60 protein-coding genes, 1 tRNA gene, 1 pseudogene and 1 riboswitch (2 of these 63 running past the window's edge) are annotated in these 56,104 nt (G+C 51.3%); of the genes and pseudogenes, 28 read left to right on the top strand and 34 right to left on the bottom strand.

Translation table 11 applies throughout. From position 1 onward, the window contains the following. Positions 1–406 carry the 5' portion of a phosphate response regulator transcription factor PhoB gene (gene phoB, locus AAIG26_RS06300; RefSeq protein ID WP_007373472.1) on the bottom strand. 284 nt of this gene lie to the left of the window's left edge, so the window shows 406 of its 690 coding nt (coding positions 1–406); its start codon is at positions 404–406; its stop codon lies off the left edge, out of view. Positions 407–604: 198 nt separating this feature from the next. On the opposite strand from phoB, the gene sbcD reads away from it, so the two are divergent. Next, positions 605–1,807, top strand: coding sequence for an exonuclease subunit SbcD (gene sbcD / locus AAIG26_RS06305; RefSeq protein WP_160271104.1), 1,203 nt, complete (start codon positions 605–607; stop codon positions 1,805–1,807). Beyond that, positions 1,804–4,944: an exonuclease subunit SbcC gene (sbcC, locus tag AAIG26_RS06310; RefSeq protein ID WP_343180244.1), complete on the top strand. Its 3,141-nt coding sequence runs from the start codon at positions 1,804–1,806 to the stop codon at positions 4,942–4,944. The genes sbcD and sbcC overlap by 4 nt, the downstream gene beginning before the upstream one ends. A 33-nt stretch (positions 4,945–4,977) precedes the next feature. Here sbcC and mak read toward each other — a convergent pair whose 3' ends face one another. Next, complete coding sequence (mak, locus tag AAIG26_RS06315; protein ID WP_045509305.1) at positions 4,978–5,886, bottom strand: fructokinase; 909 nt, start codon at positions 5,884–5,886, stop codon at positions 4,978–4,980. Positions 5,887–5,985: 99 nt separating this feature from the next. Here mak and rdgC point away from each other — a divergent pair, with 99 nt between their 5' ends. After that, positions 5,986–6,897: a recombination-associated protein RdgC gene (rdgC, locus tag AAIG26_RS06320; protein WP_044489799.1), complete on the top strand. Its 912-nt coding sequence runs from the start codon at positions 5,986–5,988 to the stop codon at positions 6,895–6,897. Positions 6,898–6,942: 45 nt separating this feature from the next. Here the strand turns inward: rdgC and ppnP are convergent, their stop codons facing one another. The 5 genes from ppnP to AAIG26_RS06345 all read right to left on the bottom strand — a co-directional run bounded on the left by ppnP (position 6,943) and on the right by AAIG26_RS06345 (position 9,710). Beyond that, positions 6,943–7,227: a pyrimidine/purine nucleoside phosphorylase gene (ppnP, locus tag AAIG26_RS06325; RefSeq protein ID WP_017458829.1), complete on the bottom strand. Its 285-nt coding sequence runs from the start codon at positions 7,225–7,227 to the stop codon at positions 6,943–6,945. An 88-nt stretch (positions 7,228–7,315) separates the two neighbouring features. After that, positions 7,316–7,993, bottom strand: a complete 678-nt coding sequence (locus AAIG26_RS06330) for an AroM family protein (protein WP_020456725.1) — start codon at positions 7,991–7,993, stop codon at positions 7,316–7,318. A 217-nt stretch (positions 7,994–8,210) separates the two neighbouring features. After that, positions 8,211–8,402, bottom strand: a complete 192-nt coding sequence (gene yaiA, locus AAIG26_RS06335) for a protein YaiA (protein WP_017458827.1) — start codon at positions 8,400–8,402, stop codon at positions 8,211–8,213. Positions 8,403–8,452: 50 nt separating this feature from the next. Beyond that, the gene (aroL, locus tag AAIG26_RS06340) at positions 8,453–8,977 is read right to left on the bottom strand and encodes a shikimate kinase AroL (protein WP_020456724.1); all 525 of its coding nucleotides are present in this window, start codon (positions 8,975–8,977) and stop codon (positions 8,453–8,455) included. A gap of 271 nt (positions 8,978–9,248) precedes the next feature. After that, positions 9,249–9,710, bottom strand: coding sequence for a YaiI/YqxD family protein (locus AAIG26_RS06345; protein WP_020456723.1), 462 nt, complete (start codon positions 9,708–9,710; stop codon positions 9,249–9,251). A gap of 133 nt (positions 9,711–9,843) precedes the next feature. Between AAIG26_RS06345 and proC the strand changes: the two genes are divergently transcribed. Further along, positions 9,844–10,650, top strand: a complete 807-nt coding sequence (gene proC / locus AAIG26_RS06350) for a pyrroline-5-carboxylate reductase (protein ID WP_020456722.1) — start codon at positions 9,844–9,846, stop codon at positions 10,648–10,650. Between the two features lie 35 nt (positions 10,651–10,685). Here the strand turns inward: proC and AAIG26_RS06355 are convergent, their stop codons facing one another. The 6 genes from AAIG26_RS06355 to AAIG26_RS06380 form a co-directional block, all read right to left on the bottom strand. Continuing rightward, the gene (locus AAIG26_RS06355) at positions 10,686–12,209 is read right to left on the bottom strand and encodes an FAD-dependent oxidoreductase (RefSeq protein ID WP_343180245.1); all 1,524 of its coding nucleotides are present in this window, start codon (positions 12,207–12,209) and stop codon (positions 10,686–10,688) included. Between the two features lie 181 nt (positions 12,210–12,390). Continuing rightward, positions 12,391–12,711 (bottom strand): phosphate starvation-inducible protein PsiF, encoded by a 321-nt coding sequence (gene psiF, locus AAIG26_RS06360; protein WP_020456720.1) that lies wholly within the window; start codon positions 12,709–12,711, stop codon positions 12,391–12,393. A gap of 90 nt (positions 12,712–12,801) precedes the next feature. Then, positions 12,802–14,232, bottom strand: coding sequence for an alkaline phosphatase (gene phoA, locus AAIG26_RS06365; protein ID WP_020456719.1), 1,431 nt, complete (start codon positions 14,230–14,232; stop codon positions 12,802–12,804). 87 nt (positions 14,233–14,319) lie between these two features. Beyond that, positions 14,320–14,580 (bottom strand): anti-adapter protein IraP, encoded by a 261-nt coding sequence (gene iraP / locus AAIG26_RS06370; protein ID WP_017458820.1) that lies wholly within the window; start codon positions 14,578–14,580, stop codon positions 14,320–14,322. A gap of 261 nt (positions 14,581–14,841) precedes the next feature. Beyond that, entirely contained in the window at positions 14,842–16,032 is a 1,191-nt protein-coding gene (locus AAIG26_RS06375; protein WP_045509319.1) for a multidrug efflux MFS transporter, read from the bottom strand. Positions 16,033–16,201: 169 nt separating this feature from the next. Then, a complete protein-coding gene (locus tag AAIG26_RS06380; RefSeq protein WP_020456717.1) occupies positions 16,202–16,885 on the bottom strand; it encodes an extensin family protein in 684 nt (227 codons plus the stop codon). A gap of 108 nt (positions 16,886–16,993) precedes the next feature. Between AAIG26_RS06380 and ddlA the strand changes: the two genes are divergently transcribed. Further along, complete coding sequence (ddlA, locus tag AAIG26_RS06385) at positions 16,994–18,094, top strand: D-alanine--D-alanine ligase (RefSeq protein WP_020456716.1); 1,101 nt, start codon at positions 16,994–16,996, stop codon at positions 18,092–18,094. On the opposite strand, the gene AAIG26_RS06390 is transcribed toward ddlA, so the two are convergent. After that, a complete protein-coding gene (locus AAIG26_RS06390; protein ID WP_017458816.1) occupies positions 18,095–18,316 on the bottom strand; it encodes a DUF2754 domain-containing protein in 222 nt (73 codons plus the stop codon). It lies immediately after the preceding gene. A 266-nt stretch (positions 18,317–18,582) separates the two neighbouring features. Here AAIG26_RS06390 and AAIG26_RS06395 point away from each other — a divergent pair, with 266 nt between their 5' ends. Next, entirely contained in the window at positions 18,583–18,891 is a 309-nt protein-coding gene (locus AAIG26_RS06395; protein ID WP_017458815.1) for a DUF2755 family protein, read from the top strand. Here the strand turns inward: AAIG26_RS06395 and AAIG26_RS06400 are convergent. From AAIG26_RS06400 to AAIG26_RS06410, 3 genes are all read right to left on the bottom strand, one after another. Then, positions 18,888–20,015: a DUF1615 domain-containing protein gene (locus AAIG26_RS06400; RefSeq protein ID WP_343180246.1), complete on the bottom strand. Its 1,128-nt coding sequence runs from the start codon at positions 20,013–20,015 to the stop codon at positions 18,888–18,890. The genes AAIG26_RS06395 and AAIG26_RS06400 overlap by 4 nt on opposite strands. Before the next feature lie 13 nt (positions 20,016–20,028). Continuing rightward, the gene (gene sbmA / locus AAIG26_RS06405) at positions 20,029–21,249 is read right to left on the bottom strand and encodes a peptide antibiotic transporter SbmA (RefSeq protein WP_045509324.1); all 1,221 of its coding nucleotides are present in this window, start codon (positions 21,247–21,249) and stop codon (positions 20,029–20,031) included. A 137-nt stretch (positions 21,250–21,386) separates the two neighbouring features. Then, a complete protein-coding gene (locus AAIG26_RS06410; RefSeq protein ID WP_343180247.1) occupies positions 21,387–21,920 on the bottom strand; it encodes an isochorismatase family protein in 534 nt (177 codons plus the stop codon). Positions 21,921–22,112: 192 nt separating this feature from the next. Between AAIG26_RS06410 and ampH the strand changes: the two genes are divergently transcribed. The 3 genes from ampH to AAIG26_RS06425 all read left to right on the top strand — a co-directional run bounded on the left by ampH (position 22,113) and on the right by AAIG26_RS06425 (position 26,229). Then, entirely contained in the window at positions 22,113–23,270 is a 1,158-nt protein-coding gene (gene ampH, locus AAIG26_RS06415; RefSeq protein WP_160271114.1) for a D-alanyl-D-alanine-carboxypeptidase/endopeptidase AmpH, read from the top strand. Positions 23,271–23,390: 120 nt separating this feature from the next. Further along, a complete protein-coding gene (hemB, locus tag AAIG26_RS06420; protein WP_045509333.1) occupies positions 23,391–24,362 on the top strand; it encodes a porphobilinogen synthase in 972 nt (323 codons plus the stop codon). A gap of 142 nt (positions 24,363–24,504) precedes the next feature. Next, on the top strand, positions 24,505–26,229 hold the full coding sequence (locus tag AAIG26_RS06425) for a GNAT family N-acyltransferase (RefSeq protein ID WP_020456710.1): 1,725 nt from the start codon (positions 24,505–24,507) through the stop codon (positions 26,227–26,229). 408 nt (positions 26,230–26,637) lie between these two features. Here the strand turns inward: AAIG26_RS06425 and AAIG26_RS06430 are convergent, their stop codons facing one another. Further along, the gene (locus tag AAIG26_RS06430; protein ID WP_343180248.1) at positions 26,638–26,889 is read right to left on the bottom strand and encodes a hypothetical protein; all 252 of its coding nucleotides are present in this window, start codon (positions 26,887–26,889) and stop codon (positions 26,638–26,640) included. A 37-nt stretch (positions 26,890–26,926) separates the two neighbouring features. Between AAIG26_RS06430 and eat the strand changes: the two genes are divergently transcribed. The 8 genes from eat to AAIG26_RS06470 all read left to right on the top strand — a co-directional run bounded on the left by eat (position 26,927) and on the right by AAIG26_RS06470 (position 34,615). Next, entirely contained in the window at positions 26,927–28,303 is a 1,377-nt protein-coding gene (gene eat / locus AAIG26_RS06435) for an ethanolamine permease (RefSeq protein ID WP_020456708.1), read from the top strand. Positions 28,304–28,312: 9 nt separating this feature from the next. Then, positions 28,313–29,701 carry an ethanolamine ammonia-lyase subunit EutB gene (locus tag AAIG26_RS06440; RefSeq protein ID WP_343180249.1) on the top strand — a complete coding sequence of 463 codons (1,389 nt, stop codon included), beginning with the start codon at positions 28,313–28,315 and terminating at the stop codon, positions 29,699–29,701. After that, entirely contained in the window at positions 29,698–30,471 is a 774-nt protein-coding gene (gene eutC / locus AAIG26_RS06445) for an ethanolamine ammonia-lyase subunit EutC (protein WP_160271118.1), read from the top strand. Before AAIG26_RS06440 ends, eutC begins: the two co-directional genes overlap by 4 nt. Before the next feature lie 92 nt (positions 30,472–30,563). Further along, entirely contained in the window at positions 30,564–31,079 is a 516-nt protein-coding gene (locus tag AAIG26_RS06450; protein WP_020456705.1) for a hypothetical protein, read from the top strand. Positions 31,080–31,089: 10 nt separating this feature from the next. Next, positions 31,090–31,539 (top strand): YetF domain-containing protein, encoded by a 450-nt coding sequence (locus AAIG26_RS06455; protein ID WP_017458803.1) that lies wholly within the window; start codon positions 31,090–31,092, stop codon positions 31,537–31,539. Positions 31,540–31,657: 118 nt separating this feature from the next. Continuing rightward, positions 31,658–32,128: a 2-oxo-tetronate isomerase gene (locus tag AAIG26_RS06460; RefSeq protein ID WP_233500412.1), complete on the top strand. Its 471-nt coding sequence runs from the start codon at positions 31,658–31,660 to the stop codon at positions 32,126–32,128. Positions 32,129–32,408: 280 nt separating this feature from the next. After that, on the top strand, positions 32,409–33,791 hold the full coding sequence (locus AAIG26_RS06465; protein ID WP_343180250.1) for a D-arabinono-1,4-lactone oxidase: 1,383 nt from the start codon (positions 32,409–32,411) through the stop codon (positions 33,789–33,791). After that, a complete protein-coding gene (locus tag AAIG26_RS06470) occupies positions 33,788–34,615 on the top strand; it encodes a glycosyltransferase family 8 protein (protein ID WP_343180251.1) in 828 nt (275 codons plus the stop codon). Before AAIG26_RS06465 ends, AAIG26_RS06470 begins: the two co-directional genes overlap by 4 nt. A gap of 52 nt (positions 34,616–34,667) precedes the next feature. Here the strand turns inward: AAIG26_RS06470 and AAIG26_RS06475 are convergent, their stop codons facing one another. From AAIG26_RS06475 to AAIG26_RS06495, 5 genes and pseudogenes are all read right to left on the bottom strand, one after another. Continuing rightward, complete coding sequence (locus AAIG26_RS06475; RefSeq protein WP_343180252.1) at positions 34,668–35,261, bottom strand: LysR family transcriptional regulator; 594 nt, start codon at positions 35,259–35,261, stop codon at positions 34,668–34,670. Positions 35,262–35,336: 75 nt separating this feature from the next. Next, positions 35,337–35,624, bottom strand: a pseudogene (hmuV, locus tag AAIG26_RS06480) (hemin ABC transporter ATP-binding subunit); the annotation flags it as partial. A 228-nt stretch (positions 35,625–35,852) separates the two neighbouring features. Further along, positions 35,853–35,963: a hypothetical protein gene (locus AAIG26_RS06485; protein WP_269231604.1), complete on the bottom strand. Its 111-nt coding sequence runs from the start codon at positions 35,961–35,963 to the stop codon at positions 35,853–35,855. Positions 35,964–36,423: 460 nt separating this feature from the next. After that, entirely contained in the window at positions 36,424–36,645 is a 222-nt protein-coding gene (locus AAIG26_RS06490; RefSeq protein ID WP_313628269.1) for a hypothetical protein, read from the bottom strand. Between the two features lie 113 nt (positions 36,646–36,758). Beyond that, the gene (locus AAIG26_RS06495) at positions 36,759–36,932 is read right to left on the bottom strand and encodes a general stress protein (protein ID WP_072051630.1); all 174 of its coding nucleotides are present in this window, start codon (positions 36,930–36,932) and stop codon (positions 36,759–36,761) included. A 323-nt stretch (positions 36,933–37,255) separates the two neighbouring features. Here AAIG26_RS06495 and AAIG26_RS06500 point away from each other — a divergent pair, with 323 nt between their 5' ends. Beyond that, on the top strand, positions 37,256–37,582 hold the full coding sequence (locus AAIG26_RS06500) for a four-helix bundle copper-binding protein (RefSeq protein ID WP_071925260.1): 327 nt from the start codon (positions 37,256–37,258) through the stop codon (positions 37,580–37,582). A 40-nt stretch (positions 37,583–37,622) separates the two neighbouring features. On the opposite strand, the gene crcB is transcribed toward AAIG26_RS06500, so the two are convergent. Both crcB and mntP read right to left on the bottom strand, forming a co-directional pair. Beyond that, positions 37,623–38,003: a fluoride efflux transporter CrcB gene (gene crcB / locus AAIG26_RS06505; protein ID WP_020456697.1), complete on the bottom strand. Its 381-nt coding sequence runs from the start codon at positions 38,001–38,003 to the stop codon at positions 37,623–37,625. Between the two features lie 75 nt (positions 38,004–38,078). Further along, positions 38,079–38,148, bottom strand: a riboswitch (Fluoride riboswitch). 30 nt (positions 38,149–38,178) lie between these two features. After that, entirely contained in the window at positions 38,179–38,748 is a 570-nt protein-coding gene (gene mntP / locus AAIG26_RS06510) for a manganese efflux pump MntP (protein WP_343180253.1), read from the bottom strand. 257 nt (positions 38,749–39,005) lie between these two features. Here mntP and zinT point away from each other — a divergent pair, with 257 nt between their 5' ends. Next, positions 39,006–39,650: a metal-binding protein ZinT gene (gene zinT, locus AAIG26_RS06515; protein WP_343180254.1), complete on the top strand. Its 645-nt coding sequence runs from the start codon at positions 39,006–39,008 to the stop codon at positions 39,648–39,650. A gap of 71 nt (positions 39,651–39,721) precedes the next feature. Here the strand turns inward: zinT and AAIG26_RS06520 are convergent, their stop codons facing one another. Further along, positions 39,722–40,375, bottom strand: a complete 654-nt coding sequence (locus AAIG26_RS06520) for a TetR/AcrR family transcriptional regulator (RefSeq protein WP_343180255.1) — start codon at positions 40,373–40,375, stop codon at positions 39,722–39,724. 250 nt (positions 40,376–40,625) lie between these two features. Between AAIG26_RS06520 and bhsA the strand changes: the two genes are divergently transcribed. Together bhsA and AAIG26_RS06530 are read left to right on the top strand one after the other, a co-directional pair. Further along, positions 40,626–40,883, top strand: a complete 258-nt coding sequence (bhsA, locus tag AAIG26_RS06525) for a multiple stress resistance protein BhsA (RefSeq protein ID WP_017458786.1) — start codon at positions 40,626–40,628, stop codon at positions 40,881–40,883. Positions 40,884–40,969: 86 nt separating this feature from the next. Continuing rightward, positions 40,970–41,179: a DUF1471 domain-containing protein gene (locus AAIG26_RS06530; RefSeq protein WP_017458785.1), complete on the top strand. Its 210-nt coding sequence runs from the start codon at positions 40,970–40,972 to the stop codon at positions 41,177–41,179. A 185-nt stretch (positions 41,180–41,364) separates the two neighbouring features. Here AAIG26_RS06530 and AAIG26_RS06535 read toward each other — a convergent pair whose 3' ends face one another. Together AAIG26_RS06535 and AAIG26_RS06540 are read right to left on the bottom strand one after the other, a co-directional pair. Next, positions 41,365–41,763, bottom strand: a complete 399-nt coding sequence (locus AAIG26_RS06535; RefSeq protein ID WP_343180256.1) for a hypothetical protein — start codon at positions 41,761–41,763, stop codon at positions 41,365–41,367. 96 nt (positions 41,764–41,859) lie between these two features. Further along, the gene (locus AAIG26_RS06540) at positions 41,860–42,168 is read right to left on the bottom strand and encodes a hypothetical protein (protein WP_343180257.1); all 309 of its coding nucleotides are present in this window, start codon (positions 42,166–42,168) and stop codon (positions 41,860–41,862) included. A 580-nt stretch (positions 42,169–42,748) separates the two neighbouring features. Between AAIG26_RS06540 and AAIG26_RS06545 the strand changes: the two genes are divergently transcribed. Both AAIG26_RS06545 and AAIG26_RS06550 read left to right on the top strand, forming a co-directional pair. Next, positions 42,749–43,318: a hypothetical protein gene (locus AAIG26_RS06545; RefSeq protein ID WP_142516494.1), complete on the top strand. Its 570-nt coding sequence runs from the start codon at positions 42,749–42,751 to the stop codon at positions 43,316–43,318. A 1-nt stretch (position 43,319) separates the two neighbouring features. Then, positions 43,320–43,712, top strand: coding sequence for a hypothetical protein (locus AAIG26_RS06550; RefSeq protein ID WP_053266752.1), 393 nt, complete (start codon positions 43,320–43,322; stop codon positions 43,710–43,712). A 197-nt stretch (positions 43,713–43,909) separates the two neighbouring features. On the opposite strand, the gene AAIG26_RS06555 is transcribed toward AAIG26_RS06550, so the two are convergent. Next, complete coding sequence (locus tag AAIG26_RS06555) at positions 43,910–44,374, bottom strand: helix-turn-helix transcriptional regulator (protein WP_142516495.1); 465 nt, start codon at positions 44,372–44,374, stop codon at positions 43,910–43,912. A 238-nt stretch (positions 44,375–44,612) separates the two neighbouring features. Between AAIG26_RS06555 and AAIG26_RS06560 the strand changes: the two genes are divergently transcribed. Then, entirely contained in the window at positions 44,613–45,110 is a 498-nt protein-coding gene (locus AAIG26_RS06560) for a hypothetical protein (protein WP_343180258.1), read from the top strand. 135 nt (positions 45,111–45,245) lie between these two features. Here the strand turns inward: AAIG26_RS06560 and AAIG26_RS06565 are convergent, their stop codons facing one another. After that, positions 45,246–46,952 (bottom strand): reverse transcriptase domain-containing protein, encoded by a 1,707-nt coding sequence (locus AAIG26_RS06565; protein ID WP_142516867.1) that lies wholly within the window; start codon positions 46,950–46,952, stop codon positions 45,246–45,248. A 267-nt stretch (positions 46,953–47,219) separates the two neighbouring features. Further along, on the bottom strand, positions 47,220–47,885 hold the full coding sequence (locus AAIG26_RS06570; RefSeq protein WP_142516497.1) for a recombinase family protein: 666 nt from the start codon (positions 47,883–47,885) through the stop codon (positions 47,220–47,222). 144 nt (positions 47,886–48,029) lie between these two features. Between AAIG26_RS06570 and AAIG26_RS06575 the strand changes: the two genes are divergently transcribed. The 4 genes from AAIG26_RS06575 (at position 48,030) to AAIG26_RS06590 (ending at position 53,721) form a co-directional block, all read left to right on the top strand. After that, positions 48,030–48,512: a hypothetical protein gene (locus AAIG26_RS06575; protein ID WP_343180259.1), complete on the top strand. Its 483-nt coding sequence runs from the start codon at positions 48,030–48,032 to the stop codon at positions 48,510–48,512. 350 nt (positions 48,513–48,862) lie between these two features. Continuing rightward, positions 48,863–49,789 (top strand): hypothetical protein, encoded by a 927-nt coding sequence (locus AAIG26_RS06580; protein ID WP_343180260.1) that lies wholly within the window; start codon positions 48,863–48,865, stop codon positions 49,787–49,789. A gap of 930 nt (positions 49,790–50,719) precedes the next feature. Further along, positions 50,720–51,052: an NIPSNAP family protein gene (locus AAIG26_RS06585; RefSeq protein WP_142516500.1), complete on the top strand. Its 333-nt coding sequence runs from the start codon at positions 50,720–50,722 to the stop codon at positions 51,050–51,052. Positions 51,053–51,426: 374 nt separating this feature from the next. Then, positions 51,427–53,721 (top strand): AAA family ATPase, encoded by a 2,295-nt coding sequence (locus AAIG26_RS06590; protein ID WP_343180261.1) that lies wholly within the window; start codon positions 51,427–51,429, stop codon positions 53,719–53,721. Between the two features lie 89 nt (positions 53,722–53,810). Here AAIG26_RS06590 and AAIG26_RS06595 read toward each other — a convergent pair whose 3' ends face one another. The 3 genes from AAIG26_RS06595 to proA all read right to left on the bottom strand — a co-directional run. Continuing rightward, positions 53,811–55,751, bottom strand: a complete 1,941-nt coding sequence (locus AAIG26_RS06595) for a site-specific integrase (protein ID WP_142516502.1) — start codon at positions 55,749–55,751, stop codon at positions 53,811–53,813. A gap of 88 nt (positions 55,752–55,839) precedes the next feature. Beyond that, positions 55,840–55,915 (bottom strand) — tRNA-Thr (locus AAIG26_RS06600). Positions 55,916–56,026: 111 nt separating this feature from the next. Then, positions 56,027–56,104: the end of a glutamate-5-semialdehyde dehydrogenase gene (proA, locus tag AAIG26_RS06605; protein WP_343180262.1), read on the bottom strand. The gene runs 1,176 nt beyond the window's last position; 78 of the gene's 1,254 nt are visible here — the last part of the coding sequence; its start codon lies off the right edge, out of view — the gene reads right to left on this strand; its stop codon occupies positions 56,027–56,029.

Raw genomic sequence — 56,104 nt, forward strand, 5'->3', positions numbered from 1 at the left:
CCTGCATTTCAATCACCTCTTCCACCGCCATCGGTGAAATACGGCGCATCACGGCTTTAATACGCGCGACCAGCTCTTTCGGTGAAAATGGCTTGGTAATGTAATCGTCCGCCCCCGTTTCCAGACCGCGAACGCGATCCTCTTCCTCCCCGCGCGCGGTCAGCATCATCACCGGAATATCACGGGTCATCGCTTCGCGTTTAAGATGTTTAATAAACTGAATGCCAGAACCGCCAGGCAGCATCCAGTCCAGTAAAACCAGGTCGGGCCAGGGTTCGTTAAGTTGGTTCACCGCGCTGTCATAATCTTCAGCTTCCACCGGTTGAAAACCATTTTGCTCGAGCACGAAGCACACCATTTCACGGATTGGTGCTTCATCTTCTACGACCAGAATTCGTCTCGCCATAATTCGCCCTGTTTTAATTAAGTCGTCAGTATATGTAGCGGCGCCATTATGCGTCAGTTTTATGACAGATTTATGAATAAGATGACCGCTATATGACCCGCCCGGTGGCCGTGTGACAACGCAAATTTGCGTTCGGTTATGTCCCTCATCTGCTTAATGTTTATAATCTGCTTTACGCTTTTTCGCCATGGAACCGCTATGCGCATCATTCACACTTCAGACTGGCATCTGGGTCAAAACTTCTACAGTAAAAACCGCGCCGCCGAACATGACGCTTTTCTCGACTGGCTGCTCGCCGCCGCCGAAACGCATCAGGTGGATGCCATTATTGTCGCAGGCGATATTTTTGATACTGGTTCCCCGCCAAGCTACGCCCGCGAGCTTTACAACCGCTTTGTGGTCAAACTCCAGCAGACGGGCTGCCAGCTTATCGTGCTGGCGGGAAACCACGATTCCGTGGCCACGCTGAATGAATCAAAAGAGATCCTCGCCTACCTGAAAACCACCGTGGTGGCCAGTGCAGGCGCCAGGCCGTTCCTGCTAAAGCGCCGCGATGGCGAACCCGGCGCGGTATTTTGCCCGGTGCCGTTTTTACGCCCGCGCGACATTACCGTTAGCCAGGCGGGGCTTTCCGGGCAACAAAAACAGCAGCATTTACTGGCGGCGATCACCGATTACTATCAACAACAATTTACTGAGGCCTGTGAACTGCGCGGTGACAAACCACTGCCGATTATCGCCAGCGGCCATTTAACCACGGTGGGTGCCAGTAAAAGTGACGCGGTGCGTGATATTTATATCGGCACGTTAGACGCCTTCCCTGCACAAAATTTTCCCCCTGTGGATTACCTCGCGCTCGGCCATATTCATCGCGCGCAGAAGATTGGCGGCCTTGAGCACATCCGTTACTGCGGTTCGCCCATTGCGTTGAGTTTTGATGAAACCGGGAAAAGCAAAAGCGTTAATCTGGTGACATTCGCCGAAGGTAAGCTCGCCGATGTCACGGCGCTGGAGGTGCCGGCAACCCAACCGTTAGCGGTGATCAAAGGCGATTTCGCTGAAATCTGCCGTCAGTTAGAACAGTGGCGTAATGCCCCCGCAGAGCCCCCCGTCTGGCTGGATATTGAAATCGAAAGCCATGAATATCTGGCGGATATGCAACGCAAAATTCAGCTGGTAACCGAAGATTTGCCGGTCGAAGTGCTGCTGGTGCGCCGCAGCCGCGAGCAGCGCGAGCGAATTCTTTCCGGCGAGTTACGCGAAACCTTAAACGAATTAAAAGTGGAAGAGGTGTTTGCCCGCCGCCTTGCGCTGGCAGAACTCGACGACACACAAAATGCACGGTTACACACGTTGTTTAGCGAAGCGCGCCAGGCGTTGGATGAGGAGAATGAAGCATGAAAATCCTGAGCCTGCGGCTAAAAAACCTGAACTCGCTTAAAGGCGAGTGGAAAATAGACTTCACCGAAGAGCCGTTTGCCAGTAACGGTTTATTCGCCATTACCGGCGCGACCGGCGCGGGGAAAACCACGCTGCTCGACGCTATCTGCCTGGCGCTGTACCACGAAACACCGCGCCTGAGCACCCTTTCGCAATCGCAAAACGATTTAATGACCCGCGATACGGCCGACTGCCTGGCCGAGGTGGAGTTTGAAGTGAAAGGCGTCGCCTACCGCGCGTTCTGGAGCCAGAGCCGCGCCCGCGGGCTGCCGGATGGCAACCTGCAAGCCCCGCGCGTTGAGCTGGCGGCCTGCGCCGATGGCAAAATCCTTGCCGATAAAGTGAAAGATAAGCTTGATCTTACCGCCTCACTGACCGGGCTGGATTATGGCCGCTTTACCCGTTCTATGCTGCTGTCGCAGGGGCAGTTTGCCGCGTTCCTCAACGCGAAGCCGCGCGAACGCGCCGAGTTGCTCGAAGAGCTGACCGGCACCGAGATTTACGGCCAGATTTCCGCCATGGTGTTTGAAAAACACAAAGCGGCGAAAACCCGGCTGGAGCAGTTGCAGGCGCAGGCAAAAGGCGTGGAACTGCTCAGTGATGAGCAGCGCCAGCAGCTTGCGCAACGTTTGCAGGCGCTTACTGACGAAGAGCAACGTTTGCTGGCAGGGCAGCGCGACATACAGGAGCAGGCCAACTGGCTGAACCGCGACGCGGAGTTACGCGCCGCGCGCGGACGTGCGCAGGCCGCACTGGTACAGGCTCAGCAGGCGCTGGCCGGTGCCCAGCCGCAATTAGCGGCGCTGGAACGTGCGCAACCGGCGCTGCAATTGCGCCCGCTATGGGATCGGCTTGAGGAGCAGCGTAAAGCGCTGGTTCGCACCCGCGCACAAAGCGAAGAAGTAAATACTCGCTTACATGCCAGCCTGTTACAGCGCGCACACATTCGTTTTAGCGCCCAGCAGCAGCATGCAACATTGCAGAAAACGCAGAAAACGCTGGAAAGCTGGCTTGCTGAGAATGCCCGTTTTGAGCGCTGGCAGAACGAATTAACCGGCTGGCGCGTGTTGTTCAACCAGTTGGAAGAAGAGAAAAAACAGTGGCTCGGACTGCAACAGCGTGTGCAGACTCACGAGGCGAAACTGCGCACCTTGCCTGAATCGACACTGGCAATGAGCGCGGAAGAGACGGCTGCAGCAATGGCGTTGTGCGCGCAAAACCGCCCGCTGCGCCAGCAACTTACCGCCCTGCATGCCCGTTTTGCTCCGCTGCGCAAACAGCTGGCGCAGCGCCAGCAGAGCTTGCTTGATTTACGCGCCGAGCAGGAAAAGATCAGCGCTGAACTGGCGCGCAAACGCGAGCTGTATAAAGAGAAAAACCAGCTGCTGACGGAAGTCACGACCATTTGCGAGCTGGAAAACCGCATCAAAGATCTGGAAAGCGAGCGCGCGCGTCTGCAACCGGGTCACCCTTGCCCGCTGTGTGGCGCAACTGAACATCCGGCAATTGCGCATTATCAAACCCTTGAGCCAGGCGTCAATCAGGCACGGCGCAGCGCGCTGGACCTGGAAGTGCGCCAGGTTAAAGAGGATGGCGTCGCGCTTGGCGAGCGGCTGAAAGGGTTGGCTGAACGCTACGAAAAAGATGAGCGCGAAGTGAAAAACCTGCAACAAGAGGAGCAAAACTGGTTGCAGGAGTGGGCAAAAGCCTGTGCCGCGCTCAGCGTCACGCTGGAGCCGCATCGCGAGCTTACCAGTTGGCAAAGCGCGCAGGATGCTTATGAACATCAGCTTTACTTGCTAAACCAGCGCCAGACACTGCAGTTGCAAATCCGCGAACTTCATCAACAAAGCGAACAGTATCAACAAGCTGTGGTTGCCCGCCGTGAAAAACTGGCGACCTCGCTGCAGCAGCTGGATCTGACCCTGCCAGCGGAAGGCGAAGAGGAGCCGTGGCTGGCGGCGCGCACGCAGGAAGCCGAACAATGGCAACACCAACAGCAGCAGCTCAATGCGCTGCACGAAAAGATGGCGCAGCTCACGCCGATCCTTGAGACGCTACCGGAAAGCGACACCGCCAGCGACGGGCAGACAGTAGCGCTGGAAGGCTGGCGGAAAGTACACGATGCCTGTCTTGCGCTGCAAAGCCAGTGGCAAACTCTGCACCAGCAACTGGCGCAAGAGGAACAAACCGCAGGCGCGCTGGAGCAGCAATTTACCGATGCGCTGGGGAAAAGCGTTTTCGCCGATCATCAGGCCTTTCTCGACGCCCTGCTCACCGAGCCTGAACGTCAGCGCCTTGAGCAGTTACGCCAGAAGCTCGACAGCGAATGCCAGCAGAAACAGGCACTAGCGAACAGCGCTGAACAGGCGCTAAATGCGCACCAGGCACAGCCGCCTGCGGCACTCGCCCCGGATGCCACGGTTGAAAGCATTGGCCTGGCGCTGGAGGCTATTTCGCGCCAGCTTCGGGAAAACACCACTCGTCAGGGTGAATTCCGCCAACAGCTGAAACAGGACGAAGATAACCGCAAGCGCCAGCAAAACGTATTGCAGGAGATGGCGCATGCCAGCGTGCTGTATGACGACTGGGGACATCTGAACGCGCTTATCGGCTCCAGAGAGGGGGATAAATTCCGCAAATTCGCCCAGGGGTTAACGCTGGATAACCTCGTCTGGCTGGCGAACAACCAGCTTAATCGCCTGCATGGTCGTTATCTGCTGAAACGTAAGGAGAGCGACGCCCTGGAGCTGGAGGTGGTCGACACCTGGCAGGCGGACGCGGTACGCGATACGCGCACCCTTTCCGGCGGCGAGAGCTTCCTGGTCAGCCTGGCGCTGGCGCTGGCGCTCTCCGATCTGGTGAGCCATAAAACCCGCATCGACTCGCTGTTCCTCGATGAAGGTTTTGGCACGCTGGATAGCGAAACGCTGGATACGGCGCTGGATGCCCTTGACGCGCTGAACGCCAGCGGCAAAACCATCGGCGTGATTAGCCATGTGGAAGCGATGAAAGAGCGCATCCCGGTGCAGATCAAAGTGAAGAAAATTAACGGGCTGGGCTACAGCAAACTCGACGGGAAATTCGCGGTGAGTTAAAAACAAGGGCGCGTTCAACCGCGCCCTTGTTGTTTATTCGCCCTGCGGCCACAGCCATGCCGCGCCGCGTACACCGCTGGAATCGCCGTGCAGCGCTTTGCGGATCGGCGTTTCGCACTCACCGCCAAATACCCAGTTGCGCAGCAGAACCGGTACGGTCTGGTAAAGCCGCTCGACGTTGCTCATGCCGCCGCCCAGCACAATCACATCCGGGTCAAGAATGTTCACCACATGCGCCAGTGATTTTGCCAGCCGCAGCTCGTACCGGCCGATCGCCAGTTCCGCCACCGCGTCCTGCTCGTCTACCAGCCGCATGATTTCATGGCCTTTGAGTGCCTTGCCGCTAAGCCGCTGATAATCCGTGGCAAAGCCGGTGCCGGAAATAAAGGTTTCAATACAGCCCTGCTTGCCGCAATAACAGGGGACTTCGGTACGGTAGCGCAGCTCATCCTCATCCATCCACGGCAGCGGATTGTGCCCCCACTCGCCTGCGGTGCCGTTACCGCCGATGTGCGCGTGGCCGTTAAGCGCGACGCCGGAACCGCAGCCGGTGCCGATAATCACCGCGAACACCGTTTGCGCACCGGCTGCCGCGCCGTCCACCGCCTCGGAAACCGCCAGGCAGTTGGCGTCGTTTGCCAGCCGCACTTCGCGGTTTAACCGCTGGCTCAAATCCTTATCGAACGGTTTACCGTTCAACCAGGTTGAATTGGCATTTTTCACCACACCAGTGTAGGGCGAAATCGAACCGGGAATGCCCATGCCTACCGTGCCGCGCTGCCCGGTCTCTTTTTCCGTGAGATCCACCAACGAAGCGATTAGCTCAATGGTCTGCCAATAGTCACGCGGCGTGGCCTGGCGGTGGCGAAACAACTCTTCGCCCTGTTCGCCCAGCGCAATAATTTCTGTTTTTGTACCACCTAAGTCGATACCGATACGCACATCAAACTCCTCATAGTGGACCACGCATTAGCAATGCAACGGCGGCGACAATTCGCTATCATGCCCGCTGCATTTAACGACAAGGCCGTGGAAAAAATCATGCTGTGGTTCAAAAATTTAATGGTATACCGTCTCAGCCGCGATGTTGCGCTGCGTGCGGAAGAGATGGAAAAACAGCTTGCCCCACTATCGTTTACTCCATGCGGTAGTCAGGATATGGCGAAAACCGGATGGGTTCCACCGATGGGTTCACACAGCGACGCGCTGACCCATAGCAACAACGGTCAGATTATTATCTGTGCGCGTAAAGAAGAAAAAATTCTGCCGACGCCGGTAGTCAAACAAGCGCTGGAAGCAAAAATTTCCCGTCTTGAAGCCGAGCAGGGTCGCAAGCTGAAAAAAACCGAAAAAGATTCGCTGAAAGACGAAGTGCTGCACTCCTTGCTGCCGCGTGCGTTCAGCCGTTTCAGCCAGACCATGATGTGGATCGACACCGTGAATGGTCTGATTATGGTCGACTGCGCCAGCGCCAAAAAAGCGGAAGACACGCTGGCGCTGCTGCGTAAAAGCCTCGGTTCGCTGCCGGTCGTACCGCTGGCGATGGAAAATCCTATCGAACTGACGCTCACCGAATGGGTGCGTTCCGGTACGGTAGCGCAGGGTTTCCAGTTGCTGGACGAAGCAGAGCTGAAAGCGATGCTGGAAGATGGCGGCGTGATCCGTGCGAAAAAACAGGATCTGGTGAGCGATGAAATCGCCGTACACATTGAGGCGGGCAAAGTGGTCACTAAGCTGGCGCTCGACTGGCAGCAGCGTATCCAGTTCCTGATGTGCGATGACGGTTCCGTAAAACGCCTGAAATTCTGCGATGAGCTGCGCGATCAGAACGAAGATATCGATCGCGAAGATTTTGCCCAGCGTTTCGATGCCGATTTTATTCTGATGACCGGCGAGCTGGCGGCGCTGATTCAAAACCTGGTGGAAGGCTTAGGCGGCGAAGCGCAGCGCTAACCTTTTCCCCACAGACAAACGCCCGGTTTTTCCGGGCGTTTTGCATTACAGGTAACGGCAGAGGTAAGAACTCGGTTCCGCCACCTGCAAATGAAATTCGCTATGGCCAGGTACGTTGAACACTTCACCCGCGGCGTAAGCTTTCCATTCGGTTTCGCCCGGCAGCAGTACATTCAGCGCGCCGCTTACTACCGTCATCTCTTCCGGCTGCGCGGTGCTGAAAGTGTATTCCCCTTCCGCCATGACCCCAACGCTGGCACGGCCAGTGCTGCTGCTGGTAAAACCAATGGATTTCACTTTACCGGAAAAGTATTCGTTACTTTGAAGCATGAACTGGCCCTTATAAAGAAAATGTATGGAAAAACACTATAGAGGCCGGGCTTTGCTTCTGTCACGAGAAATTCACACGATTGCTGGTCTAAACCAGCAGTTCAGATGCCAGCCGCGCGGCCAGCACGTTCGATAACAAAACGGGCACATCCAGCGCTTTTTGCAGCAAATCGCGGTGATATTGATGGAAACCAAGACAATCCAGCATCAGCACATCCGCACCGCGCTCAATAAGTTCTTTACCCGCGGCAATTAATTCCTGTTCTGTCGCCAGGTAAGGATGGGCCAGCACATAGTAAGGTTCATTTTCCAGCACTTGCCATTTTTTCTTTTGCTGCGCCATCAGTTCGGGAATGGGCACCATCACGCCCACCTGATGCCCGTCAACAATGGAAGCGACCAGCGGCGGAATAATGCGCTGCGGCTCAAGCAAAATCGCGTTACGCGCAACAAAACCGCGAATATCGGCGGTACTCATCAGCAAAATGACATCGTAACCCTGGTTATCCAGCACCTCGATGATACCTTGCAGATCGCGCTCCACTTTCTCGCGGGAAACCATCCCGAGGCTGTCATCGCTTAATCGAGTGGGAATGGCGTGCTCCCCGGCACCAACGGCGTATTCACGTCGCACCTCATCCGGATCCATTTTTCCCAGCAGGCTGAGATGGGTGATCTGCTCTTCTGAAACGTGCTCCGCGAGGAGCGGGAAAATCTCTTTTACCGGCACCACACCAATGGTGAGGATCGCCAAGGTCGCGCTCATTTTCTACTTTCCGCCTTTCATCACTGCTTGTTCTTATTCGCTCTCGATCACGCCGTTTTGACGGCTGTTGTGTAAAGAGAACATGCCACTCCTGTGTTCATATAAATTCCAGTAACCATAAAAGAGTAACCGCTGGCTATTATTCAGCCAGTTTAAAAACGTGACGTAGATCCTTTTTTGTAATGTTCAGGAAATCATCCAGCCTGCAAGACGCGGCTTAGCTTTTGTCCGGATCTTCATAACGCCGTTTGGCGTCCAGAGCTTCCTGCTCGGTGGGGTGTTCACTAATTAAGGTGTCCGGTTTCGGATGGTCGGCGCGCAGTTCATACCAGGTCACTGTCGGGCCATTCGCACCTTTTTCAACGGCGACAACACGGGCTTCACGCGGATATGGCGGTTTGGTCGGCATAGCTCTTCCTCATTTTGCGGGTCGAGCAATAAGTATAGACAAACGTTTCGCTAACTGGCGCGCGCCAGTTGCAATGCCGCTTCAATATCAGACACCACCTTATCCGGCGACTGCGCTGCATCCACTACATAATGCGCAGCTTCACGGTACAACGCATCGCGCTGCGCCAGCACTTCACTGACCTCTTCGCTGATGGGCTTACCGGTTAGCGTCGGGCGTTGCCCCTCCTCGGGAAAAGCCTCCAGCCGGTCAGCCAGCACATCGACCGGCGCGCAGAGATAAATCACCACGCCGTGTTCACGCATAAAACGGCGGTTGTATTCGCGAAGGATAATCCCGCCGCCGGTCGCCACCACACGTGATGGCGCGCTAACCGCTTCCAGCGCGGCGGTTTCCCGTGCGCGAAATCCGTCCCACCCTTCCTGTTCAACAATCGCTGCGATGGTCTGTTGGGCATTTTCCTGCAACCAGTAATCGGTATCGATAAACTGGCATCCCTGCGCCAGCGCCAGCGTCCGACCAACTGTCGTTTTACCGCAACCACGTGCGCCGATAAGAAAAATGGGGAGCGTCATGAGCAGGTGTTCCCTCCGGGTCCTGCACAGTGCAGGACGGAAAATAAGACAGCGATAATATCACCAAACTAGTACGAAATTCATCGTAAAATTAACGTTACACTTTTATGTCTGCGCCGATAAAAAACTCAAGCGAAACCAGAGTTAATCTGGGTTTCATCTGTAAAGATTCTATGGCAGCACGTGTCGCGGCAACCTTACTGAATGTAACACAGGCTGGCAAGCCCGCAAGGCGGCAAACAGTGACATATCAAACGGGGATGCGCAGAATTTACTCGCTCTGGCGGCGCTTGTCGGCCAGCAGCCACTTATCCAGCTCGGCGGCGAACTGCTGGCGATCCCGCTGTGACAGACTGTCCGGGCCACCGGTTTGAATACCGCTGCTGCGCAGGGTATCCATAAAATCGCGCATCGTCAGCTTTTCGCGAATAGTTGCCTCGCTATAGCGTTCACCGCGCGGGTTCAGCGCCGCCGCGCCTTTTGCCAGCACTTCCGCCGCCAGCGGAATATCCGCCGTTATCACCAAATCACCGGCTTCGCACAGCCGAACAATTTCATTATCGGCGACATCAAAGCCGGCAGGCACTCTGATGGAGCGAATCACCCGCGACGGCGGCACACGCAGGTTTTGGTTCGCCACCAGCGTTAACGGCGTCTGTGTGCGCTCGGCGGCACGGAATAAAATCTCTTTGATTACGTTCGGACAGGCGTCCGCATCAACCCAAATCGCCATCGTTACTCCTTTCTGGTTTTGGCGCATTGTCGCTTTAATTTCCTGTCGGGGAAAGGAGAGATCCTTTCGCCCTCGCCGCCAATCCACGTTAAGCTATATCGCACAAACATTTACAAGCAGAGAGACGGATGTGATGGAGAAGAAAATCGGTTTTATCGGCTGCGGTAACATGGGAAAAGCGATTGTTGGCGGCCTGATTGCCAGCGGTCAGGTGCTGCCGGGGCAAATCTGGGTGTATACCCCGTCGCCGGAGAAAGTGGCTGCCCTGCATGACCAGTTTGGCGTGAACGCCGCGCAAAGCGCGCAGGAAGTGGCGCAGATTGCCGATATCGTCTTTGGCGCTGTCAAACCGAACATTATGGCTAAAGTGCTTAACGATATCGCCTCCAGCCTGAACAAAGAGACGCTGGTGGTCTCCATCGCCGCCGGCGTTACGCTTGATCAGTTAGCGCGCGCGCTCGGCCACGACCGCAAAATCGTCCGCGCTATGCCCAACACCCCGTCGCTGGTGAATGCGGGCATGACCTCTGTAACGCCTAACGCGCTGGTCACGCCAGAAGATACCGCCGATGTGCTGAATATCTTCCGCTGCTTTGGTGAAGCGGAAGTGATTGCCGAACCGATGATCCACCCGGTGGTTGGCGTCAGCGGCTCCGCACCGGCATATGTGTTTATGTTTATCGAAGCGATGGCCGATGCCGCTGTGCTGGGCGGGATGCCGCGCGCGCAGGCCTATAAATTTGCCGCACAGGCGGTGATGGGCTCGGCAAAAATGGTGCTGGAAAGTGGCAAGCATCCGGGCGAGCTTAAAGATATGGTCTGTTCGCCTGGCGGCACCACCATTGAAGCGGTAAAAGTGCTGGAAGAGAAAGGATTCCGCTCTGCGGTGATCGAAGCGATTGCCGCGTGTATGGCGAAGTCTGACAAAATGAGTAGCTAACTAATGCGCCACGCGATATCGCGTGGCGCGATTTCTCAGGCCAGCATTTCGCTGGCGGCATGCATGCTAATCGGTTGCTGCATTTTCAGCAGTAAGCCCGCCGTTTCACTGTACTCGCCGCAACTCAGCACCGCTTTCAGTACGCCTTCTTCGCCATAGAGCACGGCAAAACGTTTATTATCAAACGATCCCAGCATTTTCATACTGTCCCACTCACGGGTGTAACCGAGATACTCAAAGCGGTTACCAAAGTGAGTCGTCCAGAAAAAGGGCACCCGATCAAAGGTGTGCCGTTCACCCAGCATATTCAGCGCGGCGAGCCGTCCCTGCTGCTGCGCCACACGCCAGTGTTCAATGCGACGACGCCCTTCCGGGGCCGGGTAGCTGGCGATATCCCCTACCGCCCAGACATCCGGTGCCGCGCTCAAGGTTTCATCCACCGTCAGGCTGCCATCCTTTTCATGAGGCAGATCGTGTGCCATATCGGTCACCGGTTGCACACCCGTGGCAAACACCACTACGTGTGCAGGTACGGAACGGCCATCTTTTAACGTTACGCTCTGCACATGGCCGTTCCCCTCCAGCGCCGCCGGTTCTCCGGTAACAAACTTCACGCCGTTCTGTTTATGCAGATCCATAAAATACCGCCCCACCTCCTCACCGAACTGCGGTACAAACGGCAGCGCATGGCGCGATAACACCGTCACGTCGATATCCTGATTACGCAGCGCCGCCGCCAGTTCCATGGCGATAAAACTATTACCGATCACTACCAGTTGCTGCTCCTGTTCGACTTCATTGAGCAGACGCTCAGCCTGGTGGATACCACGCAGCACATGCACACCCGCCAGGTGGTTGCCGGGAATATCTGGCCATACTGGCTGGCCGCCGGTGGCCAGCAGTAGTTTGTCGAAAGCGATCTGTCGGCCACCGGCAAGCGTAAGCTGGTGAGCGTGGCAATCAATATTCGCCACCTCTTCACGCAGGCTTTCGACGCCGGGCTGGCTGTAAAAGGCGCTGTCCAGTAAGTGGGGAACGTCACTGATTTTCATTTTTCCCGCCGGAACGAATTTGCTCAGCGCAGTGCGATCGTAGGGCGCATCATCTTCTTTATCGATCAACACCAGGTGACCGTTAAACCCGGCGTCACGCAGCGTTATCGCCGCCGCACTGCCAGCGGCACCTGTTCCCAGGATCACGGCGGTTTGCGGGCGCTCGCCACGGATAAGCGAATGGCTGGCGGGAGAAAGTGGACGCGGGTTCACCAGTACACGATTTTGCTCAAGCATCACCGGATACTGCTTGAGGTTTTGCAGCGCCAGCGGTTCACGCCATTCGCCATTGGTGATATCAAACGCGGCTTTATGCCACGGGCAGACCAGTTTGCCATCGCACACGGCGCCCTTCTCCAGCGGCCCGCCTGCGTGCGGGCATTTACTCTGAAAGGCGCGAACTTTCGCCCCGGTGCGGATAAGGATCATTGAGGTGCCCGCGACATCCACTTTGACCGGTTGGCTTTCCGGCAAGGCATTCAGTTCAGTAACATATTGATAGTTCATCGCTTTGCTCCCGTGTCAGTGTTGCGAAAACGGGCGTAACGCCAGACAGCGCACAACCACGAGGAAAAGGGAAAATAAAACGAAGCTCACAAAGTAAGCCTGGCAGAGATTAGCGGGCGGGTAAAAAGACGGGGCAAATTCCGAAAAGAGGGTGAGCAAAACGCGATGCTCACCCGATGCGTTATTGCGGTTTTTTCAGGCAACCGCTCATAAATTTACTGCGATCTTCGCCTTTCAGGGATTGTTGCGTCGCCTGGGCATTACATTCGCGCATCCGCTGCTGCTGCGGCGTCAGGCTTTTTTGTCCGGGCTCAGTTTTGGTGTTTTTCAGGCAGTCACTCATGTATTTCTTACGGGCGTCTCCCGCCAGGGTTTGCGCCGTCGCCTGTTGATTGCAGAGGGTCATACGTTGTTGTTGCGGGGTCAGTGTTTTTTCGGCGGCGCTTAACGCCGTGACAAACAGCAGACCGAAAACGAGGGTAACCAGTAATGTTATTTTCATAGCACCATCCTTCTCTTAATGTGCCTTTTAAGGATGGTACTAATTGGTGAAAAAACCACCCGGCAGCAAAGATTTACCGCCGGGAGGCTGTTACTTCAGATTCAGCGCTGCTTTCATGGTGTAGAACAGATCGGTCTGATCTGTAAGCCCCACCACGTTGCCCGCATGCGGGCCGTAAGCCGCGATGCGAACCTGCGTTCCGGTATGTTCCATCGACTCCTCTTCCGAGTTGCCGTAAGTGATGGCCATTACCGCGCCGTCTTTGGTGTTCAGTGCCTGGCTTAAGCCTGGCGCTTTGGTATCTGCCGGAATGATCTGGCTGGCGTGGGCATGATCCGCCGTCACGATCACCAGCGTATTGCCATCTTTTTTGGCAAATTCCAGCGCTTTCTGCACAGCTTCGTCGAGATCAACCGTTTCGCCGATCTGACCGCACGGGTTCGCCGCGTGATCCTGTTTATCGATCGACGCGCCTTCCACTTGCAGGAAGAAGCCTTTCTCATTTTTGCTGAGCAAATCAATAGCTTTTTCCGTCATCGCCGCCAGTGTTGGTATGCTGTCGGTGCGTTTCGCGTTGGGCGTACAGGTCACGGCAGGTTTATCAATATTGCCGTGCAGCGAGGCTTTTGGCCCTTCCCAGCGCACCGGCATGTTGCCGTCAGAGAACAGCCCCAGCAGCGGTTTATCCTGGTTAGCTTCGCTGATCGCCGCCAGCGAAGAGGCATCACCGACCAGCTGGTAGCCGCGCGCCTGCGCCTGTTCACGCAGCGTTTTCCCTTTCCACTCACCAGCGGTCGCGGTTTCGCTAAAGGTTTTCGCACCGCCGCCCAAAGTGACATCCGCGCGGGCGTTCAGCAGTTGTTCGGTAATCGACCCTTTCCCGCCTTTCTCCAGCGCGTTAAGCGCACACTTCTCACTGGTCACCGTCGGGCCGTAGCAGCGGCGTGAGATAACGTGAGAAACCAGCGCGGCGGGCGTAGCGTCTTGCAGTTCCGCAGTGGAAACGTTGCCCGTCGCCAGACCGGCGGCTTTGGCCATCTCCAGAATGGTGGTGTGATCTTTATCGTGAATGTCGACGCCGAGCGCACCGTTATAGGTTTTCACGCCGGTGCTCCAGGCCGTGGCCGACGCGGCGGAATCGGTGACGTAATCCGGCTTGCCGGTTTTTTTATCCAGCGAATAGTGTGTGTACTGGCCGGTCAGCGGCAGTGCGTCAATGCCTTTAAAAAATCCACCGGCCCCTTCGGCGTAATTTCGCGCGGCGGTAATTTCGGAATCCCCCATGCCATCGCCAATCAGCAAAATAATATTTTTGGCGGGCTTATCCATGAGGGAATCACGCAGAGCAGCGGTTTGGTCACCGCTTAAACGGCGCGCACCACCAGGCGTGGAAATATCGCCGTGAGCAGCACGATTATCAAGAACCGGTGCCGACGTCGTTTCGGCATAAATAGCAGGGGTAAACATCAGAGGTAATAATGCAAGAAATAATGCGCTCTGTTTCACTTTAATATTCTCCATGTACAAATACTTAAAGAAAATAAAACAGAGCGACTATAGGTAGCGCAGATGACAGTGATATGACAGTGCAGGCAGCGCGTCAGAGGTTTAGCTGCGCGGGTGCCTTAAAAGCTTTTTTACGTACTGTTGCAGCAACTCCGCGTCCTGATGGGTAACGTGCGTTCCCGGCCGGGCTTCTTCCAGCGCCCCTTCAATACTCTGAATTAACGCCTGTTGTTCCGTCGTCGCCATCTGGCGCAGCAGCGCGGTCACCACGATTTCCAGCGCTTCAACCTGAGCGACCAGTTCTTTCGACTCTTCTTCTTTTTCTGCCAGCTTGACCAATAACTCTGCAATGAGATTTTTCATAGCGCTATTTCCTTACGAGATTTCAAAGACGTTAGCATTGAGTTTTGATGTTGCAAAGTAGATACATGTATTATTTTTGCGGATTTTCTCACAACGCTTAATAGTCATTTAAAAAACAGGGGTAACGAAACGTTTCTCCCGCTTCGATGGCAAATCCTTTGAGTGGCTTAGCGATAAATAAAAAAAAGCGCCTGGCTTATTTGCATAAGAAAAAACGATAGTAAGGCCGAAGCAGACTTATATTATTTCGGCCCTGTTGCGTTAGCGTTTTACCCGGCGAAACGCCAGCAGTAATTGCCAGAGATTAATAAATACCACCACGGCCGTGGCGGCAAATACCCAACGGAAACCCGCCATCGCGGATACGGTGGCTCCCATCAGCGGCCCGGCAACATTTCCCAGATACATAAACGATTGGTTGTACCCGAAAATACGCCCGGTGACCTGATCGCTGGAGTATTTCAGTAGCAACGTCTGCACGGCGGGCAACATGGCACCATCGGCAAAACCCAACATAAAGCGTAAGATCCCAAGCTGGAGCGGCGACGTGACAAACGACATGGCGAAAAACAGCACCACGGCCACCGCCATCGTCGCCATTAAAATGCGCGATGTACCAATGCGATCCCCCAGTTTGCCAAGGCGCGGGGCGGAAATCAGCGCCGAGACACCGGGCACAGCGGCGATAAGCCCGCTGAGAAAAGCAATGTTAGTGGTATGCGGTGACAACGATTGAATAAACAGCGCCAGGATCGGGCCGATAGAGCCGTTGCACAGCTGAATCACCATGGTGGTGATAAACAAACTGATCACCAGCGCCGGGTACGGCAAGGTAGAGAACACCGCCTTGCCGCTCAGGCGATCGCCCTTTTTCACCGTGGGTCTGACGCCCTCTTTAATTAAAAACAGCGTGACGAGGAAACTCACGATCAGCAATATCGCCGTGATAAGGAACACCATGCGCAGCCCCACATGGTCGGCGAGAAAACCACCCATGAGCGGCCCGCCAATCACGCCGCTTATCTGCGCCGTGGAGAGCGTACTTAGCGCCCAGCCGCTGCGCTCGCGCGGCACCTGCGAAGCCACCAGCGCCATCGCATTGGGAATATAGCCAGACGTCAGCCCCATCACGCCGCGCAGGATCAACAACTGCCAGACATTGGTGGCAAACGCCTGTAACAGAATCGCGATCGCCATCCCTAACGAGGCGCGCAACAGCATCAGTTTGCGCCCTTTCCGGTCCGCCAGACTGCCCCACATGGGCGAAACAATCGCCGAAACCAGAAAGGTGATACTGAACGTTAAGCCTGACCACATCGACAGCGCTTCGTGGGACGTCACGCCCAGTTGCGCAACATATAACGGCAAGAACGGCAGAATTTGGCTGATGGCCAGACCGGTGAAAAAACAACCGAACCAGACCGAGATAAGATTGACCTTCCAGGATTCCATAAGTACGCGTAATTGTTGAGATTTTGACAAACAGCGCACAGGTTAACAAGAATGCGCCAGCGATGAGTCACCAGAGATGCGGTGACGGCGATTTCGGTATTTTATCTGTCAGCTTGCGTTTCATGCCGCCGCCCGGAGGAAAAACCCCATTATTGACAGTGGATTATGCTTAGCGACAGAGGCCAAAGCCGCGCATGCCAAGATGAAAATGGTTAGCGTGAGCCGCGTTGTACTCCGGCCCAAGGCCGTTACCGTAATAGCCGCAACTGGCGCTTAACATTGCCCGCAGCCACGGCTGCGTTCGCGCCTGCCGCCAGCCCTTCAGTACCGTCACGGACTGGCCATTCGCCAGTCGAAAACCACTGAGATCAAGCGCTTCGGCGCTGGCATGCTCGCTACGTCGCGCATCGGCGCGGTTGTAGATATTGCGACACGCATAGCTGCCAAGATGATCGATACGCGTAAGCTGGCTGCCCATAAAGCGTTCGGTGAGTGGCCGCGCCTGTTGCTCGACAAACAGCGCGGAACTGAGCGCCAGCGGGCAACTGGCGAGAAAACTGCTGCTCAGTTTAACCGCGCCAAAGTCGCGTACCCGTACGACATTGGTTAACGGGCAATCTCCGGCACTGTCGGCAACCGGAGCCGACGAGATCAGGCGTTGCTGGTTCGCCTGCGACAATAATTCCGCACAGGCTTGCGGCGGCAAGCGGCGCAGTTTGAACTGCGTAATGCGCCCGGGCGGGTCGCTAAGCTGCAACGGCGCAAACGGGTTGTAGTAAGACGGCAACGCGCGGTAGCCAACCCAAATCACCGCCAGAAGGATGCACAAAACAATCAGCCCTTTCCCGCTCACGTCGCCTCCTTCTGGTTTCCAGAAAACATTATGGCAGAAGGCCGCGAATCGTGCGTTTTGACGTGCTATGGTATGTGCTTTGTGAATTCAGTGTGAGTGAACGGAGAAATGGCAAAACTGCGGGTAGGGGTCGTCTTTGGCGGCAAATCAGCGGAACATGAAGTGTCGTTACAGTCGGCGAAAAATATCGTCGACGCCATGGATAAATCACGCTTTGACGTGGTGCTGCTGGGGATCGATAAACAGGGGCAGTGGCATGTCAGCGATGCGAATAATTACCTGCTAAACGCCAACGATCCGGCGCGTATCGCCTTAAACCCCTCGGAAAATAGCGTGGCGCTGGTGCCGGGGATCCAACAACAACAACTGATCCAGGCAGAAAACAGCACACCGCTTCCGAATGTCGATGTGATCTTCCCGATTGTTCACGGCACGCTGGGCGAAGATGGTTCATTACAGGGCATGCTGCGTCTGGCGAACTTGCCGTTTGTCGGCTCCGACGTGCTCGCCTCTGCAGCCTGCATGGATAAAGACGTTACCAAGCGCCTGTTACGCGACGCCGGGCTTTCCATCGCCCCGTTTATCACGCTAACTCGCGCCAATCGCGGGCAGATTAGCTTCAGCGATGTGCAAGCCAGGCTCGGTTTGCCGCTGTTTGTTAAACCCGCCAACCAGGGTTCCTCCGTGGGCGTCAGCAAAGTGACGAATGAAGCGCAGTACCAGGCGGCGGTCAACCTGGCGTTTGAATTCGATAAAAAAGTAGTTGTTGAAACCGGCATCAAAGGCCGTGAGATTGAATGCGCCGTGCTGGGTAATGACTCACCGCAGGCCAGTACCTGTGGCGAAATCGTGCTTAATAGCGAGTTTTACGCCTACGACACCAAATACATCGATGAAAACGGGGCTCAGGTGGTTGTGCCCGCCGACATTGATCCGGCAATCAACGATAAAATCCGCGGCATTGCCGTGCAGGCTTATCAGGCGCTGGGTTGTGAAGGGATGGCGCGCGTGGATGTGTTCCTGACGCCGGAAAACGACGTAATCATTAACGAAATCAACACGCTGCCAGGGTTCACCAATATCAGCATGTACCCGAAACTGTGGCAGGCGAGCGGCATTGGTTATAGCGAGTTAATCACGCGCCTGATTGAGCTGGCTATTGCGCGCCATCAGGCTAACAGCGCGCTGAAAATTACCGTTAATAACTAATCACTGCGGTTTATCCGCCGTCTCCTCGTCCTCGGGGCGGCGGCGGATAATTAACCCGGCCAGCCAGAAACCAATCACCCAGGTTACCAGCCCCACCGCGTAGGTTTGCCAGCCTTTGGCTTCAAACCCCAGCAGCCCGACCACGCCATTCAGAATAAATATCAACCCAATCGCAAACGCGTAATAGTGCCAGTCACGGCGGATTTTTACAGGCAGCTTCATGACAACTCCGGCAGTCAAAACGGCATCATCGCACAACCGCCGCTTACCGTCTGTGGCGTATGCGGAAATTCTGAAATGTTACCAAGGTAATTAAAACGTTACAGAAATGTGAGCATCGGCAAAAATCATCCAACTGGAATCATTCCCGGGGCGAAATTATCACCATTCTGATGTTGACAAAGCGGTACAACTGCCAAAATTACCGTCAGTTGAGGCCACACGCCAACTACATCGAGCGTTAAAAAGTAAAGAGTACCGGAGGTCTTATGGCTGACTTTACTATGTCAAAACCCTTTAAGGGCGCAAAACAACGTGACACCTCCAGACCGGGTAATATTGCTTACGCCGTATTCGTACTACTCTGCTTCTGGGCGGGTGCGCAGCTGCTGAACCTGCTGGTGCATGCACCGGGCGTGTTCGAGCATCTGATGCAAGTGCAGGACACCACCCGCCCGCACGTAGAAATGGGAATGGGCGTCGGCACGATTTTCGGTCTTGTGCCTTTCCTCGCGGGAAGCGCCCTGCTCGGCGTCATCTTCCTTATCTTACGCTGGCGACACCACCATTCGCGCTAGTTCTGCGCCATGCAGGCGGCCCGACGATCGTCGACGCGCTTCGCAAACCATGCTGTTGTCAGGTTGCGCGTGATCTTCGGGCTTTCCAGCTTGATCCCCGGCAGTACCTCTCTCGGCAATGGTTTGCCGCTTTTCTTCTCGGCCAGCCGATAAACTTCGCGATAGAGTTTGGTCTCTTCCAGCTTGTCGCTGTCTCCGCGCTCCAGTTGCCGACGGATATCACGATCGCTCATGCCCAGCGAAACGCCCAGTTTGCGCACGGCTAATTCCGTGCTACCCGCATCGCTGCTGCCGTACAAAATCAAATCGCCGTCGAGCGCCAGTTTCACACCGGTCGCTTTGCTGATGGCGTTCTGAAACGCCGCGTTACGGCTGGCATACAGCCCGGCGTTGAAATCGGCGAAACGGTAGATGGGTGCGGTGTAACTGGCCGGGTAATTGAGAAGATGATAGGTGCCAAACCATAATCCACCGCGGCGGCTGAAGACCTCCTGGCGCACGGTGCCTTCCATTTTCCACGGATAACCGTCCGTATGCTGCTCGGCAAAGGCGACGCTAATCTGCATCGGCCCGCCGGTGCGCACCGGGTTGAGCGAACCAAACAGTTTCTGCCCCATCGGCACCATGCCAATGAAGTCATCAAAAATGGCGCTGAGCTCTTTTTCCGTGCGCACTTTGTCCAACCGTTCGCTGTAGCTTTTACCGTTCGGCGACGGGATTTTCAGCGCGGTATGCACCAGCATCGTTGGGATGTGCATCCGCTCGGCGCGCTTATCGATCTCTTTCCAGGCAATTTTATTCAGCCCCGGCACCACCGGATCAGACTGGTAATTGGATTCCTGCTGCGCCACCGCCAGCACCGAACAGATATTCTCCAGCGTCGGCGACAGCTTCTGGCTGCTAAAGGTTGTCGCCAGATCCTGCGCCCAGCCTTCGCGATCTTTCACGCTGGCGGGAATGGTTCGCCGCACCACGCTTGCGACATCCATCGGCTGGTTCTGCTGTTGTTCCAGCGCTTTTTCTTTTTCAGCTTCGGCTTCTTTTTGCGAAAGCGTGCCCTGCGTACTACACCCGGCGAGAATCAACGTCGCCAGCAAACAGCCAAAACGGGGGACGTAAACCATAACGTTCCTTGTGTTAACCAAAAGTATGGGGCACAGGCTGGATCTCCTGCCCATCCAGCGCACGCTCAAAACTGCGTAAACGTTTATAGATAGACATCAGCTCCACCAGCGTCGTCCAGGAAGAGATCAAATACTGGAACGAACTGCGTACCTGCTCAAACACGTTGGTTATCTGGCGCATCAGACCGAAAGTGATAGCCCCGGCGGCAATCGTCGGGAACAGCACAATCAGGCCAACCACCACATCAACCTGCATGTACAGGATACGGGCGATATTGAAATACATATAGTGGAAATAGAGCCGGAAATAGTTACGGCGCACGGCGGCGAACAGCTCTGCAACGGTATGCGGCCTGGCGCGACCGGCATCATCTTCGCCGTAGACCAGCTCTTTACGGTAAGCCGCTTCCACGCGCTGGTTTTTAAACGCCAGACCCGGCAGTTTGATGCCCACAAACGCCAGCAACACGGTGCCGAGCAATGCCCAGCTCACGGCGGCAATCACCAGGCCATAAGCGATGTGCCCAACCACTGGTATCTCTTGTACATGCGGCGACAACGCCACCAGCACCGGCAAAAAAGCAATCAACGTCATGATAGCGTTAATAAAACTGGTGCCCATATCTTCAAGCGTCGAGGCGAAACGCATGGTGTCTTCCTGCACGCGCTGCGCTGCGCCTTCGATATGGCGCAAACGCTCCCAGTGCGCCATATAGTATTCGTTCATCGCCGTGCGCCAGCGGAACACATAATGGCTGACGAAAAAGTTATTGAGCACCGCCACCGTTACGGCAATCAGTGCGATCCACAAAAACACGCCAATCTCGCTGTACAACTGATGAATGCTGACTTTGTTCGGCGCGCTGAGTGCGGTCTGGATAAGATCGTAAAACGGCTGATACCAGGCGTTAATGGCGACATTCACCTCCACCAAAAACCAGGTCACAAAGATAATTAACGCGGTGCCGAGAATCGACCAGCGCTGCCAGCGATGCGGCGAGAGGGTAAACCAGAACAGCGCAAACACGCCGACACAAAGCAGATAGTAGGCATAAAACAGCAGATAGCCAGGGCTCCAGAAACGCGCGGCGCTAATCGGCACATCCGCAGACGCACCGGTGAGACGCATCAACCACGCTTCACCACCAGCCTGCCAGAAAACCACGGTAATCGCGGTCCAGATGAACACCGACAAAAAGAACAACGCCGGTTTCGGAAAGAAGGACTTAAACATAATGCTCTCCTGCTCACTTCTTATTATTTACGACAAATGCTGTGCATCACTGTGTGTAAGCCCCTGAATGGGCCGCGACAAAAAAAGCGCCGCGAAATGCGGCGCCGTCTGGTTAAATCTGACCTGAGCTTAACGCCTTAGTTCGTTTGCCATTCGTGAAGAATTGTTTCGACGGGTTTCACTAACACCGGGTTGCCCGGCACCGTTAACGTGCGCCACACCTCGTTATAGTGATCGATTAACACCGTGGCCTGCGCCGCCGGGCGATTCGCCGTGGTGTGTGCATCTTGCGCGACGGTAATGGCGTAGCCACGGCTGGCACCATTTTTCAGCGTGGTATCCACGCAGTAATCAGTGGCGCACCCGCACATCACAAAAGCGCGGATGTCATGCTCACGCAGCACGCTTTCGAGTGTGGTGTGATAAAACGCGTCGCAGGCGGTTTTGGTGACATACAGCGCGTTCGCTGGTTGCGTCAGCTCCGGCAGAAGCGCAAACCCGTCGCTGCCCTCTTCCAGCCCACCAGCCTCAGCATGTTGAATAAAAATCACCGTATCCGCTACCGCGGTCAGTTGATTAATACGCGCCACGCATTGCTCGCGCTGAATACGCTCTGTGGCAAACACGCCGTTTTGCATATCCACCACCATCACTACCCGTTGACTTGCCATTATCTGACTCCTGAGTGTGGGAAAGAAAGAGGTTATCACAGCCGCCTTACACCAGAGTCATAGGGAAAAAATTTCATATTTACCCATCGTTACGTATTAGGGCGAAATAACACGCTTATTGGTGCTTTGCATCGAATCGCCGGGTAGTATAAATATCCTCTATCGTTCCCATTCTTATATGGATCCCCTTCGTTGAAACGTTGTCTGCTTTTCTCCGCGTTGCTCTGCACGCTGAGTATGACCAGCGCCCGTGCGGCGCAACAATCTCCCGATCCGGTATTTGCCTCTGACATTGTCGATCGTTACGCCAACCACATCTATTACGGTAGCGGTGCGACCGGGATGGCAATGGTGGTCATCGACGGTAACCAGCGCGTGTTCAGAAGTTTTGGTGAAACCCGTCCGGGCAATAATGTGCGCCCGCAGCTGGATTCGGTTATCCGTATCGCTTCGCTCTCCAAGCTGATGACCAGCGAAATGCTGGTGAAACTGCTCGATCAGGGCCGGGTGCGTCTTGACGATCCATTAAGCAAATATGCGCCACCAGGCGCGCGCGTACCGACCTACGAAGGCACGCCGATCAAGCTGGTTAACCTCGCGACCCATACCAGCGCCCTGCCGCGTGAGCAGCCTGGCGGCGCGGCGCACCGCTCGGTATTTGTCTGGCCAACGCGCGAACAGCGCTGGAGCTGGCTCTCCACCGCGAAGCTAAAAACCGCGCCGGGCGCGCAGGCGTCTTACTCCAACCTGGCCTTTGACCTGCTGGCCGATGCGCTTTCTCAGGCGGCCGGAAAACCCTATCCGCAGCTATTTGAAGAGCAGATAACCCGCCCGCTGGGGATGAAAGACACCACCTTTACGCCGTCGCCGGATCAGTGCAAGCGTCTGATGGTAGCGGAAAAAGGCGCCAGCCCGTGCGACAACACGCTGGCAGCGATTGGCAGCGGCGGCGTTTACTCCACGCCAGGCGATATGATGCGCTGGATGCAGCAGTTCCTCTCTTCCGATTTCTATACCCGCAACAGCCAGGCCGATCGGATGCAAACGCTGATCTACCCGCGTAATCAGCTCACCAAGGTGATTGGCATGGATGTTCCTGGCAAAGCCGACGCGCTGGGTCTTGGCTGGGTCTATATGGCACCGAAAGACGGCCACCCAGGCATCATCCAGAAAACCGGCGGCGGCGGCGGTTTCATCACCTATATAGCGATGGTGCCGCAGCATAACGTCGGCGTCTTTGTGGTGATGACCCGTTCACCGCTGACGCGCTTTACCAGCATGAGCGACGGCGCAAACGACCTGGTCAGCGAGCTGAGCAACAATAAGCCGCTGGTGGTTCCGGCCTCCTGATGCGGCAAAAGGCAGGCGGTTTGCCGCCTGCCTTCCCCTTTTAACAGCGATTTTGGTAAAACAGCCCGCCGCCTTTTCGGCTACAATGCCGCCATCTGTTCCACAAACATCAGGCATACCATGACCGATTTAATTACTCGCCCCCGCCGCTTGCGCAAATCGCCTGCGCTGCGCGCCATGTTTGAAGAGACAACACTGAGCAAAAACGACCTGGTGTTGCCGATCTTTGTTGAAGAAGAGCTCGACGATTACAAAGCCATCGCCGCTATGCCAGGCGTGATGCGCATTCCGGAAAAGTATCTGGCACGCGAAATCGAACGCATCGCCAACGCCGGGATCCGCTCAGTAATGACCTTTGGCATTTCGCATCACACCGATGCGACCGGCAGCGATACCTGGCAGGAAAACGGTCTGGTGGCGCGGATGTCGCGCATCTGCAAAGAGACAGTGCCGGAAATGGTGGTGATGTCCGACACCTGTTTTTGCGAATACACCTCGCACGGTCACTGCGGCGTGTTGTGCGATCACGGCGTGGATAACGACGCCACCCTGATTAACCTCGGTAAACAAGCGGTGATTGCCGCCGCGGCAGGCGCTGATTTCATCGCGCCATCGGCGGCGATGGACGGCCAGGTGCAGGCGATCCGTCAGGCGCTGGACGCGGCGGGCTTTACCGATACCGCGATCATGTCCTATTCGACTAAATTCGCCTCATCCTTCTACGGTCCGTTCCGCGAAGCAGCGGGCACGGCGCTGAAAGGCGATCGTAAAACCTATCAGATGCACCCGATGAACCGTCGCGAAGCGATTCGCGAGTCGCTTATCGATCAGGCCGAAGGCGCAGATTGCCTGATGGTGAAACCGGCTGGCGCTTATCTCGATATCCTGCGTGATATCCGCGAGCGCACCGAGCTGCCGCTGGGCGCTTATCAGGTGAGCGGCGAATACGCGATGATCAAGTTTGCCGCTCAGGCAGGCGCGATTGATGAAGACAAAGTGGTACTGGAAAGCCTGGGTGCGATTAAACGCGCCGGCGCGGATTTGATTTTCAGCTATTTCGCCCTCGATCTCGCCGAACGCGGCATCCTCTGAACGAAGCGGGCCTGGCCCGCTTTTTTTTGCCTTTGCTTCTGATTCTCCTCGCGCCTTTAAAGTGTCATTTATTCATTGTAATGAAATGTAAGCGTCATCTTCGCCCTTTACTGTCATCGGCAAGACGGGAGGAGGAATCACCATGTTTAGTCTCGACAATGTACTTGAGGATCTCTGGCCACAGGCCAGGCCAGCACCCTGGCAAAAAAATCTGCTCAGACGCCTGCTCTATGAGCAAGAGTTTCAGCAGTTCGCCGCGCGCCACCCCCACCTGAAAGGGCTGGATATGGTGGAACAAGTACTCGAACATCTACAAATCCGCTGCACCGTTCCCGCTCACTGCCTCGAACAAATCCCTGAACATGGCCCGCTGGTCATCATTTCCAACCATCCGACAGGCACGCTCGACGGGCTGGCGCTGATGTACGCGGTTTCCCGCGTTCGCCGCGATGTGAAAGTGGTCACCAACCGCATGCTGACGCACCTTGAGCCGCTCAGTTCGCTGTTTATTCCGGTGGATAACATGGGTGGACGTACGCGTAAATCCTCATTGCAGCAAATGGAAAACCATCTGCAAGGCGGCGGCGTGTTGATCTTCTTCCCGGCCGGGGAAGTTTCGCGCCTGACGCGCAAAGGCATTCGCGACAAAGGCTGGCACGCCGGGTTTATTAAACTGGCCAGCAAATTCCGCACCCCGCTGCTGCCGGTATGGATTGACGCGCGCAACAGCGCCCTGTTTTACGCCAGCGCGATGGTCTCTGAAACGCTGCCCTTTTTACTGCTTATGCAGCAGATGTTTCGCCGGCGCGACAGCGCGCTGCCGATCAAAATCGGTGAACGTATTCCCTGGGATAGCTGGCACACGCCGCAGCTCGCGCCGCGCGAGCTGGCCGATAAGTGTCGCAAACATGTCCTGCGTCTTGGCAAGGGATTGCCCGGCCCCTTCAAAACCGAGTGCGCCATCGCACGTCCGGAAGAGCGCATTACGCTGCGCCGGGAGCTTAACAACGCCGAATGCCTCGGCCGCACCGCTGATGGCAAGGTCATCTATCTGTGGCAGCGTAAAGGGCAGGAAGATGCGCCGCTGCTGCGCGAACTGGGGCGACTGCGTGAAATCGCCTTCCGCGCGGTGGGCGAAGGCAGCGGTAAACGTCGTGATACGGATAAATATGACGACGATTACCTGCATCTGATTTTGTGGGATGAAGCCGATCTGGAAATTGTCGGCGCTTACCGTTTTATGCCAACCGCGCAGCAAATGGCGGCGCGCGGCGTCGAAGGGTTATACAGCTACAGCCTGTTCCATTACGACGATCGCATGGCAGATGTGCTGCGCCACGGCATCGAACTGGGGCGCAGCTTTATTCAGCCGCGCTACTGGGGACGTCGCGGGCTGGATTATCTGTGGTCGGGTATTGGCGCCTATCTGGCGCGTTATCCGCAGTATCGCTACCTGTTTGGCCCAGTCTCTATTTCCGGTGGTATGCCGCCTGCGGCGCGCGATCTGCTGGTGGCGTTCTACCGCCTGTGGTTCCCGGCAACCTGGCCGCTGGCGTCATCGCGCCGCCCGTGGCCTGCCAGCATGCCGGAAGTGCTGGCGCAGTTTACCGGCGATGACTACACCGAAGATCTGACGCGGCTGAAATCGCTGCTGGGAAACCTGGGCTGCGGCATTCCGCCCCTGTATAAACAATATTCCGAACTGTGTGAGCCAGGCGGCGTGCAATTTATTGATTTCGGCTGCGACCCGGATTTCAACAACTGCGTGGATGGCCTGGTGCTGGTGGATTTAACGCACCTGAAAGCGAACCGCTACGAGCGATATATTGCTGCGCATCTGCCGCAACCGGAAACAGAAACGGCATAACGTAAACCTGCACAAAATACAAAAGCCGTCGCGTTATGCGTGACGGCTTTTTAACGGATCCTGTCAGCCATGCACCAGCCGCAACTGTGCTCGTCGGCTATTTAAACGAGGGTTGTCGGTAAAAATGACATATAAAATGGGTCGCCAGGCCATGACGTCCTCCTTTGCTAAATATCATCCTGGGTTTGGCTGAAAATTATTGTGTCAAACTAAAGTGCCAGACAATTCAGGTCAACCCATTATTCCGGATTAGATTTAACATCAGGTTATTATGATAATGATATGTGTTGCGCCTCACAAAAAAAGAAATAAATCACACTGTAAAATCAACATGTTAAGTTATTGTGAATTACGCCATTTAAATAACATATCATCACTTTAATTAAAGCCTGATATGACAAAAAAGGGTTAAGAATAGTCGGATTTAAATTTCCAGTTATTCCCTATAACATTTCCAGAAACCGGGCTATATCCTTTTTTTATTAATCCGTCGGCAATTAATTTCACCTTAAGCAGCATATTCGCCAGTTTCACCATTGCAGGGCAGCCTGCACCAGAATTCGATCTGCCACGGTGCAAGCCATGCATCATTTCAAAGCCATAATTATTTAACCAATTAATTAATAAAGGAATATATCTTTTGGCACCGCCTTTGCACATTTACTGCTAACTGTATTCAATGGCGAGGCAGTAAAGCATGAGCACACAAACAACACTAAAAAGAACACTGGGCAGCTTCCGTCTGTGGGGCATTGCCGTCGGGCTGGTGATTTCAGGGGAGTATTTTGGCTGGAGCTATGGCTGGTCACAGGCCGGCACGCTCGGCTTCTTGATTGTCGCACTGTTAATTGCCGCGATGTATTGCGCCTTTATCTTTAGTTTTACCGAGCTGACCACTGCCATTCCTCATGCCGGTGGCCCTTTCGCTTACGCGTACCGCGCATTTGGGCCAACGGGCGGGTTTATTGCCGGTTTTGCCACCTTAATCGAGTTTGTTTTCGCACCTCCGGCTATCGCAATGGCGATTGGCGCGTACCTGAACGTGCAGTTCCCGTCGCTGGATGCGAAATGGGTGGCGTGCGGCGCATACCTCATCTTTATGGCGCTGAACATTCTCGGCGTCGGCATTGCCGCGACGTTTGAGCTGATTGTCACCCTGCTGGCAATTTTCGAACTGCTGGTGTTTATGGGCGTGGTGGCACCGGGCTTCTCCTGGGGCAACTTTACCGCCAACGGCTGGGCAGGCGCAGAGAGCTTCAGCAGCCTGGCGCTGCCGGGCATGTTCGCCGCGATCCCCTTCGCCATCTGGTTCTTTCTCGCCATTGAAGGCGCTTCTATGGCAGCGGAAGAAGCTAAAGATCCGAAACGCACCATTCCGCGTGCACTCGGCGGCGGTATTCTGACCCTCACCGTGCTGGCGGTTGGCGTGATGATTTTTGCCGGTGGCGTTGGCGACTGGCGCACGCTGTCGAACATTAACGATCCGCTGCCGCAGGCGATGAAAGTAGTGGTCGGCAACAGCAGCGGCTGGCTGCATATGCTGGTGTGGCTCGGCTTGTTTGGCCTGGTGGCGTCGTTCCACGGCATCATTATGGGTTACTCACGCCAGATCTATTCGCTGGCGCGCGCGGGCTATCTGCCGGCAAGCCTGGCAAACCTCAACCGCAAAACCCGCACGCCGCATCTGGCGATCCTCGCCGGGGGCGTGGTCGGGATTGCGGCGATTTTCTCCGACTCGCTGGTCACCATCAGCGGCATGCCGCTCACTGCCTGTATTGTGACGATGTCCGTTTTCGGGGCTATCGTTATGTATATCACCTCAATGGCCGCGCTGTTTAAGCTGCGCCGCAGCGAACCGGAACTTGAGCGCCCGTTTAAAGCGCCCCTGTTCCCGTACGCCCCCGCGTTTGCGCTGGGCATGGCGGTGCTCTGCCTGGTGGCGATGGTCTGGTACAACACGCTGCTGGCACTGATCTTCGCGCTGATGATGCTGGGCGGCTATATGTGGTTTCGTAAAACGGCGCACGCGCGTGAACGTGCCGAGATGGATCCGCAACTGCGGGCGCTCTCCTGAGGAGACGGAATGTATAAAACCACGCTGGCTCACCGTACTTATCAGTTCGACAGCCTGAAAACGTTAATGGCGAAAGCCTCCCCGGCGCGATCCGGGGATGTGCTGGCCGGGGTGGCGGCGCAGTCGGCAGAAGAGCGGATGGCGGCGAAAATCGCCCTTGCGGATGTGCCGCTGCGCGAGATCCTCGCCTCTCCGCTCATTCCGTATGAAGACGATGAAGTGACGCGGTTAATCATTGATACCCACGATAGCCGCGCGTTTGCCCTGATTGCCCATCTGACGGTGGGCGAATTCCGCGACTGGCTACTGGCCGACAGCACCGATACCGCCACGCTTAGCCATGTTGCCCCGGCGATCACTCCGGAAATGGCCGCCGCCGTCAGTAAGCTGATGCGTAACCAGGATTTGATCCTCGCCGCCAGCAAATGCAGCGTGATCACCCGCTTTCGCAACACCATTGGCCTGCCCGGCCATCTCAGTGTGCGTTTGCAGCCCAATCACCCGACCGACGATCTGAAAGGCATTGCCGCCAGTATGCTCGATGGCCTGCTGTATGGCGCGGGCGACGCGGTGGTAGGCATCAACCCGGCCAGCGACAGCCTGCCGGTACTGCAAAAGCTCAACCACATGATGGCAGACATCATTGAGCGTTTTGACATCCCTACCCAGTCCTGTGTGCTGACGCATGTCACCAATACCATCCAGTTGATTGAACGCGGTGCGCCGGTTGATTTGGTGTTCCAGTCGGTGGCGGGGACGGAAGCCGCTAACAGCGGTTTTGGCATCAACCTGGCGCTGTTGCAGGAGGCGCATGAAGCGGCGCTGAGCCTGAAGCGCGGCACGCTGGGCAACAACGTAATGTATTTTGAAACCGGTCAGGGCAGTTGCCTTTCCGCCAATGCGCATCACGGCGTCGATCAGCAAACCTGCGAAGCGCGCGCTTACGCGGTGGCACGACATTTTAACCCGCTGTTGGTCAACACCGTGGTTGGGTTTATCGGCCCGGAATACCTCTACGACGGCAAGCAGATCATCCGCGCCGGGCTGGAGGATCACTTCTGCGGCAAACTGATGGGGCTGCCAATCGGCTGCGACGTCTGCTACACCAACCACGCCGAAGCGGATCAGGACGATATGGACACGCTGCTGACGCTGCTGTGTACCGCCGGGCTGACCTTCATGATTGGCGTACCGGGCGCGGATGACATCATGCTCAATTACCAGAGCACCTCGTTCCACGATGCGCTCTACGCCCGCCGCCTGCTGGGGCTGAAACATGCGCCGGAGTTCGCCGAGTGGCTAACGAAGATGCAGATTATCGACACCCATGGACAGTTGCGCCTGACCGGCGCTAACCACCCGCTGCTGACCGTTATGCCACAAGGAGCGCACGCATGAATGGACCCGATGCCTGGACACTGCTGCGTGAGTTTACCGATGCCCGCATTGCGCTGGGGCGCAGCGGCGCCAGCCTGCCGACGCGGGAGGTGCTCAACTTTGGCCTCGCGCACGCCCAGGCGCGTGATGCCATTCACCAGCCGTTCGACAGCGAAAGCCTGGCGCAACAACTCCATGTGCTTGGCTTAAAAACGCTGGAAGCGCACAGTGCCGCTGCCGACCGGCATATCTACCTGAACCGCCCGGATCTGGGCCGCCGATTGAGTGATGAGAGCCGCGAAACCCTTGCCGCACACCGCCCGCCCGCGCACGATCTGCTGCTGGTGATTGGCGACGGGCTCTCTTCCCACGCCGTACACCGTCAGTCTGTCGGGCTTATCACCGCCCTGCTGCCCTATCTGGACACGCTGGGCATTTCCCTGGGGCCCATCGTGCTGGCGCACCAGTCGCGCGTGGCGCTTGGCGATGACATTGGCGAAACGCTGGGCAGTAAAGCGGTGGCGATACTGATTGGCGAGCGTCCGGGGTTATCCTCGCCGGATAGCCTCGGCGTCTACCTCACCTGGAAACCCGCGCGCCAGCGCATTGAATCCGAACGCAACTGCATCTCTAACATTCGCCCGGAAGGGCTCAATTACGAGGCCGCCGCGTTTAAGCTCGCCTGGTTGCTGGAACAGGCATTTCTGCGCCGTCTCACCGGTGTGCAACTGAAAGACGAAAGCGACAACCCGGCGCTGCACGGGCGCGTGACTCCCCGTATTACGCGCTGATCTCAACACAGAGCGCTGGCGTGACGAAGCGCTCTTTCTCCCCCCGTCATCTACACTCTTTACGTTATTTACGGCGAACCCGTGGAGGGCGTATGGAGAAAAAAAGCAGCGCTGACGCAGAGCGAACATGGCCCGTGAAAGATAACCCCTTCTGGCTGCATGTTGAAATGCAGGTGCAAAAATGGGGGGCGATAGCGCTTATCGCCATTGTGATTGCCGGGCTGTGCGGGCTCTTTTCACAAGGCTGGCTGAGCAAAAAAACGGCGACCAGCGCCGATCACCGTCTCACCGTCGAGTACGACCGCTTTGGTCGGCTACAAAGCGATCTGGATATGCAGATAACCGCCAGTGCTACGGCCGACAACCACATCACTTTCACCCTGGGCGGCGATTTCATGCACGATTTTGAGATCCGCACCCTGCAACCACAACCGCTCAACATGTTCAGCCGCAGCGGCGAACTGGTGCTGGAATATACCCGCCCCGCCGCCGATAAACCGCTAACCGTATGGCTGGGGCTGACACCGCTCGGCGTCGGTAACAGCACGCAGCGGATTGCAGTGAATAACGCCCCCCCGCTTACCCTGACGCAGTTTATCTGGCCCTGAGGAGAACGCGATGGACATGGTATTACGCGCGATAGCTATCTATCTGGTGCTGATGGTGGTATTCAAAATCGCCGGCCGCCGGGCGCTGCTACAGATGACCTCTTTTGATCTGATTTTGCTGCTGATCATCAGTGAAGCCACGCAACAAGCGCTACTCGGTAATGACTTCTCCGTGACCGGCGCGGCGCTGACCATTATCACGCTGGTGGTGGTGGATATCTTATTTGGCACGCTGAAGAAGTATGTCAAAGGGGCGGAAAACCTGATCGACGGCACGCCGGTGGTGTTAGTGGAGAATGGTCAAATGCTGGAAAACAAAATGCGCGAAGCCGATATCACGCGCGACGACATTATGGTGTCAGCACGAAATAACCAGGGCATTGCCGATCTGGCGGAGATTAAATTCGCCATTCTTGAGCGCAACGGCCATATCTCGATTATTCCCAAAAACTCATCATGACTTTTCGCTCGCTATACTTTGCTTACCGAGTCACAACCGACTTTACGAAAAATAGCCTATGAATGAAGATATTACCTTAACGAACAACATGAATGCGCTGCTCTGCCTGCCTATCCCGATGCTGGCAGCGCAGCTGGGTGAGTTGCTTACCCAAAAACAGCTGCGCGTTACCACGGCGGAATCCTGTACCGGCGGACAAATCGCCACTGCGCTGTGCGCCGCAGGCGATACGCCAGCCTTCTTTGGCTGCGGGTTTGTTTCGTTTACCGATGAAGCGAAAAGTACCCTGTTGCATGTCAAACGCGAAACGTTGGCGCGCTGGACGGCGGTGAGCGAGCAGACGGCCAGCGAGATGGTGCAAGGCGCTTGCGCGGTCAGCCATGAACCGGTCGGGATTGCGGTCACCGGTTATGCCGGCCCGGATGGCGGCGAAGATGGCACGCCGGCCGGAACAGTGTGGTTTGCCTGGGCGCTACCGGGACAAGCGCCGATCACGGCGCTGCGCCACTTTGCCGGGGATTGCGAAAGCGTGATTGAGCAGTCGGTGAAATATGCGCTGGCAACATTAATAACCTTATTAAACCGCTAACCTTTTCACTCCGCCGCGCGTCGTTATGTCGCGCGGGCCCATTTCGACCATCACGCGGTAAATTCTCACTCATCAGGCCGCACAGCGTTACGTCCGCGATACCGTGGCAAGCAGGGAGCTTAATTTGGTATTCCACCTGCCTGGTGTTACGCCAGGCTAACAGTCCCCCATCCTCTGTTGCGCCACGCCGAAGCGCCTTGAAAAGCCGCGCCAACACTCACACGTTTCTGTGATGCGCTACGCTTGGTTAATAAATAAAAATCTGAGCGAGGAGCCGCCCATGAACGACACGCAGACCCTTTTTCCACGCCGACAGCCGCATGCAGACCCGCAAGATCCGCACCTTTTCAACTGGGCGAAAAACGCGGTACTGGCCAGCAAAAACGCCGTCATCCATGTGGAAAATGAAGCGCAGTTGCAGCAGGTTATTGCCGCCGCTGCCGGGCGCGTGCGGGTGATGGGCAGTCGCATGTCGCCAGGGCGCATGCTGAAACTGAGCCAGCCGGGCGATACGCTAATTGATATCTATGCGCTGCACGGTGTGCTGGCGGTGGATGACGACAGCGTAACGTTTGGCGCCGGGACGCAGCTGCACGAAGTGTTTGAACTCCTCAGCGTCATGAACCGCATGCTGTACGCGTCGCCGGGAGTGATCGATTCACAAACGCTGGCAGGCGCCATTTCAACGGGGACCCACGGCCAGGGCATGCAGCAAAGCTCGCTGGCGGATGAAGCGCTGCGTATCCGGCTGGTGGATGCTGCCGGGCAGATCCACGAGCTTGACCGCCAGCAACCCGCGTTTGCCGCCGCGCAACTGGCGCTCGGCACGCTGGGGGCGATTACCGCCGTCACCCTGCGCACGCACCCGGCAACGCTGTATACCTGCTTTAAAAGCGCCAGCAGCGCCGGGAATCTTGCGCAAGACTTGCTTAGCTGGAACCAGCAGTGGGCGTTCAGCAAAACGTGGTGGTTCCCGGATGAAAACAAAGTTCACACCTGGAACGCGCGCGAATCCACCGCCGATGAAATGGCGCTATGGCGCGATAATCATGGTGATCTGGTGGAACGGGAAGAGACCGACACGCAGATGAACGACACGGTGGAAAAAACGCTGGAGCAGATGCATGACGACACCAATATTGTTGATGAAAACGGCAAGCCGTTTCGCACCGTAACGCGCTTTAAAGACTTTTCAGATGTGATTGGTGATATCTACCAGGTGTTCTGCCGGGGTATCGCCACGCCGCAAATCAATATTGAGATCGGTATTCCACTGGCGCGTGCCCTGGCGGTGATTGCGCGCATTAAAGCGTGGCATCAGCAATCGCACCCGCATATGCACTATCCGATTATTTTGCGCTGCACCGGGCCTTCCGGAGCATGGCTAAGCCCGGCCTGGCAGCAAGCGACCTGTTTTTTTGGCTTTGTGGTCTATTACGCCGAAGACGGCTCACTCTCTGAAGAAGGGCTGGCGTTTCTGCGCGCCGCCGAACAGTTGCTGGCAGAAGAAGGCGGGAAGCCGCACTGGGGGAAATACTTCGATCCGACTTTATACGACTGGCCAACGCTCTACCCGCAATGGACGGCGTTTCAGGCTATACGCCAGCGTTTTGATCCGCAGGGCAAATTTCTCAACACCTTTATGACGGAGCTGTTGTCATGAGCGCCGCATTCGCCTGGGTAACTCTCCTGACGCAGCCAGATTACCTGCCGGGTGTAGAAACACTGCACCGTTCGCTGCGCGCCAGCGGTTCGCCGTGGCCGCTGGTGGTGATGGTTACCGACGCCATTGACGACAGCACGCGCCAGCACCTGAGCGCCCAAGGCTGCAAAGTGCGGGAAGTGCCGGTTATCGGCCCCGATCCCACGCTTGAAAGCCGCTATGCAAACGCCCGTTTTGCCGACGTGTGGAGCAAACTGGCAGTGTGGACGCTTGAGGAATACCAGCGAGTGGCGTTTCTCGATGCCGATATGCTGGTGCTGCAAAATATGGATCACCTTTTTGAACTGCCACTGGCCGCAGGCACCATTGCCGCCTGCCATGCCTGTCGCTGTAACCCTAACCATATCGAAAGCTATCCGGCGAGCTGGCGGCCGGAAAACTGCTATTACAGCTGGTGTACGGACGCGCAAATGCATGCCAACCCACCGGCGTCGCTGGATAACTACCTGAACGGCGGGTTTCTGCTGCTCACGCCGGATAATGCCCTTTATCAGCAGATGATGGCGAAGCTGGCTGAGAAAGCCGATATTTCGGGCTATGTTTTTGCCGAACAGGATTTTCTGAACGAGGTGTTCCGAGACCGCTGGCTACCGCTGCATTATGGCTATAACGCCTTAAAAACGTTGCCGCTCCAGCATCCGCAAATGTGGGATTTAGCGCAGGTAAAAAACCTGCACTTTATTATCGATAAACCCTGGGAAAAACGGCCCGAACCCAGTGACAAGGGATATGAACTGCATCGATTGTGGTGGAAATATGCGTAACCGCCGATGAGCGCGCCATTGCCGGAACGCGAACATGCCGCGCCCTTTGCGTTTACCGTTCCGGCCAATGATGTTCCTGCGCGGCGGCCAGCAGCCAGTCGCGAAAGGCGTGGCAAAGAGGTTCTAACAGCGCCGATTTATCGTAAATCAGCAGCATCCCACCGCTGTTCTCCAGCGGGTGCAGGATACCTTCACCCCCGGCCTGCACCGTGCGGCGAAAAGCAAAATCGATCCCTTCCCTTTTCAAATCAACGTCCCGCGTAGTGGTAGTGATAAGCACCTCGGCATGCGGGTAATAACGTTCAAAGCCGCCAAGCCTTGGCAGCAACCAGTGCATGGCAAACTCCGTTGAACAACTGACGCTCACACGGCGGTGCGCCGCCGCGTCAATTAACCGGTGGGTGGCTTGTGAAATCTGATGAAAGGCAGGCTGAATGGCCCGCAGGTAAATTTTCCCTTCCGGCGTCAGCGTCAGCACGCGCGAACCGCGCATAAACAGCCGTACATTAACCCAGGCTTCCAGTTTGGCAATCTGCTGGCTCACTGCGCTGGCGCTGATGGATAATGCCGCTGCCGCCGCTTTCATACTGCCGTGTTGAGCGACAGCATTAAAACAGATGAGCGCCTGCAAAGGCGGTAAGGTCATTGCCGATCCCCGCATCAGTTAAGTCACACTAAACTTTAGCAAAAATACGGCTTCATCAGCCAACAGTGGCGTTTATCAGACCAAGAGAAAAAGCGGCGGCGTGTCCCCGCCCGGATGCGGGATCACCTCGCCCCCGGCACCGTACCACGGCGCGATAAGCGGTGGCTGAATCACCTGTTCCGGCGTGCCTTGTGCCAGCCATTTTCCCCGGTGTAACAACAAGATCCTGTCCGCCCACCGCGCAGCAAGGTTGAGATGGTCAAGCCCTGCGCAAACAGGCAATTTGCCACTCAATGTCAGCCGCAGCAGCAGGCGCAGCGCCTGCTGATGATGGTAAAAATCGCGTGCCGAAGTTGGTTCATCCGTCTTCCGGGCCGTCATGATGCCCACAGCGGCGCGAGGCTGGGTGGATTGCGGTGCCTGAAGCCAGATGTGCGCGCCAGAGTATTGATGAGAAATAGAGCCAATCTGCAGGCGTCAATTTGCGTTCGATAAACAAACAAGGCCGTTGAGATACGCGCGAGTCTCTTCAAGGCGTTGCTGTAACAAACTGAATAATAAATAAAAAGGCCGCCGTAGCGACCTTTTTATTTATTTCTTCACCGGTTGGGGTTTTTTATCCCCTGATTCCGGCGCTTCACGAGGGTCATCTTTTTCAACGTTGAACACGAAACCTCCTCTCGTTGCCTTCAGTTCACTCACTATAGATCCTCCGCTGTTATAGAGGCCAGGCGGCAGGCAAAAAAAATACCATAAGGCCCGGTAGCCGCTGCGACACCGGTTTGGTTGTAAACGCCTGATGGATGAAATGCAGACAAATCATCAATAACATCAATGTGTTAACGATAAAAAAATTCATTCGAAAAGATCGGTTTATTTCATCGCAACTCGCTGTTTTATAGCGATTTTCCTGTTGAAATTTGCTAATAATTAGCACGCTTATTGTTAGTAACGAAAATGCAATTGCATGCCTTCAGGTACAACGCGGATTTGCCGGGCCTGAAGGTTATTTTTTATTCGTTTTCAATGCGCTAAAAATTATTCTGATCGTTTTCGTAAAAACGAATGACTGAAAGTTTCCTGTATCTTTCAGCGGCATAACTTGAAAAGAAGAGTTCTCCGCGTTGAAGAAGCACAACGCCGTTAGAAAGGTGAAAAGGATTTATTGATTATTGCCTTTTGGGGGTTGTTTGCGACTGGCCATTTTATGCACAAGACGTTTCTTGTAAGGTGGGAGACGTAAATCAACTGCTTCGGTAAAATTAATGGCAATTACTTCGGCAGGATGGTGAGAATCTTCAATTAAATGAGTAGATAAATGCTCAGATAAATCTTCAGGTAATGTGCATATCCTCTCACCCTCATCATTATTGTTCGAACTCATTAATACCTCTATTTTCTTATTTTCAAAACAGTGTTAATTAAAAAATAAACGAGCCGTTTCCGGCCCGCTGCCGTTCTGAACTTTACAGATAATAAAAAGAACTAGCGAAACGGCTATTTCTGGCCGCCGCTGTGGCTATTTTTACCACCTTTTTTACCGGCTTCGGATGCACGTTCGGGGTCATTTTTAAAATTACCACCGCTGTGCTGACCACCTTTACGCCCCGCTTCTGACGCTTTTTCACGATCTTCAGCGAAATTACCGGAACCGCCTCTATGTTCGGCCATGTTATATCTCCACATCTCGTTTTCGATATAATCGATACGGTTAATAACCCATATCAATCGCGTTGGAGTCTTAAGTCTGGCTATTTATCACGATTAGTCAATTGATCATCCGAAAATATATCAATATAAAAACAACAATCTTTAAAGAAATATTTAAACACATATGTTGCATTAAAAATAAATCTTTATACTTATAAGCGGGTTAGTAAAATTTCTCTCGCCTAATAAAAGGACAGATGTGATGAAATGTGTAAATAAAATGGTAGGGATAAATATTCTGTGCACACTTATCTTATGACGCACAAATATTATGGAGATAAACCATGCATACAGAACATCAACGATGCGCAGAAGCCTGTTATCAATGCGCTGCGGCTTGCGAACACTGTGCGCTTTCTTGCCTGCAGGAAGAGAATATCGACATGATGCGTGAGTGCATCAAGCTGGACGTACAATGTGCCGCCCTGTGCCGCCTTGCCGGTCAATTTATGGCGCTGGAAAGTAAGCATTTACCCTCGCTGTGCCGGATTTGCGTCGATGTGTGCAGAGCCTGCGCCGAAGAGTGCAGCCGGCATCAACATCAGCACTGCCAGCAGTGCGCTAAACGTTGCCGGGCTTGCGCACAAGCGTGCCTGCAAATGGCGGCGTGAAATGCACTGCGAAAAGGGGGCGCATTGCCCCCTTCCTGTTTTATCCATACCAGGTGTTTATCAGCGCAAACCCCAGCGCCGTCATTAAAATCGATCCCGTTACATGCACCAGCACCGAAGCCAGCGCCCACGCATAGTTGCCCGTTTGCAACCGGGTAAAAATCTCCAGCGAAAAAGTGGAAAAGGTGGTCATGCCGCCGCATAAGCCTGTGGTGATCAGCAGCCGCAAGTTGGGATCCAGATGCGGCTGGCGGGTGAAGAGCGCCAGCGCGCCGCCAATAATCAGCCCGCCGAGTAAATTTACCAGCAGCGTGCCGGGCGGCAGATTGGGAAACAGCGTATTTAAACGAATCGCGAGCAGCCAGCGGATCACGCAGCCTGCAGAACCACCGATGATTACGGCAAATAAAGATTTGAGCATGTTTTTCCTCATCAACAAAAGTGCGAGGCATGCAGGGAACACAAAAGGAAAACGCCCGACATGCCTCATGACAGAGACATACCAGGCGTCATCAGCTTCTCAGGGAAGCGGTTGGATCAGGTGGAACGCCATCACCTGAGTACGCATTGTTGACGATTTCACACGTTCGGGCAAGTTACAGTAAGCCTAAGTGTTCAACCAGAATTGAGCTGCCGATGCAGATAAGCACAACACCGCCGAGCACTTCCGCCCATTTACCGATCTTCGTGCCAAGAAAACGCCCCAGTAGCATCCCGGTGGTGGCCATGATGGTGGTCGCAAGGCCAATCATCAGCGCCGTCGTCACAATGTTCACATTGAGAAACGCCAGACCGACACCAACGGCCATCGCATCAAGGCTGGTAGCGATAGCGGTGGTGACCAGCAACCAGAAACCGTGGCGGCGCGGCGCTTCGGCTTCTTCATCCGCAGTTTTAGTCAGTCCTTCTTTCATCATGCGCACACCAAGCACAAACAGCAGTACAAAGGCTATCCAGTGATCCCACTGCATAATGTACTGACTGGCGGCCAAACCTGCGGCCCATCCAATAATTGGGGTGATGGCTTCAATAACACCAAAAATCAACCCGGTGCGTAGCGCTTCGCTCACCGGCGGACGTTTTAACATCGCCCCTTTACCGATAGCGGCAGCAAAAGAATCCATCGACATGCCGAAAGCAAGAATACTTATTGCGTAAAAACTCATTGCTGACCCCTAAATGCCCACAGGCGAAGGCAAAAACGCAGACGCTGCGAAAAGAGCGGCAAGAATGCCATAGCCGAATAAAAAACGCAAAAATTACTTATTAATCATAAACATATAGATATTGCTATGTTTTATAGCGCTGGCTATGTTGTACGGCGCCCCACTCATTTGGCTGGTGAATTGAAAGCGATGTGGCATTTGATGTTGTTATATTATAACATTTCACTTCGTAACAAATGATAACCAGGGAGCGCAATATGATCATGAAGAAATCAGCCTTTGTACTTGGCATGGGAGTGCTGCTAATGAGCGCGCCAACGTTGGCGCATGACCACCACCACGGCAAACCGCTTTCAGAAGTGGAGCGTAAAGCCAGCGAAGGCATTTTTGATGATAAGGACGTAAAAGACCGGGGATTGTCCGATTGGGACGGGATCTGGCAATCCGTGAACCCGTATCTGCTCAGCGGCGATCTTGATCCGGTGCTGGAGAAAAAAGCAAAACAAGGCGGTAAAAGCGTTGAAGAGTATCGCGCCTATTACCAAAAAGGTTACGCCACCGATGTAGAAATGATTGGCATAGAAAACAACGTAATGGAATTTCACGTTGGCAAAACGGTCAATTCCTGCCGTTATGATTACGCGGGCTATAAAATCCTGACTTACTCCTCCGGGAAAAAAGGCGTGCGTTATCTCTTTGAATGTAAAGACGCGCAATCAAAAGCGCCAAAATATGTGCAGTTCAGCGACCATATTATCGGCCCGCGCCAGTCGCAACATTTCCATATTTTTATGGGCAACGAATCGCAAGAAGCGCTGTTAAAAGAGATGGATAACTGGCCGACATATTATCCGTACAATATGACTAAAGCGCAGATTGTTGACGAAATGCTCCATCACTGATGGTTTCACCGCGGGCGAAAAATCCTTTCTCCCGCGGATGGTCATCCTCAAACGCATTGTCCGCCATTCTCTTAACCGGCGCTCCGTTCGTTCTGGTTGATTAATACCGGCCACAACCGCAGCGTCGTGTCGATAATCTGCTGCAGCTTATCCAGACTGACACCTTCGCGCGCGCTGACCGACATGCCATGAATAATACAGCTTAAAAAAAGCGCGGTGGTTTGCACATCTGTTGGCGACGGAATCTCACCACGCAACTGGCGTTGCAGCAAAAAAGCCAGCAGCGTTTGCTCCTGAGCCGTTTGCCGTTCCCGGATAGAGTCCGCTATCGGTTCCGATGAAGCGGAAACCGTGGCAGAAGTGTTGATTAAAAAGCAGCCTGCCGGAGTATCACTACCGGCAAAACAACTGGCTAGCGCGTGCAGATAATCGCGCAACGCCTGCTCAACCGTTTTCTCTTCGCAGAAAAGCGCTGCCCGGTGTTTAGCGGAAAAGCGAGCCATATAGCGATCAAGCACGGCTCTGAACAATCCCTCTTTATTATTAAATTCCGCATACAGCGTCGGTGCTTTTGCGCCAGTGGCTTCGACCAGATCTGCCAGCGATGTAGCTTCATAACCCTGCTGCCAGAACAGCATCATCGCTTTATCCAGCATTGCGTCCCGGTCGAAAATTTTTGGCCGTCCGCGACCTTTTCTCGTACAGCATGTGACGTCGGTTGCCATTGTTCCTCCCTCGTTCACATTAATTTAGTTAATAATCATTATAAAAACATTACAAAGCGGCTGACCAGCGGAAATTTTTCGAAAAAATAAACTCTTTATCAATTTGAATAATAAGTGCTTTTTAATTATTTAAATGATCATTATAAAAATAGTATTGACGAGTGATGCAGATCACATTTATCATTTACCTATCGATCGTTAAGTTAATACTTACGACCTCACACAAATCCAGATTCAGAAGGCAACAATTATGAAAACCATCAAATCCCTGATCGCCGTCGCTGTCCTTAGTTCCCTCTCTTTCGCAAGCGTAGCCGCCGTCGAAGTGCAGTCCACTCCGGCTGACCAACAAAAAGTGGGCGTGATTTCTGCCAATGCCGGCACCAATCTCTCCTCTTTGCAAAGCGAACTGGCGCAGAAAGCCGATGAAATGGGCGCGAAATCGTTCCGTATTACTTCCGTGACCGGCCCGAACACCCTGCACGGCACCGCGGTGATTTACAAATAAACGCTGCCGTATAAAACCGGCATTCACTACAGATGTTGAATTGGGCGTTATCGCCCAGCACAAATAAAAATTTAAGGAATAACATTATGAAAACCATCAATTCACTTGCTGTCGCTACTGTGCTTTCCGTCCTCTCATTTGGCGCTTTCGCTCAGAGCGTAACCGCCACGGCGTCCACGCTTGACGAGGCGGAATCCTTAATTGCTGCCAAAGCACAGCAGGCAGGCGCTTCATATAAAATCATTGAAGCCAACACTAATAATAATGTTCATATGACGGCTGAACTGACCAAATAAGTCTGCCGTTGTCGAACAACACACTCTAAGCGCCTGCGGGCGCTTTTTTTATGGGTAAAACGCTATTTTCCGTAGCGTGAATATCAGGGAGGGAATGTTGAAAGGTCGACTCATTTCAATAGCACTGTCTTTTTTAATTGGTATGGGGTGTTAATTTCCATCGTATTTATCACACCCCGTTTAAATTACTGAGTGGGATTACGTGGATCGATTCTCAAATGGGTATCACCGTTAGTATTCATATTGGCATAATTAGCCGCAATTAACGCCAGCCCTCTGTAATCGGCAATACTGTCAGCTCTGGAAGATACGAGGGCCGCACTTGACTTCCACAGCAGATTTACGCGGTTACTTTTCAGATATACCTTAGCGTCGTATGCATTGAGTGCTACCGCTGTTCCATATGATGTATTGGTAACTGTTGTGTCATATGATCCGGTAATTCCATAGGTCGGTGTGTAGACCGTCGTTGCGCTGCCTGTAGTGTTCGACGTTAAATTACCGCCACCGAGATAGTTATATGTGGTATTGGCATTTCCGTATGTCGTCGCTGAACTAATACCGGTCTGGCCATAGATCGGCACAGTGACATTCCTTGTGCTGGTCACCGCCCCACTTCTTGCAAATCCTAATAATATTCCCTGATCGGCTTTTTCCGGCTCGTTAACTTGTATATATCCCTAACGTGTCAGCGATGCAGAAACTACTGCGGCAATTTGATTGTATTCAATCTGGTTAGCGTCATAGAGCGCCTGACTGGATGGCAGGATGATGAAGCGTTTCCCTACACTCTGGCCTGAGGATAACGCATTTACCGTTACGAGTGGTTGTTGAGCGCATCCACTTAAAATCGAAATAGACAATAGAGCTATAAGTTTTCTCATCACGATCATCCCTATCAATAAAATGGCGATAAATTCAACATGCGTGCATGATGTTATGAACTGGTCATTAATATACACGCCACAAATTTTATTTGCGCGCACCATGTATAGGTCCTGCTAAATACAAAATATATCTTTAACGGGAGAGGGTGAGATATTTCCGATTTACGTTCTGTCAGCTTCACGAGATATGCAGCGTCGGATTATTTAATCCAGCCTGTTGTTATTGTCATAAATGAAGTATCGACAATGAAGCGAGGGGATGAAATGACGCGATGTCGCGTTACGTCTTGCATGCTCAACACGGAAAAAGCCAGGTCGGGCAAAGCAAAATCAATGAAGCATAACTGGTTAATTTTGAAGGGAAGGTGGTGCCGATAATAGGAGTCGAACCTACGACCTTCGCATTACCGAAACTCGCGTAACCACATGAGTTTATGAGGTTAGATTGTATGACAGCTATGTAGGAGAACCTAATGATAGTTAATGCTGCCCTTGTCAAACGTAACACCGTCGCGTTGACCAAAAGTCATCTGGAGTCGTAAAAAAATTCGTGAAGAAGCTCACAAGTCACAAGGCACTACCAGAAATAAAACTTTACACCTTACAAAAATTAGGATTAATCTCAAATTCTTATAGTTAGCTCACAACCATCTTAAAACACATATCAGGAAGATTTGACAAAATGAGACTACAATTTGATATTGACATAGCAGATGAAGCCGAATTAGCCAATATAATTGGGTGTGAAAGCCATGAACTTAACGATAAACTAAACAGTTTTGGGAAAGCAAGCATACTAGAATACTTGGCAATGATTCAAGGCATAAAGGTATTCAAACGCGGCAGTGACATCCTTGAATATAGATTATTTCTTCTGGTTGATAATGTATTTGAGGGTAAAATTCCTGACGAGCAAATCATAAGCAAATTGTTTCAAACTACTGCTTCTGAAAGTAAGAGTTATTTGAGATCTATTATATCAAAATATCAATATCAGCTAAAGCATGCTATTGATGAAACACTCAAAGTTATTCTTTTAAATGCAGAAATTCAAGAAGCCATTGGTCCTTATAGCATCACATTGAATAGTGTAAATGTTATAGAAGAATTAAATAAAAAATTAGCGGCAATTGATGGCACACTTGCATCCGTTAGCAAGAAGCGTGGTAGCGTCTCAACTTATGAGGTAACTAAGTCTTCATACGAAGCATTATGCCATTCTTTACAAATTCAACCGGTGCAGCATCAATAATATGAGTGATGAAATCGCAGTTGCAAGCTTACTAATGGCTATTTTGGCAATATTGTATGGTGCATGGTATTCAGAAATCGTGAAAGCCGTAAATCTAGATGTTCCCAAACATGAGAAAGCAATTAATCTTGGAATAGCAAAAGAGGCCCTATTTAGTAAATGTTTACCGCTACTGGTGCTTTCTATCCTTACTACTGCAGTTTTCACACCAAGTTTAGTATCAATAATATCACACTCTATATTGATAGCTAAGGATAATGGGTTTGAATCCTATCAAAAATATAGTGCCGTTAAAACCGCATTTTGTTTAGTGATAGCCTCATGCTTTCTCATTAGTTTTCAAATGTGCTTATTAGCCTTCCGCTTAGTTATTAAATACAACAAGTTGAAGTAAATAGAAAATTATTTAAAAAAGGAGTATATATATCCATGAAGAAGTAAAACGCCACTGTAACGCCTATGAAACGCACCTGTAATTTGGTGTTTTATTTACTCTCTTAGAGGAACTAGCTGGATTATAGGTGGAACATTCATCATCTATAAATTCAGTTCATTAACACAGAGGCTAGCATTTACAGTCTTACACTTGCTCTACTTTCTCAGTTTGTCCCAACGCACAGCTGAAACAATACCCCAATTGCCACTGGCATTGGGTCTGCGCCACTTTGCGGTATCCATGCTACGTAGATACTCAAGAGCTTCGAAAAATGTGCCAAAACGCTTCTGAGCCGCTTTATCACCTACGCCAAACGAACCATCGCGACTGCTCGCAAGTCCAGGATTAAAGCACGAGCCATCGGCCGCGTATGGAACCAACAGTTCCGGGTCGTCATCTTTAGATGAGTCAGACGCTAATAACTGCCACGGCTCAACATTCAGAGCGTTAGCCAGCACCTCAATCGCATCAAGAGACGCATTGGAGCCACCACGTTCAATGCGGCTCATGTAGCTACGTGCAAACCCACACCGATCAGCAAACGCTTCCTGGCTCATTCCGGTGGCTATTCGCAGCTCTTTTACCCGCTCGCCAAACTGTATTCTCAAGGTATTTTTCATGCCCTGAATGTGCAAGTTTGACCTCTACAAGGCCACGCTCCAATTGAGACATTTTGAATCTAAAGACCTCCTTTGTGAGCACCATCACCATCATCAACACCTTTCATCCTTTCGCCCATCAGATTCAAAATGATCACCAATGGTGACATTTCAAATCTAACCAGTATGATGATCATTATCGGCTGGGCTAAGCCAGCAATCTCTATCAGGTAGATGTGATTTGGAAAACGAGGGAATCATGACGCGATCATACTTTTTATTACCGATGGCAATGGGGGCCGTGCTTGGTTGGGTCAGTTACAATGTAGTCGCTCACGTTACGTCGAAACGGCAAATTAACACGCTACGTGCTATATCATGGGGCGTTCTTGCAACTCTCACAATGATGCTTGGCGTAAGCGCTTTTTCCGCTATAGGAGCGGAACAGACGTTAACTAAGCAGAACGTCCAATGTTCAAATAACAGCCCTGAATGTTATGCGAAAGCGCACTATAACCCCGTAAGAAAGTGCAAGCAGGCAATTGATGAAAAAGCAGAATTTAACCATATATGGCTGAAAAACGCATCTCAACAGATTTTTGAAAAATATCTTTGGCACGACCAGACTAAACGAACTATACAAATCTTCGGTCAACAGGCTAAAGCGATAAACAGTTTAGGAATATTAACGCCACTCCAATACTTTTGTATTTTCAACGCTAACACCGGAGAAATTATCGCTGCATCATTTGAGTGAATAATGCTTCCCAATAATTTTGAAGAAAGCATCTTAAAGATGCTTTCTTCAATACTAACAAAACAAACAATAAAAAAGTTTAATTAAAAGCATTCTTTTCAATTAGTTATCTATTGCTCATTTATCATTAAAAGCCTACTTAGTATACGTAGAGGCTATTTCAAGTATTTGTATGAAAACCTCATGAAAACCACCATAATCGACATTATTAAAAGGTGGTTGACCGCTGCAAACATAATCTGCAAATTTGTTTTTAGGCAATGCTACATTTTTCCTCTCTGAGATATTAATCACATTATCGTCATACACAAGAGAACTCTTGTTAATCCGGCAGAAGAGATTAGGATCAGTTTTATGACAATTAAGGTTATCGAACTCGTCCTTAAAATACAAACGCCTTCCCTCGCTATCACAAGTAAAAAGTAACGAGTCTTGATACAGATGCTCAATACATATTGAGTCATTCCCCTTTCTAAATTCAGGAATAGGGATAATTAGACTAAATACGTTATTACCGTGATCTCTGTAATTACCCGGAGAACCACTCATTTCATTTACTATATTTTTTTCATCTCTATCAAAGATGCATAAAGTGAGATGTTTTTGTGATGTTTCTCGCAGGTTTTCACACAGCGTTTTAAGATTTGCGCTTCCAGGCTTGCTTGAGTTTTTGAATATTATTTTCAAGTCAAGGAATTCACCACGATGTTGAAATGCATTCAGCGCCGCTTGGAAATGTTTTGTATCTGTCACACCTTCGGTATAAATATGAATTTCGTCGGTTATCTCTCGCCGAAATTTCTGCTCATCAATTTTAAATTCGCTATCAAGTGTTTGTAATCGCTTAACAAGAGTTAGGAAAGTTGCATCGGTATATCCTTTTACATGACCAACATGGATTATTTTACCGCGTATTACCAATCTCATTTGTGGCGGTTGATCATCAAATTTATTAGATCTTTCTATTTCTTTCTTCCAATATTCCTCAGCAGCATCCAAGCCAAATTTCTCCCACGCATAAAGTCCTGCACGGATAGATTTTATATACTCCTTTGGTATATTGGTTTTTTTGTTAACTACAACCCCTGTAACAAGCTGCCTCTCGGATTTTTTACGAAGAGTCGTCTTACCAGCATTCACTTCAAAACCAGAATTTATTATGATATTTTTTATTGCTTCACTTAGTTCTACATTACCATCGTCGCCTCTTATTGCTATTGCCGAAGGGAATACACTTCCATTATTAGAAATAAATATATCATCGGCATAACGAGTGTAGTAACACTTGTTTGAGGAAGCTAGTTGCTTAAGTTTATAATCTAATCCTTTGCAAATGATGTTACTAATCACTGGACTAGCTGGTGAACCTTGTGGTAAACGCCCATCTTTTGTGCAAAGACGCGCTACAGTATTTGCCGGGGATTTAGCAAAGCAAAATGGAGCGCGTCTTAGCACTCCCGAAACTCGAGCTGAGCTTATTGAATGGAAGAAATCCTTTAAATCCAAGCGTAGTAGCCATCGTTGCCCAACGTGAATTGAGGCATGTTCAACTATGCCTCTTTCTTTAACATACGCAAATACGCAAGAACGAGGTGTATAGTTTCTCTCCAGAAAATGAGAAATTGTTTTTTGGATATCTTTAAGCCCTCTATTTGGAGCTTCAATTAATCTTTCTCCGTTAATTCGCTTGCGAATTTTGAATGAGTGATACTTATCATCATCACTTAAATAATAGGCGTAATAAGTTAACTTAGCAGTAGTAATACCGATTAGTGCAGCTAATTCTTTATTGTTTTCTATCTTATATTTTGGCGAGGTATTAAAAGGGAAAAATGTGTCCATCACTGGCTCATGCTCCTTCTGGTATGAGAGGGCAACTCAGGACCCCAACAACCGCGAGTAACCCGTGGCGGCGCGACGCGTTAGCGTCAAAGGTAAAGGCACTACAAGCCGAGACGTATACATCTCAGAAATGCGGGTCCTGAGGCCCAACACAATCGTAACCATGTTGATTCTATTGGTCAATGTATCTAGACAACTGGTTTCTAAATCAACAAACACCTACTGTTTTTTCGAAAAAAAATCATTACTTAACAATAAATTAATATATCAGCCGAGCCGTGAAATTACCCTTTGGAGCTGCGACAATCCCCACTCACCACCTTTCGGTGCTGGTGTCCGTGAAGCATTTAGCGTTTCAACCATTTTGCGCTGCGATAGTCCGCGCACTTTCATGCTTTCGATAAGCGGCCGCATATTCTCTGCGAAGCTCTCTGCCGCTTGTTGGCGGGCTTCAATGTTACTTTTGAGGTTAGCACTACCCGCCACCCCCAGAACCTTACCACGTGATTTGGCAGCTGCGAGAGCTGCTTTTGTCCGGGCGCTAATCTGGTCGCGTTCATGCTCAGACATAACCGCGTGCATCTGGATCATCACCTTGTCAGCTTGTGGCATATCGGCGGCCACAAAGTTAATCCCAGTTTCAATTAGTCCGGTAACGAAGTGCACGTTGCGGGCCAGGCGGTCAAGCTTAGCGATCAGCAAAATAGCACCTTGTTTCTTACACGCGGCCAGCGCTGCCCGCAGTTGCGGACGTCTTTCTAGAGCATTTGAACCTTTACCTGTCTCAATTTCTTCAAACTCGTCGACAACTTCCCCAGTAGTGCTTCTGATGTAAGCAGAGACAGCTTCCCTTTGAGCTGCCAACCCTAAACCGCTCTTACCCTGCTTCGCAGTGGAAACGCGATAGTAAGCGATGAACTTGCCGTTTGCCATGTCGCTGACCTCACAGCTAATCGAACGTTTAATGTGTGGTCAATGTATACACAAACAACATTGGAAGCAATTTGTTTCCTATGTTGTGTCATTTAGTTTCAGTCAGTATAATACCGCTTGGTTACTAAATATAAGGGTGATGTTGTGAATTATGAACCAAAAATTAGAACAGCCAAGTTAATTGAAGAAAATCGCACCTCGTTAAAGCTTGATGAAAGCACTTGGGCCGCAATTGACATGCTGGCTGAGAAACGAGGCACTGATTGGAAAGGCTGGGCAAAGATGGTGCTTAAAGCAAATCCTGACTCACCAAATAAGGCTGCTTTGCTCCGAGCCGCGTTAGTAGAAGAATTGATGACCGAGCAGATTCTTACCCTCGCGGAAGCTGGGCCAGTTGAAGCCAATATCAGTCATGAAATTATCGGAAATGGCTATTGGCGGTTAAATGACGAGCAACTACAGAACGAGCTAGACGGCGCAACCATCGTCACACGTGATAACTCATTTGCGGCGTTTACCTTACTGACTGGTTACAGAGACAAAAGCTACGGCGGATCACCATTCGTGATCATTCAGAACGAGTTACGCGGTCAGCTACACCTTATGATCGCTCCAGACGTTGATTAAGGAGGACACAATGAAAGTTAAAACCCTTTCAGCAAGTGAGACGGCTTACTTTTTGAGAGCCAAGCTGGGCGACGTCAGGGCATGGGATGATTTATTAGCGGATATGCGACGCGGGAGGGCTAGCTATCACGGTGAGGTCTTACTTCCAGTCGGGAGATATTCCGCCACTCGCCCCCCTCGCCCGGTTTATCTATTTAGTGAGGTAGGTGAGTTCGTCGAAAAAGCCTCACGCCTTTGCCCTCCCCCCGCTAAGCCGCACATGCTATCTATGCTTGAGGTTGACATTGACCTCACCGATAAGCGGCATTGGAGTGTTCGCACTCCAAAAGCGGCGAGTTGAAAGGCTGGCAATGAATATCAACCAACAAACAGCGGATTCAGCCTTGAAGCAATTCAGGGCTAAAGCTGTTATTGACTGGCTCGATGTTGAGATACGCACTGAACGCCCAACACAACACCAACACATCCGTAAGGCGCTGAAAGATATAACCGGTATTAATCGCTGGTGGGCTGGTGCAATCGACATGCAGCCAGGTGATGTTACTGACACCTACCGCATTCGCTTTCATGACAAGCTGGCGAACAACTATCAGCAGCTCCGTGCTGCGCTCCATGCGTTAGCCAGACGGTTCACGTTTGCAACCGAACCGACTATTGCCGGGATAGAGATCAGTTGTGACTTTTGGCATAAACAACAGTCAGTTGAAGCAACACGCGCCTTTACATATCGGATGCAAACAAGCCTGTTCGCTCCGAGCACCAATCATCGCCAATACAACGGCGACAACAACAGTAACCAATTTCTTGATAAGCCCGGCAATCGTATCAACCCGGCGTATAACCTGCGGATTGGCAACGAAGATGACGCCATTTCATGGCAGTGCTATCACAAACGGACCGACAAGAAGCAGCCGCTGCCGCTTCGTGAGCAACGTGCTCGCATAGAGGTGACATTGCAGGGTGACGCGCTACAGCAATACGGCTTCGGTCTTCTCTCCGGGCTGCAACACTTCCCGTTTGAAACACTCGCCAGTCTTTTCACATTCCGCCGTCCGATATCTGCGGCAAAGATGGCAAAAGGAGATCTGTTTCGGCTCGTTTCAATCAACTGGATACGCTCATACAGGGATGCAACGACGGAACGTGGCATTCACTCGTTCAGCACTGTAGGTCAACGCGACAAGAAAGGCAGAACACGGACAGAGAGTAGTCACCTGACAGCAGACAAAGAACTGAGTAACAGAATTAGAGCAGCATTGCGAAACCTACACCCGTGAATATCCATTCCAAAAAAGTGTGCGGATTTTGGCGCAGTGATCCGCTTGCTGGCTGGGCTGACGTGCAGTGACCTAATAACTTAAATACATACAGCCGCTAACCAACTACGTTTACACACAACAACAGGTAACAGGGAAAACCGGAAGTGAGAAGCGGAGCCGCGAACTTCACCAACAAGCTGTCAGGGATATGACCGCTGAAAAGTGAAGAGTCTTAGGTTTTACCATCTCCCTTCTTGGCGAAGCAGTTAAAAACTTCGGAGTTTGAAAAACAAAACCTTATACAAAGAATTGTGGGCGATTATGCTTAATGCCAAAAGTGCTGAGAGAGCGCCGCAAATACCACCCCATAAAAAACCTACTGCCCAGGATAAAAACGCGGCAAGGGGCTTTACAAGCGCTTTCGATACAAAAGTTAAAGCTCACCCAGAATTCTCAGTGATAGCTCAATCTCCGCTACCCACTTATTAGGACAAGGGTAAACCCGACTTTCGGTGCTGATCCGGTTCGGAGATACGCGGCGGGTTAGCCCATGCAATGACTTAACATGCGCTATCCAGCATGTTTTGACTGTTCTCCCTGTTCGAGATTTAACATCATCAGCAATTTGTCGATAGGTCGCCATAGATGTCCATACTCCGCTAGTTGATATTTTTCAGCACGTTGCCGCATATTCCATCAGTGGCAAGGTTACGTGCTTGTTTCCACTGGCTTCGCCAGCAACTCTATGACAGCACCGCTAATTCTGCGCCATGATTTAACTACCCCTGAGAAAAAACGCGCCATAAAGCTTCCCTGCGCGTCTGAGGGGTTTTGCTGCTTCGGCTTACGAATAGCTGTCTGGTTAGTAGTAGCTTCATCGGCCAGCCAGGTTTACTTTAATCTCTATCAACAAGGAACCGCCCAGTAGCTACTAACGGAGACAACTTTTTGATAACCGTCGAAATACTGCAATACACCTTACGTAAAGGCACCGGAACTGCTTTTCACACAATCATGCAGGAAATCAGCGTTCCCCTACACCGACGCCACGGGATCGACGTTGTTTCGTTTGGCAACTCGCTTCATGACCCGGATTGCTACTACCTGATTCGCGCCTTTGACAGCGCTGAAAAAATGGCTGCGGTTCTCAATGCTTTTTATGCAAGCGATGACTGGCGCAGCGGCCCACGCGAAGACATTATTCGCAGCATTGGAACCAGCATTAAAACAGTGATGAATCTACCATCAGAAAGCGTGGAAGGGCTGCGGGTGCAATTGTAGGTCATCAAGTTTCACCAAACGCGTTTTGAGCATCTCCAAATTTCGCACTATGAAATCTACAACCCTTAATAAAAAATGCCCCAGAATCGTTCTGAGCGCGTTAGATCAAGAAAGAGAGTCAGGCTGTTGCGGTTCTTTTCGCGATTTCTTGTTGCGCTTCATTCGCAGGCTGTTACCCGTAGCGGAAGTTAGATCGCTATTACTAAACTTACGGACAATGACCTTGATACTGCGAAGATATAACGTTTTTTTGGCATATATCAAATTGTTTAACCATAAAACTATCGCAACACATACAAATAATAGAGTATTTTTATTCGTAAAGTCTGTATGAGAAAAAAATGGCATAGATATAATCACTCAGGGTTACTACTATGGTGCAAAGCATTGACTTACTTAGAGACTACGGAATTTTCAGAAATTACATCAAGACTGATGCAAAAGATTTTGGAAGGCTTAATTTAATATACGGCTGGAATGGAAGCGGAAAATCAACATTATCATCGCTTTTTGAGCAGATAGAGAACCGCCAGAATACTAGATACCCTAATTCAACCTTTTCTATAAAAACCTTCGATCAAGGAACGATAACGAAAGATAACATTTTCGTAAATAATTTAAATCTGAAAGTATTCAATCAAAGTTTTATAAACAAAAACATTGATTGGAATAACTCAGTAAAAAGTATTTTGTTGATAGCTCAAGAAAAAATTGAAGAGAAGAAAAAATTAGAGGAATTGAGAACATCTTTAGATAAAAAAACAAAAGAGTATGTTAGAAGAAAAACAGCGAATGATAAACTTACCGATGAACTTCAAAAGTTTCTAACGGATGCAGCGAAGAGAACTAAAACAAGTTTACAAGTCATTGATACCAGTGACTCAAGATTTTTAAGCTATAACAGAACAAAACTTGAAAACTTCATCACGTCAAATGTTGATCTAATAAAAAAAACAGATTCAATCCTAGATATAAATGAAGTAGCAAGGTTAACTAAAGCAGCAAATCCCACACAAAAACCGGCAATTACAACCAAAACTCCGAGCGTAGACTCTTCTCTACTTAAAAAAGCACAAGATAGGTTAAATGAACTATTTAAACAATCAGTAACAAACAAAGTTATTGAGAGCTTAAAAAACAATCAAGATATACAATCTTGGGTTTTTAGTGGATTGAATTTAAATCTAGGTAGCGATAGCTGTCATTTTTGCGGGAACAAGATTTCACAAGAACGAATCGAGGAATTAAACGCACATTTTAATGATGAATACAGAAAGTTTTCAGAAACTCTAGACAAAGCTAAAACATGGTTAACAAGCCAATTCATTGTGTTAGCAAGCAACAGTGATATTGATATTTATGACGAACATAAAGATCTTCTAAAAGAAAAATCAGCACTCCTTAAAGATGAGGCTGAAAAAATAAACAGTTACATCAATGAATGGGAGAAAACATTAGATGAAAAAATAACTAACCCTTTCAACATTGATCTCTTTGCCGTTGAGATACCTAACTCCTTATTTATTAACTTCAATCAAATCGCAACCGAAATTAATAAAATAATAGAAATGCATAATAAAAAATGCAAAGACTTCAAAGAAGAAACTCACAAGGTAAAATCAAAACTTGAGTCACACTATGCAGCATCAGAGGTAAATAGCTTCGATTATTTCAGGAAAATATCAAATCGCGATGCAGAAACAAAAAACTTGCAAACAAATGATAATGACCTAAAAAAAATAAAAGCAGAAATAAAATCCATTGAAGATTCGTTATCAAATGAAACCATAGCAGCAGATATTTTCAATAAGCATCTACACGGTTTTCTTGGTCGCTCAGAATTATCTCTCCAATTTAATAAAGAAAAAAATGGATACGAAATACTCAGAGATAACCAAATTGGGCATGCACCTAATCTTAGCGAGGGTGAAAAAACTGCCATAGCCTTGATTTACTTTATAACAAAACTAACAGAGAATGATAATAAAATCTCCGACAGCATCATTGTTTTCGATGATCCCGTTTCGAGTTTTGATTCAAACCATCTATTTCATTCATATTCATTTATAAAAACGTATTGTAATGATGCAAAGCAACTTTTTTTACTAACTCATAACTTTACGTTTTTCAAATTGGCACGCGACTGGTTCAATACAAACAATAAAAACAGAAAAAGGAAAGAAAAAGTTGAAAACGCATTTTTCTATACCATTGAACCCAGTGCTGTTACGCCTCGCTCATCAGCAATATGTAATGCTGACCCGAGTTTAATTGATTACAACTCAGAATATCATTATATCTTTGATACTTTGTATAAGCATAAAGAACATCCTCGACTAACTCGTGAGCAGGCATTCTTTACAGCAAATCTATCTCGTAAATTGTTAGAATCATTTTTAAACTTCAAATACCCAAAACATAGATCAGATTTATCACAACTAATGGATGTTGCTGCAAAAAATTGTGTTGCCTTTGATAGCAATAAAAAAGAAAAGGTTTATCGTTTCATTAACAAATATTCCCATAGTGCTGTTATCGAAATGAATGAAGATATTGCTGAAAATTTAATAGGTGAAGGCACAAACGTAATCGGAGATATCTTTTTATGGATAGAAGAAATTGACAAGGTTCATTATGATGAAATGGTAAGTGTTTGCCAGAAAAACTGATAGTTGCATCCCCCCAATTGTTATGGGGGGTGCCATATTATAACAAACAAATTAAATCAGACAGCTAACAAAAACACTCAAACTTATGTTTATTGTTTAAGGTTACGCTCTCTATTATTTCTTTTAATTTGTAGCGCATCAGCTACCGCATCTACACCATCTTCGCAAACAAATGGAGCAACTTCTGGTAGCCCTAACGTAACGCTCTCAAGCACAGCATAGAGGGCTGCTGGTGGATGATCTTTGCTATATCGGTTCTCCGTCTCGCCAGAACCGCGGATATGTCCAACAAACTGCGCACGCGTCTCGCTGTCGATTCCTGCTTGTTTGAGCCTGGTAGAAAACGTGTGACGGAATGAATGGAAAGATTTTTTGCTGTCTTTTTCAAAGCCTAACCGTTTTTTGAGCAACGAGCGATTAAACCAGTCCGAAGCTTTATCGCCATATCCTTTTACAGGGTGGTAAGGAAGCTCTGGAAATAAACGCGCATGACCTGCTTTCTTCAATGCTTCGCAATAGCGGATTAATCCAAGTTTTATCAATGTCGGATGCAACGGTATTTTTCTTCGTGAATTAATCGTTTTCAGTGACTGATCGGCCCGATCGTTGCTGATTTCAAAGAAATAAAACCCGGTCGCATCCTGCTTAATATCATCTAGATAAAGTTGGCATAACTCATTTATCCTTGCTCCGGTAAAGAATCCGATGAGTGGCAACCAGTAATGAAATGCACGGTAATGATGGAAGCGTCCCTCGCTATTTCTATCCACAGTCCCACGTTTAAACCAAGGGCTGTTAAAAATAGCGTGCAAATCCTCATCAGTAAAATCAGCTTTGAAGTCCTGATCCATCTTTTCATTTTCTACAGGTGCGAAGAATTGATTTGCTGGGGACTTAATAAAGATACCTTCACCATCAGCCCACCTGAAAGCTTCGAAGATAACCCGCATATATTTACGAACGGTGTTATCACTCATTAGAGAGTCGCCATTCTCTTTTGCTTTAACCGCTAGCTTATGAATATCATTGATTTTGTATCGGATTTTAGCTAAATCACGCCGTGCAGGTATCGACCTTAGTAAGCTCTCATACTCACGGAGATAGTCACGATCTACTTTTATAAGCTTTGGATCACCCATGACTTCAACCAGCAGGCTAAAACCTTCCCGAACTCGATTCTCTGCCTTTTCCGTGAATTTTCCCCCGCGCTTGTAGCGAATATATTTTTCACATAACTCGCTCATTTTCACTGAGTAGTATTTACGATTTACATATTCATTATCCGGTATTGATGAGGGCAGTAATACAGGGGTAATTGCTTTTAGTTTCTCAGGCATTACTGGAGAAACCGCGGTGCTATGTGACAGCCAAAGTAATCGTAAGCGCTCGGCTTGCACACGATGAATCATTAGTGAACCAGGCGAGATTTCGACACCGGGAAAGTCAACGAACCATGCGGCTTTGGATGAAGCCTCTGAGGATTTAAATGCTGTTTCTGCGTCTAGCGGCTCGCCAGCGATAATCTGACGTAATATACGTGAAGTAACCAAAGGCTGGATATAACCGTTAAGACAACCTCTTATCCCGATGTTAATGGCACTATCGATGATAAATCCAGAAGCCTCAGGATCATCCTTATCAACGAGTGAAAGATCTTCTACATAGTAGGCAGGACGCCCATCAGCAAGCCAAAAAAGCGGGATATTCGTATCAAGTAGTCGCTGCGCCACTTGTTGCAAGGAAGCGCTCGTTAAACCACAAAATTCAGCGAGGCTGATCATTCCTTCTCCAGCCAAAGCAGGCGCACTGCTTACCAACTTTTCTCTATCCAATTTTTGATACTCACCCAGACATCGCTGCCAGACAACCAATAGACCTGCGGCAATCGCTCGCGCTTTTCTGATGTCGTTTGTTTCTGTTGAAGCGTGAATCTCACGCTGTCCCGTGTAGAGACGGTATCGGGCGGGAACTGCAATACGGACAACATAAATACCGCTGCTACGGCGATACAGATTATCACGTTGAGCCATCGGCTGTATGACCTCTATGTAGTAGAGGTTACGCGATTTCACTCTGAATAGATTTAATTCTAACTAAATCAATAAGATAGAAGTGAAATGGTGCCGATAATAGGAGTCGAACCTACGACCTTCGCATTACGAATGCGCTGCTCTACCAACTGAGCTATATCGGCCCTGCGATGTGTTCACGAGCGTGAATCACGGAGTAGAAGGTTAAAACTAAGCGGGTGATGCGTCAATGCCCTTGGGAATCAACCGGCTACTTTTGCATCACCCTTTTTCAATTAAGCACGAATCGTGTCGTCGCCGAAGCCAATCCACTTATAGGTTGTCAACGCTTCCAGCCCCATCGGGCCACGCGC

The organism is Kosakonia sp. PSU_27 (assembly GCF_039409795.1).
Lineage (GTDB): Bacteria > Pseudomonadota > Gammaproteobacteria > Enterobacterales > Enterobacteriaceae > Kosakonia.

What these genes read in the sequence shown, in the direction of transcription:
- sbcD (WP_160271104.1), top strand. Translation starts at nt 605, where the DNA reads ATGCGCATCATTCACACTTCAGACTGGCATCTGGGTCAAAACTTCTAC.
- sbcC (WP_343180244.1), top strand. Translation starts at nt 1,804, where the DNA reads ATGAAAATCCTGAGCCTGCGGCTAAAAAACCTGAACTCGCTTAAAGGC.
- rdgC (WP_044489799.1), top strand. Translation starts at nt 5,986, where the DNA reads ATGCTGTGGTTCAAAAATTTAATGGTATACCGTCTCAGCCGCGATGTT.
- ppnP (WP_017458829.1), bottom strand. Translation starts at nt 7,227, where the DNA reads ATGCTTCAAAGTAACGAATACTTTTCCGGTAAAGTGAAATCCATTGGT.
- AAIG26_RS06330 (WP_020456725.1), bottom strand. Translation starts at nt 7,993, where the DNA reads ATGAGCGCGACCTTGGCGATCCTCACCATTGGTGTGGTGCCGGTAAAA.
- yaiA (WP_017458827.1), bottom strand. Translation starts at nt 8,402, where the DNA reads ATGCCGACCAAACCGCCATATCCGCGTGAAGCCCGTGTTGTCGCCGTT.
- aroL (WP_020456724.1), bottom strand. Translation starts at nt 8,977, where the DNA reads ATGACGCTCCCCATTTTTCTTATCGGCGCACGTGGTTGCGGTAAAACG.
- AAIG26_RS06345 (WP_020456723.1), bottom strand. Translation starts at nt 9,710, where the DNA reads ATGGCGATTTGGGTTGATGCGGACGCCTGTCCGAACGTAATCAAAGAG.
- proC (WP_020456722.1), top strand. Translation starts at nt 9,844, where the DNA reads ATGGAGAAGAAAATCGGTTTTATCGGCTGCGGTAACATGGGAAAAGCG.
- AAIG26_RS06355 (WP_343180245.1), bottom strand. Translation starts at nt 12,209, where the DNA reads ATGAACTATCAATATGTTACTGAACTGAATGCCTTGCCGGAAAGCCAA.
- psiF (WP_020456720.1), bottom strand. Translation starts at nt 12,711, where the DNA reads ATGAAAATAACATTACTGGTTACCCTCGTTTTCGGTCTGCTGTTTGTC.
- phoA (WP_020456719.1), bottom strand. Translation starts at nt 14,232, where the DNA reads ATGGAGAATATTAAAGTGAAACAGAGCGCATTATTTCTTGCATTATTA.
- iraP (WP_017458820.1), bottom strand. Translation starts at nt 14,580, where the DNA reads ATGAAAAATCTCATTGCAGAGTTATTGGTCAAGCTGGCAGAAAAAGAA.
- AAIG26_RS06375 (WP_045509319.1), bottom strand. Translation starts at nt 16,032, where the DNA reads ATGGAATCCTGGAAGGTCAATCTTATCTCGGTCTGGTTCGGTTGTTTT.
- ddlA (WP_020456716.1), top strand. Translation starts at nt 16,994, where the DNA reads ATGGCAAAACTGCGGGTAGGGGTCGTCTTTGGCGGCAAATCAGCGGAA.
- AAIG26_RS06390 (WP_017458816.1), bottom strand. Translation starts at nt 18,316, where the DNA reads ATGAAGCTGCCTGTAAAAATCCGCCGTGACTGGCACTATTACGCGTTT.
- AAIG26_RS06395 (WP_017458815.1), top strand. Translation starts at nt 18,583, where the DNA reads ATGGCTGACTTTACTATGTCAAAACCCTTTAAGGGCGCAAAACAACGT.
- AAIG26_RS06400 (WP_343180246.1), bottom strand. Translation starts at nt 20,015, where the DNA reads ATGGTTTACGTCCCCCGTTTTGGCTGTTTGCTGGCGACGTTGATTCTC.
- sbmA (WP_045509324.1), bottom strand. Translation starts at nt 21,249, where the DNA reads ATGTTTAAGTCCTTCTTTCCGAAACCGGCGTTGTTCTTTTTGTCGGTG.
- AAIG26_RS06410 (WP_343180247.1), bottom strand. Translation starts at nt 21,920, where the DNA reads ATGGCAAGTCAACGGGTAGTGATGGTGGTGGATATGCAAAACGGCGTG.
- hemB (WP_045509333.1), top strand. Translation starts at nt 23,391, where the DNA reads ATGACCGATTTAATTACTCGCCCCCGCCGCTTGCGCAAATCGCCTGCG.
- AAIG26_RS06425 (WP_020456710.1), top strand. Translation starts at nt 24,505, where the DNA reads ATGTTTAGTCTCGACAATGTACTTGAGGATCTCTGGCCACAGGCCAGG.
- AAIG26_RS06430 (WP_343180248.1), bottom strand. Translation starts at nt 26,889, where the DNA reads ATGTGCAAAGGCGGTGCCAAAAGATATATTCCTTTATTAATTAATTGG.
- eat (WP_020456708.1), top strand. Translation starts at nt 26,927, where the DNA reads ATGAGCACACAAACAACACTAAAAAGAACACTGGGCAGCTTCCGTCTG.
- AAIG26_RS06440 (WP_343180249.1), top strand. Translation starts at nt 28,313, where the DNA reads ATGTATAAAACCACGCTGGCTCACCGTACTTATCAGTTCGACAGCCTG.
- eutC (WP_160271118.1), top strand. Translation starts at nt 29,698, where the DNA reads ATGAATGGACCCGATGCCTGGACACTGCTGCGTGAGTTTACCGATGCC.
- AAIG26_RS06450 (WP_020456705.1), top strand. Translation starts at nt 30,564, where the DNA reads ATGGAGAAAAAAAGCAGCGCTGACGCAGAGCGAACATGGCCCGTGAAA.
- AAIG26_RS06455 (WP_017458803.1), top strand. Translation starts at nt 31,090, where the DNA reads ATGGACATGGTATTACGCGCGATAGCTATCTATCTGGTGCTGATGGTG.
- AAIG26_RS06460 (WP_233500412.1), top strand. Translation starts at nt 31,658, where the DNA reads ATGCTGGCAGCGCAGCTGGGTGAGTTGCTTACCCAAAAACAGCTGCGC.
- AAIG26_RS06465 (WP_343180250.1), top strand. Translation starts at nt 32,409, where the DNA reads ATGAACGACACGCAGACCCTTTTTCCACGCCGACAGCCGCATGCAGAC.
- AAIG26_RS06470 (WP_343180251.1), top strand. Translation starts at nt 33,788, where the DNA reads ATGAGCGCCGCATTCGCCTGGGTAACTCTCCTGACGCAGCCAGATTAC.
- AAIG26_RS06475 (WP_343180252.1), bottom strand. Translation starts at nt 35,261, where the DNA reads ATGACCTTACCGCCTTTGCAGGCGCTCATCTGTTTTAATGCTGTCGCT.
- AAIG26_RS06490 (WP_313628269.1), bottom strand. Translation starts at nt 36,645, where the DNA reads ATGAGTTCGAACAATAATGATGAGGGTGAGAGGATATGCACATTACCT.
- AAIG26_RS06495 (WP_072051630.1), bottom strand. Translation starts at nt 36,932, where the DNA reads ATGGCCGAACATAGAGGCGGTTCCGGTAATTTCGCTGAAGATCGTGAA.
- AAIG26_RS06500 (WP_071925260.1), top strand. Translation starts at nt 37,256, where the DNA reads ATGCATACAGAACATCAACGATGCGCAGAAGCCTGTTATCAATGCGCT.
- crcB (WP_020456697.1), bottom strand. Translation starts at nt 38,003, where the DNA reads ATGCTCAAATCTTTATTTGCCGTAATCATCGGTGGTTCTGCAGGCTGC.
- mntP (WP_343180253.1), bottom strand. Translation starts at nt 38,748, where the DNA reads ATGAGTTTTTACGCAATAAGTATTCTTGCTTTCGGCATGTCGATGGAT.
- zinT (WP_343180254.1), top strand. Translation starts at nt 39,006, where the DNA reads ATGATCATGAAGAAATCAGCCTTTGTACTTGGCATGGGAGTGCTGCTA.
- AAIG26_RS06520 (WP_343180255.1), bottom strand. Translation starts at nt 40,375, where the DNA reads ATGGCAACCGACGTCACATGCTGTACGAGAAAAGGTCGCGGACGGCCA.
- bhsA (WP_017458786.1), top strand. Translation starts at nt 40,626, where the DNA reads ATGAAAACCATCAAATCCCTGATCGCCGTCGCTGTCCTTAGTTCCCTC.
- AAIG26_RS06530 (WP_017458785.1), top strand. Translation starts at nt 40,970, where the DNA reads ATGAAAACCATCAATTCACTTGCTGTCGCTACTGTGCTTTCCGTCCTC.
- AAIG26_RS06540 (WP_343180257.1), bottom strand. Translation starts at nt 42,168, where the DNA reads ATGGTGCGCGCAAATAAAATTTGTGGCGTGTATATTAATGACCAGTTC.
- AAIG26_RS06545 (WP_142516494.1), top strand. Translation starts at nt 42,749, where the DNA reads ATGAGACTACAATTTGATATTGACATAGCAGATGAAGCCGAATTAGCC.
- AAIG26_RS06550 (WP_053266752.1), top strand. Translation starts at nt 43,320, where the DNA reads ATGAGTGATGAAATCGCAGTTGCAAGCTTACTAATGGCTATTTTGGCA.
- AAIG26_RS06555 (WP_142516495.1), bottom strand. Translation starts at nt 44,374, where the DNA reads ATGAAAAATACCTTGAGAATACAGTTTGGCGAGCGGGTAAAAGAGCTG.
- AAIG26_RS06560 (WP_343180258.1), top strand. Translation starts at nt 44,613, where the DNA reads ATGACGCGATCATACTTTTTATTACCGATGGCAATGGGGGCCGTGCTT.
- AAIG26_RS06565 (WP_142516867.1), bottom strand. Translation starts at nt 46,952, where the DNA reads ATGGACACATTTTTCCCTTTTAATACCTCGCCAAAATATAAGATAGAA.
- AAIG26_RS06570 (WP_142516497.1), bottom strand. Translation starts at nt 47,885, where the DNA reads ATGGCAAACGGCAAGTTCATCGCTTACTATCGCGTTTCCACTGCGAAG.
- AAIG26_RS06580 (WP_343180260.1), top strand. Translation starts at nt 48,863, where the DNA reads ATGAATATCAACCAACAAACAGCGGATTCAGCCTTGAAGCAATTCAGG.
- AAIG26_RS06590 (WP_343180261.1), top strand. Translation starts at nt 51,427, where the DNA reads ATGGTGCAAAGCATTGACTTACTTAGAGACTACGGAATTTTCAGAAAT.
- AAIG26_RS06595 (WP_142516502.1), bottom strand. Translation starts at nt 55,751, where the DNA reads ATGGCTCAACGTGATAATCTGTATCGCCGTAGCAGCGGTATTTATGTT.